Source organism: Granulibacter bethesdensis CGDNIH1 (genome assembly GCF_000014285.2).
GTDB classification, from domain to species: Bacteria; Pseudomonadota; Alphaproteobacteria; order Acetobacterales; family Acetobacteraceae; genus Granulibacter; species Granulibacter bethesdensis.
Genome location: NC_008343.2, coordinates 399,406 through 454,908, shown reverse-complemented (window position 1 = coordinate 454,908; position 55,503 = coordinate 399,406). Strand labels below are relative to the sequence as shown.

Below are 55,503 nucleotides of genomic sequence, written 5' to 3'. Positions count from 1 at the left end.
CTGTACGGCACGGACAGCCACACCACCATGGTGAATGGTCTGGGCGTGCTGGGCTGGGGCGTCGGCGGGATCGAGGCTGAAGCCGCCATGCTCGGCCAGCCCATCGCCATGTTGATTCCGGACGTGATCGGCTTCCGTCTGACCGGCCGCCTGCCGGAAGGCGCCACCGCCACCGATCTGGTGCTGACCGTCACCCAGATGCTGCGCAAGAAGGGCGTGGTCGGCAAGTTCGTCGAATTCTTCGGCCCGGCACTGGATCACCTGCCCGTCGCCGACCGCTCCACCATCGCCAACATGGCCCCGGAATACGGCGCAACCTGCGGCTTCTTCCCGGTGGACAAGGCAACCGTCGAATATCTGCGTCTGTCCGGCCGTGACGAAGACCGTATCGCCCTGGTCGAGGCCTATCTGCGTGCGCAGGGCATGTGGCGCGACGAGACCATGCAGGAGCCGATCTTTACCGACACGCTGGAACTCGACCTGTCTACCGTGCAGCCGAGCCTGGCCGGGCCGAAGCGCCCGCAGGACCGCGTGCTGCTGAAGGAAGCCGCCAGCGCGTTCAATACCGAACTGACCAAGAGCCTGGGCGTCGCCGCCGGTGACGTCGCCCGCAAGAGTGCCGTGAAGGGCAAGAACTACGAGATCGGTCATGGTGACGTGGTGATCGCCGCCATCACCTCCTGCACCAACACCTCCAACCCCTATGTGATGGTGGCCGCCGGTCTGGTGGCGCGGAAGGCCCGTGCGCTCGGCCTGACGCCGAAGCCGTGGGTCAAGACCTCCCTCGCCCCCGGATCACAGGTGGTGACGGAATATCTGGACCGTTCCGGCCTCTCCGCCGATCTTGATGCCGTCGGCTTCAACACCGTCGGTTATGGCTGCACCACCTGTATCGGCAATTCCGGCCCGCTGGACGACACCATCGTCGATGCGATCGAGGACGGAAAGCTGGTGGCCGTCTCCGTGCTGTCCGGCAACCGTAACTTCGAAGGCCGCGTCCATCCGAACGTGCGCGCCAACTACCTCGCCAGCCCGCCGCTGGTGGTGGCGTATTCCTTCCTCGGCAATATCCGGGAAGATATCACCACCGCTCCGCTCGGCACCGGCAAGGATGGCAAGCCCGTCTATCTGAAGGATATCTGGCCGACCACACAGGAAGTGGCCGATACGGTCCATGCCAATCTGACCCGCGAACAGTTCCTGTCCCGCTACGCCGAAGTGTTCAAGGGGCCGGAGCAGTGGCAGGCGATCGAGATCGATGGCAGCGCCGACACCTACAAATGGTCAGACAGCTCCACCTATGTCCGTAACCCGCCCTACTTCACCAACATCACCATGGAGCCGCCGGGTGTCGCCGATATTTTCGGCGCGCGTGAACTGGCCCTGCTGGGTGATTCCATCACCACCGACCATATCAGCCCGGCCGGCAGCATCAAGAAATCCTCTCCGGCGGGGCAGTATCTGCTGGAACGGCAGGTGCTGGAAAAGGACTTCAACAGCTATGGCGCCCGTCGCGGTAACCATGAAGCGATGATGCGCGGCACCTTCGCCAATATCCGCATCAAGAACGAATTGGCACCAGGCACGGAAGGTGGCGTCACCACCCATCAGCCCTCCGGCGAAGTCATGCCGATCTATGACGCCGCCATGAAATACAAGGCCGATGGTGTGCCGTTGATCGTCTTCGGCGGCAAGGAATACGGCACCGGTTCCTCCCGCGACTGGGCGGCGAAGGGCACCCTGTTGCTGGGCGTGAAGGCGGTAATCGCGGAAAGCTTCGAGCGTATCCATCGCTCCAACCTCGTTGGCATGGGCGTGCTGCCCCTGCTGTTCAAGGACGGCATGACGCGCCACACGCTGGGGCTGGATGGCAGCGAGACGCTGGACATCGTCGGGCTGGATGATCTGTCACCGCGTATGGACCTGACCCTGGTCATCCATCGTGCAAATGGTTCTGTCGACAAGGTGCCGCTGCTGTGCCGTGTCGATACCGCTGATGAAGTCAATTACTACAAGCATGGCGGCATTCTGCATTACGTGCTGCGCGGCATGGCCCGCGCGGCGTAAGAACACTCCGCCAGAGGCGGGTAAAAAGGCCGGACGGCACGACCAAATCATTCCCTGTCCGGGGAATGAGCATGGGAAAAGACCATGACGCGCCGTTACAGCCCTCTGCCTGCCTCCCTTTTATCGGCAAAGCCGCCCAAGGATCTTGGGCGGCTTTCGCTGTCTATGGATCCTTGGGCGATCAGCGTGGCCGAAGGCCTGCGCGCCGCTTTTGCCACCGCCCCATGGGTGGCTGCGAATGCATGGTTTGATCAGCCCCTCCTGCTGGAAGCCGCGCTGGGGGCGCTGCTGAGTTCCTACTGCGATCCAGGCGGCCCTACCAAGCAACGCATCAGGCCATTGTCGATTTTCGGAGTGCTGGGGGCGACAATCACGCTGCTGCTCGGCACGCTGGCTCCCTGGCCGGAGATTGCCATCCCTGTCGCGGGGATGATCGTCTTCATGACCAGCTTCGCAAGGATTTACGGTCTTTCAGCACAAAGTGTCGGCAATCTGCTGGGTGTTGTCGTCGCTCTCTGCATGGGGCGTGCCGCCATGCCGGATCACGATACCAGCCTTTTGGGTTGGGCCGGAGCCGCCGCCTTTCTCGCCGGCAGCTTGTGGACGCAGATGATCGCACTGGGGGTCTGGAACATCCGTCCGTTCATCCCGGCCAAACGCGCGGTCTCGGCCGTGTTTTCCTCCCTCGCTGATATGGTGGAGGAGATGGTGGAGGTGCTGTCCATATCCTCCTCCCAACTCCATTCCCCACTGGATGCACCATTGGCCGCCCCATCGGCCGATCACGACCATGTCCTTCTATGGTCCAACATGGCGCGCAGGCATCGCGCCCGGATCAGGGACATGATCGAACGGGCCCGCGGGCTGCTGGTCGATATGCGGCATCGGCGCGGTGTGGGGAGCGAACTAGGCACCATGCTGCTGGCGAGGCTGGAGGCAGCCGACCAGATCTTCGGCGCCCTGATCGCCATGAGTGACATTCTGGAGGCCGGAAAAGGCACCAGCCCTGTCACCGCTGCCTCCTCAACACGCTACGCGCATGCCGCCGTGTTCCTGCGCCGCCTTCGCCCTGTACTTTCGATGCTGGCGCGCCGTATACACAGCCAGACCGCTTTACCCGAACAGCGCCTGTCCCGCATCATTCCGGCCTTGACACGTGGACGAGCGGAAACCAACGCCACGCTGGCGGCTCTGGAAACCGTCATACAGGAGAGGTTGAGGGTCATTATCGCCGTTCAGACGCCCGCAACCCGTCTGCCCGGCGATGAGACGCGCCCTGCGACCGGGCGGGATGTCATTATGACTCCCTTGGCCTCCAATCTGGCATGGTCCTCCGCCATGCTGCGCCATGCCACACGCACCAGCCTGCTGGTGATGCTTGCGCTTGCCGCATGCTCCTTTCATCCGATGCCGTATCATCAGTGGCTGATCATCACCCTGATCGTGACCCTGCAACCGCACTACGCGATGACCATGCAGCGCACATTTGAGCGCGTGGCCGGGACACTGGCAGGCGGAGCATTGGCAGGCGTGCTGACGTTCCTGATCCATGGTCCGTTGGCAACCGCAATAGCGCTGTTTCCGCTGGCCGTTCTGGCCCTGTCACTTCGGCCGGCAAGCTATGCCCTGTTCATCGTCTTTCTGACGCCCATGATCGTGCTCTTGACCCAATATGAGCAGGGATCGGAAAATGACCTGCATATTGCCGCGATGCGGGCGCTGTTCACGGTGCTCGGCGGTTTAACGGCTCTGGTTGGCAATCTGCTGCTGTGGCCGAGCTGGGAACCGGGACGGTTGCATACCGCCTTGCGCCAGAGCATCAAGGCCCATGCGCATTATGCCAACCTGACCCTGTCCGCCCTGATCGGCGAAGCTCCACAAGATATGGCGCATCAGGCCAGACGTCAGGCCGGTCTCACCAGCAATAATCTGGAGGCCAGCCTGTCCCGCACCATGCTGGAACCGCGACGCTCCAGCATGGCAGCACGGATTGAACCGGTGATGTTGGCCGACACTGCCCTGCGTCGCATCGCCGGGCGGCTGAGCGTGCTGCATCTGGCCAGCAGGGACGGGATTGATCGGGATCAGTTAATCATCTGGAAAGACTGGATCGCCATGGCATTCAACCATATCGAAGCCCGTCTCGATGCCACCCGTGCCCCTGCAGTTCCGGTATCCTCTCTACCGCCACGGCCTGAGGTGGAGGAGAGCGCCGAGGCTTTACAGGAAGCCCTTCACCGTATCGCCGGACAGCTTGAACTCATGGCTGGAATCGACCGCAGGAACGAAAAAGCCACCCCGTTGGACGGAGCGGCTTTTCATCAGACCGGACAGGCTCATGCAGAACAGTCAGTTTCCTGAAGGCTTACTCACCTGACTGGCCCGGCACCGGATCAACCGCCGGGCGCGGCGCAGACGCATCTGGACGCGGCGCATCAACCGGACGGGTGCCATCGGTCAGCATCTGGATGCTGCCCGTGATCTGGCCACCATCCTCGACTTGCAGGCGGCGGCAACGGGCCGTGCCCAGCACCTTGCCGGAAGCCCGCACGATCAGGCTTGCAGTTGCAGTCAGGGTTCCGTCGATGGTTCCGGCGACTTCTGCGTCCTCAACCTCGACCTCACCCTTGAAAACGCCGCCCAGTGAAACGGACAGCTCGGTCGCGCGGATCATGGTCGCTTCGACCGTGCCTTCAACCACCAGACGTTCGGCATCCTGCACCGTGCCCTGAACGGAGATACCGCGGCCCACCACGAGCGTGCGACGCTCCGCCGTATCTTTGCCTGCCGGACGGCCTGAAGCTGCGGCAGCGGGTGCGCCAGGGCGGGGCGGCACAGCGGTAGAGGACGGGGTATTGGCGAAAGGCGCACGGCTCACGGCTTCGGCCTCCTTCTGATGGCTTGGTCGGAAAGGGGGAACACCGAAACCACTTGCGGCCTGCTGGCCGGGCGCGGCGCCGGATGGGGCAGGCGGTACGCCCAGACGAACCGGGCCGTCAGAGGATGACGTTCCCGCGCCCGGGGAAGCTCCCGCCGCTGATTTGATATCCCCAGCCTCGGGAGACTGGTCGTCGGGTTTGCGTCGCTTAAACACGTGCACTCCATCATTCTGGACGTCACGATTCGATTCGCTAACATGACCGGAGGAGCAGAACAACCCGCTTCCTCAATATGTTGCAGGACATTCCGCATACAGATCGATCCGGTCATGCCTGCTGTCCCGCTCTCAAAAGGCTCGGCGATGCATCATAATCCGGGCCAGAACATGCACCATGACGGCCGGCCCAAGGGCTGGGAGAAGCAGATTGACAGCCGGGATCATCCCGATGGCCGCAAGAATTCCGCCCTGCACGAGTATCGTGCCACGCCATGTGCGATAAAGACGTCTGGCATCAGCCCGGCTCATCCGGCGCATGGCGACACTGACGAACAGCCCCTGCCCCAGTGCCCAGGCGGAAACCAGCCATCCCAGTACAAATCCGGCCCCCGGCAGCAACAGAACCACAGGCAGCGTGATCAGACTGACCACCAGCACGCGCAGACCCAGCGCCAGACCGTCCCATATCTGCATCTGAAGTGGGGCCGGTGTGGCGGGCTGCCATTCCGGATACCAGCGACGCTCCACACAGATCGCCACCGTATCGGCAAACAACCCGCCGATCGCCGCACTGATCGGCACGAACAACCACAGGCCGAGTGCCGCAATCGCCATCGCTCCCACGATTCCGGCAAGCCAGTCCCATCCACCCCAATGGTCGCCCTGCCACCAATGCACGGGCAACCAGCCTGCCCCCTTGAAACCGAGCCACACCAACAGGCACAGCAGCAACAAGGCCCAGCCGAGAGACCGCATCACCACAGCCCGAAACGGCGCATCCTCCAACTGAGTGATCGCCCGCTGGAGCGGCTGGAGAACAGAAGCCTGGCCAGCAATGGACAATTGATCATCATTCATGGGCGGATAGTCCGCCGGAGAAGCCAATTTGACCAGACCGCCATTGTAGCAGGCCCCTCACGGTGATACCTGCGAGCGTCGGTATCGGGCAGGTCGCCCGCCACCCCTCGATGGACATTCTGGAGCCTCTCCGCATGACTGCACCCCGCTTCGACCTGCTCGGCATCGGTAACGCGATCGTTGATGTGATTGCGCTGACCGATGACACTTTTCTCAGCCGCCATGACATGCACAAGGGCAGCATGGCGCTGATCGACGCGGAACAGGCAGCCTCACTGTATGCGGCACTGCCCCGCGGCACGGAAGTCAGCGGCGGCTCTGCGGCCAATACCTGCGCCGTGGCTGCCAGCATGGGGATCAAGGTCGCGTTTCTCGGCAAAGTGGCAGACGATGCGCTGGGGGAGGCCTTCCGTCGCGATATCACGGAAACCGGTGTGCATTTCCCCACTCCCGGCCTTCAGGGCGGAGCGCCGACCGCACGATGCCTGATTGCCGTCACCCCGGACGGGCAACGGACCATGAACACCTATCTCGGGGCCTGCGTCACCTTCTCCGCCGAGGATGTGGATACGTCTTTGGTGGCTGATTCCGCCATCACCTATCTGGAAGGCTATCTGTTCGATCCGCCGGCTGCGCAGGCAGCCTTCCGCAAGGCCACCACTGCCGCGCATGAGGCGGGCCGGAAGGTAGCCCTCTCCCTGTCCGACGCATTCTGCGTGCATCGCCACCGTGATGATTTCCTCGCTCTGCTGCCGAACGTGGACATCCTGTTCGCCAATGAAACGGAGATCACCGCGCTGTACGAACGCAACACATTCGAGGAAGCCGCTGAACTGGCACGGCTTGACGTAGCACTCGCTGCCCTGACCCGCAGCGAGGCTGGCAGCGTCATTCTTCACGGCTCAGACACAATCCAGATTCCGGCTGTCTCCACGAAGGTGCTGGACACGACCGGTGCGGGCGATGCCTATGCAGCCGGGTTCCTTGCCAGCTTCGCACAGGGACAGGATCTGAAAAACTGCGGCCTCCAGGGCAGCCGGGCCGCGGCTGAAATCATCGCCCAGATCGGTCCGCGTCCCCTGTCCCGCTGATACGCTCCGTTATCGGAAGAAACCGTCAGCGCCTTATGCAGGCACTGACGGTTTGCGGGCGTACAGCACCCGCCAGAGCAATGCTGCCAGCAGCAATGTCAGAATGCCTGCCGTCAGCACGCTGGTCGGGGTCGCCCCCAAACGCTCGAACCATTGAGTCTGGAAATGGATCGCCCCGAAAATCGCGGCTGTGGTGATCAGCCAGCGGCGACCGCTCCATGCCCCCCATGCAGCCGCGGCCACCAGCACCAAGGCCCAGCCGATACTGAATATATCGGCGGACAACAGAACGACGCCCCTGTTATCGTTGAACAACATCCGGTCTTCTCCCCAGAGGGAGCCAACCCAGAAAGCGAAATTGACCATCAAGGCCGAACAACGGGCGGCGGCCAGCACCACGCCCTCCAGCACAGGCGCCACACGGGTCGAGGCGAACAGCAATGCAAGGCCAAGACCGGTAAACACCAGAATCGTCTGTGCCGGCCGTTCCACCCCCAACATATAGGTGGCATGCACATAAGCGAACGAGGTATCGAGCGAGGCTGCCAAAGCGAGAACGGCCAGAACGCTCAGCATCGCACTACGGGCGAACAGTGCTCCACCGGCACAGCAAAGCGCCAGCAGCAGCATTGAAGACGGTCCCTGGCCAATCCAGTAAAGGCTCATGCCGGTGGTCAACACGCCGAGCAAAGCGAAAATATCCGACAGAATGCCCCATTGCTGCGCCCGCTCATGCCGCAGCAACACCGCAGCCCCGATGGCAACCACCCCCATGAGCAGGCCCAGAAGCGGATCAGGCGCCAGCGCAAACAACCCGGCGCACACCGCAGCCGATCCGAAACCGACCAGCACGTTCACGAACAGAGACCCCGTCTGGACCTTGCCAAGCCGGATCAGCCTGTCCCGCTCCTCCGGTGTTATCTGCCCTTCCCGCAGCAGACGGTCGAGATCGAGCACGACTTTCATGGTCCTGTCCTTCTGATACGCTGATACGATCAGACCCCATAACAGGCGTCACGAACAATCATATGATCGTCAGCGCTTCCTGAGCGGCACGTCTTGCCTGATCAAGAGAAGTGGCCCGGATCGCCTTTTTCACACGCGGCACTGCTCCCGCCCCCATACTGAACTGCCGGAAACCAAGCCCGAGCAGAACAGGAATCGCTGCCGGATTACCCGCGATCTCGCCACATAGTGACATAGGCTTACCGGCCCGCGCCGCCGCAATGGCACAGGCGGCAATCAAGCGCAGCAAGGCCGGATGCAGGGGATCATATAGACCCGCCAGCCCGGCATCCCCACGATCAACGGCCAGCGTATACATCGCCAGATCATTGGTCCCGATGGCGAGGAAATCCGACTCCTGCGCCAATTCCTCCACAATCAGGGCCGCGGCTGGCGTCTCGATCATCGCCCCCAGCGGCAGGGCAGCCCCATCCCATGCCTCGTGCTGCAAAATCCGGGTGTAGATCGTGCGGGCCGTGCGCATTTCCTGCAAGGTCGTGATCATCGGCAGTAAAATACGCACGCGGCTTTCGGCCCTCACATCACGCGCTGCCCGTAAAATCGCCGTCAACTGGGTTTCCAGCAACTCGGGATGGGCCAGCAACAGCCTGATCCCCCGCAGACCCAGCGCCGGATTATGCTCCGTCTCGCTGCGCAACAGACCGGCGGTGCGAAGGGCCTCGCTTTCTTTCTCGCCCCCCCAGTCGAGCACACGGATCGTGACCTGTTCCCCTTCTGCCGCCGCGATCACATGGGAATAGGTTTCGATCTGGGTTGCGATATCGGGCAAACTTTCCCGGTTCATAAACAGGAATTCGGTCCGCAACAGTCCGATCCCACTGGCACCGGCCCGCACCATCTGGGGCAATTCAGCGGGGAGTTCGATATTTGCCTGCAACAGAACTGCCTCGCCATCCGTCGTCACGGCAGGCAGGCGGCTGAGCTGCGCCAGCACCAGCGCTTCCTGCTGATGGGCAGCGAGACCCTGTTTTGCCTGCTGGCGTGTGTGGTTGGACGGGTTGACCGTGACCACACCCTGATCTCCGTCCAGCACCATATCTACGCCCAGGCCCGACAAAGTCAGCTGCCTGATCGTATGCATCAGTGCCGGAACCCCCAGCACGGAGGGAAGCCCGAGCGCACGCAGCATGATCGCCACATGCCCGTCCGCACCGCCTTCCTCCGTCACCACGCCTGCGATCACGGCGGGGTCCAGCAGCGCTGCATCGGACGGGCGCAGCATCTCGCACACCAGCACTGCCCCGCGCGGTGCGGCCTTGAAGCTGCGGAACGGCGTGGAGGCAAGGGTGCGCAACAGACGCTGTCCCACCTCCTGAATTTCCGAGGCCTGGCGGGCCCGCATGGTGCGTTCGGCCCATTCCCCGCCGGGGGCCAGCACGGCGGCAACCGTCGCCTCGACCTCATCGACCACGGCTGTCGCGGCGGAGACCAGTGCGGTTTCGATCCGCCGATGCGCTCCTCGCACCAGACGGGAATTGGCAAGCATGCGCTGATACACGTCGATCAGCGCCGATAATTCCTCCTGCCCGGCCTCCGGCAGTTCCCGCAGCCCTTGACGCAGCTTTTCAAGCTGACGTCTGGATTCCTCTACCGCACGGCTGAGCTGCGCACGCTCATACTCCACCTCATGCGCGGCAATGGGCCGCCTTTCCTGCGGAGCCTCGATTTCCACCACCCCGAAAACCGGGCCGATGGCAATGCCGGGGCTGACGCCGATCCCTTCCAACCGAATATCCTGCCCCAGACCAGACGGCCCGGCAGAAGGCGAATCAGCAGAACATGGACCCGCCAGAGGCGGCTCAATCTGTTTCATGGAAACCAGCCTCGACCAGCTCGGTCAGCGCTTCCAGCGCTTCCTTGGCATCCCAGCCCTCGACCCGAAGCTCGATTTCCGAATCCTTGCCCGCACCCAGCATCATCAATCCCATAATGGAGCGGGCAGAGACGAACTGCCCATCTTTCCCCACTTCCACCGAAGCCCCGAAACGTTCTGCCAGCGTGACGAATTTGGCAGCTGCACGGGCATGCAGGCCGCGCCGGTTGCAGACAGTCAGGCGGCGGCTGAGCACAGAGTTTTCCATGGCGCGTTTTACCTGTGGTTCTGTTTATCGGCAGCCGTGCAGCACATGGGAGGCCGCAGCGATGTATTTACGCCCGGCCGTCTGAGCCCCTTCCACCACCTCGCATAAGGGTTGTGTGCAGCGGATTTTCGCCAGCTTGACCAGCATGGGCAGGTTGACACCGGCGATCACCTCGACACCCGGTCGATCCATCATGGAAATGGCCAGATTGCTGGGTGTACCCCCAAACATGTCGGTCAGGAGGATAACACCATCCCCGGTATCCACCTGCTGGATCCCCGCCTGGATATCAGAACGCCTGCCCTCAATATCGTCATCAGGGCCGATGCACACGGTCACCACGCTGCTTTGCGCGCCAACCACATGTTCCATGGCGCGGCGCAGCTCATCCGCGAGCCGTCCATGCGTCACCAGAACCAAACCGATCATGGCATGTATTCCATTATGATGTTGTGCGGGAGAGTTCATCGGGCGCCTGTGCGCTGCCGTGCTCTTCCGGTCTTCCATTCCTATCGTCAGTGGATACTCTGGCGGCTCCCGCCTGCGGAGCATCGTCACTGATTCCTAATTCTCGATGCGTACGCAGGACGGACCAGCCCTGAGCGCGTAACTCTTCACCCAGCTTCTCCACCAGATGAACTGAACGATGCCGCCCGCCGGTACAACCAATGGCGATGGTGGCATATTTCTTTCCTTCCTGAACGAAGCGCGGCAGCAAAAGCCTCAGCAACGCATCGATCCTGTCATGGAAAGTGGCATAATCCGGGTCTGCTTCAATATAGGCCGCCACATCCCTGTCCTGACCGGTGCGCGGCTTCAGGGTGGGATCATAATGGGGGTTACGCAGAAACCGTGCGTCCAGCACCAGATCGGCCTCCCGCGGTAATCCCTTGGGATAGGCAAAGGAAATCAGGGATACGACCATTCCCTGCCCGGTTTCCTCCGGCCCATAGCGTTCGGCGATCATAGCCCTCAGCCTTGTGACCGGAAGATCGGTGGTATCAACAACCAGATCCGCCACATCCACCAGTGATGCGGTCAGGATTTCTTCAGCCCGGATACCATCCCGAACCCCCACCCCTGAAGCCAGCGGATGGCGATGGCGGGTTTCCGTATAGCGGGACAGCAGAGCCGCCGTATCAGCCCGCACGAAAACCAGATCCGCCCTGACACCGGGCAGTTGCCTCATGCGTTCCATGGCCAGGGCCAGCCCGTCCGCGGTGAACCCACGGCTGCGTGCATCCACCGCGAAAGCCAGAGGCCCTTCCCCTCGGGCCACAAGATCATGGACCAGCGGCAACGGGGGATTATCCACCGTTTCATATCCCGCATCTTCCAGAGCACGGAGGATTGTAGATTTGCCTGCGCCGGACAGGCCTGTGATCACGACCACCCTGCGGTATTGGTCAGTGCTCATACTGCTTCCTCCCGCGCGAAGGCGCCTGCCCTGCTGGCACGGCGGCCCAACGCGCATTCAAGGGCCCATTCCACACGACAGGGCGCGGAAGCAGCGCGAGGATTAATGGCAATCAAGGGAAGGTCGAGGTCAGTATCGCGGCGGGGGGATGGCAGACGTTCCTCCGTCTCCAGCGAGACAACCAGCGACAGCTTCGCCACCGGTACATAGGAAGATACCATGATCCCGAGGCCTCGGATTTCAATCAGCCCGGCCAGCGCCGCCGGAGGGCTGGCAAGACCATCGCATATATCAACCCGGTCATCAGCAACAAGCCGGAAACCGCGATCCATCAGTCGCAACAGGAGATCTGACTTGCCCGCCCCTGCCGGGCCGATAATCAGTACAGCAGAAGGCGGGAATGCCGCATCCATATCCGGCCTTGCAGCACAGCTTGCGTATCTCTGGCCCCGAAACTGCACCGATCCATTCATAGGAAGGACTTTGCAACCTTCATCGCCGTGAGGGAAGCCCGTTCCACAGTCATGCCGCTTACATATGAGGTGGACAGATCACTCTTTCGCCAGTGATCTTATCAGTTCCAGAATACGTTCCCTCACGGCCGGGTCAGTGATGCGGAAAAAGGCCTGGATCAGCTCCAACGCTTCCTGCCGCATGGTATCGCCATCGCCAAAGCCCTCTTGAGGTTCCGCGAACCCACCCAGCCGGGAGATAGCGGCTACGCCATGATTGGCGACCTCCTGCTCCGGCATTTCGTCGAAAAAGAAGCTGATCGACACATCCATGGCGCGGGCCAGATCAAATAATCTGACTGCTCCGGCCCGTAGAGTGCCTGTCTCGTATTTTTGAATCTGTGATGCGCTGATACCGATCAGATCACCCAGTTTCTGCTCGGACACACCAAGAAAAGCACGCCGAAGACGAATCCGCCTGCCCACGTGAAGATCCAGCGTATTGGGCTGATCATCTTTTTCAAAATTCTGGCCGATACCGATGTGACTTTCCGACAACTGGATAATCTGCCTTCACATTACAAAGTGGAAACCATCGAACATCATATGAACACAGATCGGTTTCAAGTCCGTTATGTTGATAGGCAATATAAAAAAATAAATCTTCCCTAAAGCCTATTACGCAACTCACCTTCCCTGGTAGTTTAGAGTGGCCACGCTCGAATTTTATGACGCCCGCAAATAATGGCCGCCAGCAGCAGCATAATCGTCAGAAGGGCGGGCACAATAAGTCCGTATCGGCTGAAAAAAGTGGGGGCTAACGGGCCTGGCAGCCTGACCAGCAGAAAACCGGCCTGACCCTGATTCATACGCGCCACCTGATGCCCGTATGCATCATAGCCCACGGTAATACCGGTATTGGCTGCTCTCATAATCGGCAGCCCTTCCTCCACCGCACGCATCCTGACAGCCGCAAGATGCTGATGGGGTCCTGTTGATTGGCCAAACCATGCATCATTGGTGATATTCACGATCCAGGCAGGGCGCTGGATCTCATTGACGATCTGTGCAGGAAAAATGGCCTCATAACAGATCAGCGGCGCAAAAGGCGGCAGACCGGGCAGGTCGAGGGTGCGTGGTCCCGGACCAGGGACAAAGCCGCCACCCGGCACCAGCTGTACCGCGAAAGGCAGCCAGCCCGGCGCAAACTCACCGCCCGGAACAAGATGCCATTTATCATAAAAATCCTGAACACCCCCCTGGCCATCCATCGCGATCAGACTGTTGCGGGGACGTCCATCTTCGCCAAACCGCACGGAGCCAATGAGGGTCGGATTGCCTTCCGCGGCCTCTGCGATGCTCTGACGCGCAGCCGCATCATCGGCCAGCAGCGCGACGCTCGCTGTTTCGGGCCAGACTACAACCACAGGATCACCAGGCATCGCCTTATGCGCGGCCTCCACACCCTCATGGGTCAAGCGCAGATAAGTGTCCCACGTTGTACGCAGGAAACGCCGGTCAAATTTCTGGCCCTGCGGAATATTCCCCTGCACCAGCACCACATTGAGGGCACTGGCCCGGTCCGGATGTTCAGACAGATGCATCCATCCCAAAGCAGCCCACACCACCATGGCACAGGCCCCTACGCCCCATGCGAAAGGACGCAGCACCGGCAGACACGCCAGAAACACTGTCAACGCCGTCACACCTGGTGTGCCAATCCAGGCAACCGGTTGGAGCATGATATCTCCGGCCAGCCCGGGGATTGCCCAAATGCTGGCCAGTGGATTCCATGGAAAGCCCGTCAACAGGAACTGGCGCAGCAGATCCATTACTGTCCATGCGGCCGCAAAGGCCAGCAGACGGGGCAGGCCACGCAGAAAACCTTTGCCGAATGCACAGGCGGCGGCAATGAACAGAGCCATCAGGGCGGACAATCCGGGCACCGCAATCGGCACGAACCACCAGTACCGAGCCGCCTCCAGCAGAATGGCTTCCGTAATCCAATACAAACCGGCGACATTCAGCCCAAAGCCGAACCAGAAACCCCGCCTGAACGCAACACGCCGATTGGCAGCCCCTCCGATCAGCGCCATCAGGGTGGGAAAGGACAGCAGAAGAACGGGAATGCAGAAAAAAGGCGGCAGGGCGAGGGCCGCAGCAGCACCGGCCAAAACCCCGGTGCCATCAGCACGCCATCCTGTCAGATCACGCAAGCGCACATACCAGCGTGCAGCGGGTCCGGCAGACGGAGAAGCAGGTACAGCCATCGCCGGCGATGCAATCAAGTCAGTGCGTCACGCAGCTGACGTTCGTAGTGGCGGTAATATTTATCCGTGATCAGATCCGTCTTGACCACAACTGCAACATCCGTGGTGTTGAATTCGGTATCGACGACTGCCCCATCACCGATAAACCCGCCCAACCGGAGATAACCCTTGATCAGGGGCGGCAGCATCGCCTGTGCCCGCCGGATATCCAGTTCAACCGGATCAAGCCGGCGCATGTCGATATACCGGCTTTCCAGTGCACGGGGGCGCAAACCCGGGGGGGCCAGATGATTGCGATAGAGATAGGTCAGTTCGGTCGATAGCGCGTCGACATTCGTACCCGGCAGGCTTGCGCAGCCGAACATCAGATCAATCTGGTGCAAAAAGATATAAGCGGCAATGCCACGCCACATCAGCTGCATGGCGGCACGCCCCCGATAATCGGAAGCAATGCAGGAGCGACCCAGTTCCAGCAGCTTGCCGGGAAATGAAGTCAGGATCGAAATGTCATATTCATTGGAGGTGTAGAAACGCCCGACTTTATGCGCATCGGCATCCTGAATCAGGCGGTATGTGCCGACAATGGCCTCCGGTCCGCTGCCGCGTTCATGGTCGATCACCAGAAGATGATCGGCGACGGGATCAAATTCATCCCGGTCCAGCCGGTCCCTGCGGATGGCGGGGGCTGGCTCTGCCCCCATTTCCTCATAAAATACCCGGTACCGCAGCGCCTGGGCCGCGATGATTTCAGACTGGCTCTCCGCAATGCGGACCCCCAGATTGCCGGCACGGAGTTCTCCGAAGCTTCGTTCGCTTCGTGTCGCAATTCCTAAGGGGGTCTCAGCGGTCATCGGCCTGACTTTCGTTTTGCAGCAGCCGTTTTCTGATCTGCGGCTGCAGGGTCGACCAGTTTCCGACCGAACAGTTCCAGACGCAGCGAAACGAGGCTGAACCCCAGCCGGGCCGCAATGGACCGCATCAGGCGTTCATGTTCCTCATCCTCGAATTCAATCACCTTACCGGTCTCGACATCGATCAGATGATAATGAGGCCCATGTTCGCTGGCCTCGTAGCGGGCACGTCCACCGCCGAAATCACGGCGGGCAAGAATGCCTTTATCCTCCAGCAGCCGTACAGTGCGATAGACCGTCGCGATGGAAATACGGGCATCAAGGGCGGAGGCACGGCGGTACAGCTCCTCCACATCCGGATGATCACTGGCTTCCGACAGGACGCGGGCGATCACACGGCGCTGGCCGGTCATTTTGAGGCCCCGCTCAACGCACATCCGCTCTATGCTGCTGCCACCCTGCCGCTCTGGCGCGTGGGGAGAATGGTTTGCCGGAGTACGGCGAACCGGAGAAGGCTCAGAAGAGCGGCGTTCCATCGGGCGGCTTCCCATCGATCCTTAACGTCCGATTGATCCCATTCAGCCCGGCCAGATCACTCAGGCAGGTTGCTGATCAGTGCGAGGTAGCCGATCAGACATGGCGTGTCGATAACCGGTATCATGACGATGCCATGAAAGACAGCCACATCACCATGCTTATAATCGCAGCATGCACAAAAAAGGCGGCCGGACATGATCCGGCCGCCTTTTCCGACTACAATTGTGCAGTTCAGTCCCGCACCCTGGGCTTGGTCCCAAGGCCGATTTTCTTGGCCAAAGAACTGCGATGCGTCGCATATTCGGGTGCCACCATGGGATAATCCGGCGGCAGGCCCCAACGCTCCCGGTATTGTTCAGGGGTCATGTTATAGACGCTCTTCAAATGCCGCTTCAGCATCTTCAGCTTCTTGCCGTCTTCCAGGCAGACGATATAATTTGGAAAAACGGATTTGCGGACAGGAACGGCAGGCTGTGGCTTTTCGACCGGAACCTGTTCCTCATGCCCGAGATTCGAGATCGCACGATAGACTTCCTGAATGAATCCAGGAAGTGATTCGGTCTGAATCGCATTATTGGAGATGTGGGCGGAAACAATCTGTGCAGTCAACGCCAGTAAATCAGCAGACGCCTCTGAATTGGACATCAAGAAACAGCCTTGTTAAAAAACAAAATGATCGCATTATTATACTTGTCAACGCTGTTTAATCAACAGGGTGTTTCTTAAAATAATGGTATCTATATGCACCAGTATGAACCATATCCCATTTCAATACCGGCAAGAACCAGCGAAACAATGACAATGCTGGATGTCACTGCGGATATATGCCCGATGACCTTCGTCCGGACCCGGATCGCACTGGACAAGCTTCCATCCGGAGCATTGCTGTCCGTGCTGACGGCCGGAGACGAAGCATCGCGTAACGTACCGCAAAGTGCCGCCGCACTCGGCCACGAAATCATCGCTATCGAACATCCGCAGCCCGGGCAGACGCGTATTCTTATTCGCCGCCAGTAATCTTTGTGCTGTCCAGAGAACGGCCCAAAGAACGGCGGAGAACCAGCGCATCGCCGCCACCATGGTAATAATGACGACGCAACCCAATCGCGCTGAAACCGAGCCGGTCATATAATGTGCGGGCCGGGAGATTGGTGGTCTCCACCTCCAGCAGCATATGCTCCGCGCCCTGTTCGGCGGCACGCTTCATGGCAGCCCGCATCAACAAACCACCTATCCCCTGCCTGCGACAATACGGTGCAACGGCAAGGGTCAGGATCTCACAGTCCTCGAAAATGGTCCGGAACAACACAAAACCCACCGGCTCAGTTGCGTGCTCACCCGCGACCGCCATCAGAGCCACAGTCCCCGGTTGCTGAAGCTGTACAATGAAAGAAGCGTCATCCCACTGCTCCTCCGGCGGAAAAGCCGCTTCATGCAGGACCGCCAATAGCGCCGCATGACCAGGACCCACCACTATCACGGCATCATGATCATCCGGCAAAGGCGCCGTCATGTCCGGGGAGCAGGACGGACTGTTCCAGCCTTGATCCGTGCTTCTTCCGCATAAACAGGCAATGCCGGGCGAGATGCTATCTCCCCGGATAAGCGTGCACGACCAACCCGATCCAGGGCCATTACATCAGGCTCCCGCATTGCACCGACACGCAGATGGAGGTCGGTCCGGCGGGACAACAACCCGGCACATGACTCTGCAGCTGCCCCCATCAGCCAGATCCGACTGCCAGGCACAGGCAATCCAGCGATTCCATCAAGCGGCACCACCCCAAAACCGGATCCATCGTTCAGATAGACGTGATCCCGCCGGGCAGGAATAACCGTCCAGAGAGTATAACCCGGCTCAGGCGGCGCCATGACGGCCAGCGCCTCGTCGACTGCAACACCAGCCAGCCTCAGCCCGGCTCCCAACGCATAGCCCTGCGCCACTGCCAAAGCTGCACGAATACCGGTAAAGCTGCCCGGACCGATGGAAGCGATGACTGCATCAGGCTGGCGACCAGCCGGATATGTCCGCTCCACCTCCTCCACAACCTCCGCAGCCAGTACCGGCAGACGTGATGCAGCATCCTGAGCCTCAGCCGAGCGACAGGCCAGCACGGTACCATCCGCTACCCATGCAACATCAGCACCGGCAGACCGGCTGTTGAAAACCAACGTGTTCATAATGGCGCCATAGCCGAATACGCAGCCGTTACCAATGCGATACCTCAGCGGCCAGCCTCGCAAATGCTTGCATGAGCAACGGGGAAAACCTGATCGTAGATCCAGTTATAAGCAAACGCATAGACGAAATAGAATCCGGAAATGCCGATATCGGTCATCAGCGCCGCCCAGAGACTCATCGACAAATACCAAGCGGTGAGCGGCAGAAACATGGCAAGCATCCCCCCCTCGAATAACGCCGCATGCAGCACGCGCACAGCCGTGTTCTTGCGAGTAGAGCCAGTCAGTCGCAGCATCACCTGGTCAAAACCAAGATTGAACAGATAAGCCCAGATCGCAGCTGTCACTGCGACAATGACGCTCAGACTACCGAAAGTCCCCGTATCCACGCCCAGTACGGCATGACCAATCGGAATCAGCAACAGAAGACCGATCACCTCGAACAGGATGGCATGCCGGATACGATCCCACGACGAACGCATGATGGTCACCATTTTCACTTCATTAAGCCCGCTGAGCAGGCGACTTGGCTCTATCTATCAGTAGAATTCAGCAGATAAAGTTAGATATTATCTGTTTTTCAGATAGGCCTGCGTTCAGCCATGGACATATCGTTTGAGCAACTGACGATTTTCGTCGCCACAGCCGAAACAGGCTCTTTTTCGGCTGCCGGGCGTCACCTGGGAAAAGCCCAGTCGGCGATCAGCACCGCGATCAGCAATATGGAAATTGATCTGGGTGTGACGCTGTTTTCACGGGCCGGGCGCACACCATCCCTGACCGAAGCCGGCACCCGGCTGCTGGCAGAGGCGCGGGTCGTGCTGGATCGTCATGCGCATTTCATCGGCGTTGCCCGCAGTCTGGAAAAACATGTCGAGACAAGGCTGGTTCTGGCCGTTGACGAATTATATCCGGAACCGGTCCTCGCACGTCTTCTGCACTCTTTTGCCGAAGCTTTCCCCAGCGTGGAACTGGAAATCCTGTTTCCATTCATGGAGGATGTGAGCCGCCTTGTTCTCGATGGTCAGGCCGATCTGGGCATTATGTGGCGGCAGGAAACGCTGCCGGCCGTGCTGGGCTTTCACACCCTTGGCTGGGTGCCGCTGCAACTGGTCTGTGCACGTGATCACCCCCTAGCGGAGCAGGTGATCGAGTGGGAAGAGCTGAAGCGACACCGGCAACTGATGGTCGCCACCCGCAGCGAAAGCGAGGAAAAGCGCCGTCTGCGCATTGCAGCCGATGTTTGGTGGGTAGAAAGCCAGTGGGTCATTCTGCAACTGGCCCGGCAGGGAATCGGCTGGGCGTTCGTCTCCGATCACATCATTGCCGCATCCAGCGCCGCCAGTGACCTCGTCATTCCGCGCCTCGCCTTCGATACGGCGGACTGGCCAGTCGCCATGGAATTAATCTGGCACAAACAGCGGCCACAGGGACCGGCGTCTCAATGGCTGGCGCAGCGGTTTATCAGCGAAAAAATCGGGGTGATGAGCACCGCTGGCTGCGGTCCCTAACTGCCACAGCTTCAAAGAGGGGGCGTTGGGTTCGGGAAGCGGCCTCCAAAAGACACTCCTCGAAGAGAGTGCCCTGCCGGGTCCCTGAAACAGTTTTGGCACGGATTTGGCACAGCGGAACAAATTGTGGCAGCGAAGGCTACTACAGCGCACACATGCTATTGATTTATCAGGGGAATTTTGGAGCGGGTGACGGGAATCGAACCCGCACAGCCAGCTTGGAAGGCTGGAACTCTACCATTGAGCTACACCCGCAGCCCTGAAACGGATTAGCGCAGGACGCGCGTCGCGTCGAGCCTTTAAACCGTGCTGTCCATCCCTGAGATATCCGGGCCTGTCGGCCCCTGAAAGATGGTGGAGGGGGTTGGATTCGAACCAACGTAGGCGTTAACCAACGGATTTACAGTCCGTCCCCTTTAGCCACTCGGGCACCCCTCCGGAGCGGGGTGCGGACTAGAGCCAAAAGGCAGCCTTGTCAACGTATCCGATACGCATTTCTGGATATTTAAAGCCCCGCGAAAGCAGATTATACCGGCGCAATGAAGCCACCTTCAAAACATACGGGCCGTGGTCGGCCCACAAAAAACGCATCCTCCGGCGGTTTTTCCCGCTCAGGACGCTCCAGCAGCGATCAGAGCGGCGGTGCCCGTCCATCGGGAGGAAAATCCTTCCGATCCCGTGAGGGGACCGCACGCAGCGAACAGGGCGGGGAATACCGCTCACGCTCCGACAAGCAGCACTTCGAGGGCAACAGGCCCACGCGTGAACAGCGATTCGCCGAGCGTGGGGAGCGCCCCTCCTATCAGGGCGGAGAACGCCCGGCAGGCGGCAAGCCCTCTTTTCGTTCCCATGATGGAGCCCCCCGATCTGGCCATCACTCCAGCGAGCGCACGGAACGGCGTCCACGTTTCGAGGCTCCCAGGGAGGAGCAGAGTTTCGGGGAACGCACGGAACGCCCCACCCGCCATCGGCAGGGCGGCGAACGACCGTCAGGAGGACGCTCTTTCCGTCCGCGTGATGGAGCCAACCGCTCCGATGAGCATGCCGAGCGCCGCCCGCGTTCCGACCATTCCAGATCGGACACCACCGCGCAGGCGCAACCGGCTGCAGAGCGTCCTTCCCGCTCCGGCGGACGGGCATTGCAGGCTCCGGTGGGCGCGGTGTGGCTGCATGGCCTGCACGCGGTTGAGGCCGCTCTGCGTAATCCGGCCCGTCGTCTCCGTCGTCTGCTGCTGACCGAAGAGGCCGAGGCAACCCTTGCCGAGCGCCTGCCACCACCCTGGGCACTGGTAGCGGAGCGCACGGAACGCGCCCATATGGATCAGTTGCTCGGTACCGAATCGGTGCATCAGGGCATTGCCCTGCTGGCGGACAAGCTGCCCTCCCCGCCGCTGGGTGAGATTCTGGCGCAGCGTCCCGGCCCGGTTCTGGTGCTGGATCAGGTCAGCGATCCTCGCAATGTCGGCGCCATTCTCCGCTCTGCCGCCGCTTTTCAGGCCTGCTGCGTCATCGTGCAGGACCGGAACGCTCCGGAAGAAAGCGGCACCATGGCCAAGGCTGCGTCCGGTGCGCTGGACCGGCTGCCGATGCTGCGCGTGGTCAACATCGCCCGTACCCTCGCGGCCCTGAAAGCCGCCGATCTATGGGTGGTCGGTCTCGATGCGGAAGGCGCCCCCTTATCCGGCCCGGCACTGGGCAAGCGCCGCGTGGCGCTGGTGATGGGTGCGGAAGGGGACGGGCTGCGTCGCCTGACGCGGGAGAGCTGCGATGAAATCGTATCCCTCGCCATGGCCGAGGGGATGGAGAGCCTGAATGTCTCCGTCGCCACCGCCATCGCTCTGTACGAAATCAGCCGGAACGGATGATCCGCTCCGGCTGAACAAGCGATCACTGACAGAGGGATGGCCAGAATAATCGGCCATCCTTCCTATCTACTCATCCGTCGTTGGTATCGCCCTTCAGATTCACCCCGACAAAGCCGATCTGGCCATTCCGCAGAATACGCAGCGCCACTGTGTTACGCTTGCTGGCCGCGTGAATGGCGGAAGCCGCCTGCGACGGGCTGGTCACGCTTGTCGTATTGACGCCTACCAACACATCGCCGGCCTTGATCCCGGCCTGCTCGGCAGCCGATCCCGGTTGCACATTGGCGATCACCGCTCCCTTGATCTCAGCGGGGATTTCAAGCTCGTTGCGCAGCTCCGGCGTCAGCGGCTGCAACGCCACACCAATCCGGCCCTGCCCGCTTTCTGCACCGGTGCCACTCTGAAGACTGGCGGTTTCCGTGGACGGCATGGCACCGATGGTCACCGCGACATCCCGCGCCGTACCGTCATGCACCACAGAAAGCGTCGCATTACTGCCCGGCTTCAGGGAGGAGACTTTCAGCGCCAGATCCCGCGGCGAGCCGACAACCTGACCATTCACAGTCTGCACCACATCACCCGGACGCAGGCTGGCTTTGAAAGCAGGGCTGTTCTCCTCAATGGAGGAAATCAATGCCCCTTTAGGTGATCCTTCCTTCGCCAGCGGCAGATTCAGCGCTGCCGCCATATCCTTGTCCACCTGCTGGGCCGTCACCCCGATAAAACCGCGCGTGACCTTGCCACCACTCTCAAGCTGGCTGACCACATTGCGAACAATGCTGGAAGGAATGGCAAAGCCGATACCCACACTGCCACCGGTCGGTGAGAAAATCGCCGTATTCACGCCGATCACCTTGCCATCCTGAGAAAACAGCGGGCCGCCCGAGTTACCCTGATTGATCGGCGCATCAACCTGAATGTAGTCGTCATAGGGGCCTGAGCCGATATCCCGTCCCCGCGCAGAGACAATCCCGGCCGTCACCGTACCGCCCAACCCGAACGGATTACCGACCGCCACCACCCATTGCCCCGGCAGAACATGGTCGCTGTCACCCAGCTCGATATACGGCAGCGGATGACCAGCCGAGACTTTCAACACCGCCAGATCAGTACGCGGGTCACGACCGACGATCGTAGCGGGAAGCTCCGTCCCGTCATCCAGAGTCACGGAGACGGTTTTCGCGTCTTTCACGACATGGTTGTTGGTGACGATCGTACCATTGGCATCGATAATGAACCCGGACCCACGCGCCTCCGCCATACGGGGGGCAGGCTGTCCACCCTCTTCAGCACCCGGACCAGCGCCCGGCATCCCGAAGGGAAGCGGCACTCCGCCCGGCATGTCCTGTGCGACCTGACGCGGCACCATTTTCACGGTAATAGAGACAACGGCAGGACGGACATGCTGCACCAGAGCAGAGAAATCACCGATCGGTGCGGCAGCAGGAACCGATTTCGTCAATTCTTCAGCCTGGGTAACATGCTCAATGCCATAGCCGGTCAATGCCGTGGCAGCCAGCAGCGCCGCCGCCAGGAACATGCGGGCGCGACGCGGGGCATGGTGCAGAATGGTGGCCGAAGCCGAATAATCGGGTGCCACATGGATTTCAGGTTGATCCTGACGAAGAGACATACAGCGAATCCTTTTTGTGTGACCGAAAGATGACAGTGAACAAAGATCAGCTTGACAATGTCGTTTTCCGGCCAATCCGGCGCCGAAAAATCTTGTGTGTCTCTTCTATGCACCACAACACGTGACAGGAACAAAGCGGCAGGGTGAAACCCTGTTCATACAGATTGATACCGTAACCAAACGTGCTCCGCCTGCATGGCAGAAATTGCGACCGCGTCTCTTGGAAAAAGGCCGCCCCGCGGCTTAACTCACATGGCAGGATCGTATGTCACGCCAAACTCCGCGTGATAACGGTTTCAATTATCTCCCGGTCTTCAAACCGGAAGCGTATCAGGCAGGATCAGATCAATCATGGTATCCAGACAGGAATACCGGGACGCGATGGCCCGGCTGGGTGCAGCCGTCAACGTCATCACGACAGCCTCTCCATCGCGCCCCGGGCAAAGGCAGGAGCGGTGCGGCTTTACCGCCTCCGCCGTGTGCAGTGTAACGGATGATCCGCCGACCCTGCTGGTCTGTATGAACCGCTCCAGCCAGCGTCATGCCACTTTCGCCCGGAACGGTATTTTGTGCGTCAACGTGCTGTCTGCGCATCAGGAAGCACTGTCCAATCTTTTTGCATCCTCCGATCATGCAGCCGATGATGCCTTTGCACAGGCCGAATGGACCACTCTGGCAACCGGCGCGCCGGTGCTGGACGGGGCGGTCGTTTCCTTTGACTGCCGCATTGCGCAGGCTACGGATGTCGGCACCCACACCGTGTTTTTCTGTGAAGTAGAGGGCATTCGTACTGGCCCATCCCATGAAGGGCTGATCTATTTCGGACGCGGCTATCACAAGATCATCAAGCTTCCCTGATCCGCCAGTCTTTCAGGATCAGCGCCAGCCGGAGAGTCGCTCCACAGCCTCTTTGACATCGCTTTCCGCACCGCAATAGCTGAAGCGCATCGTACGATGCCCGCGCGCAGCGTCGAAATCGAGTCCCGGTGTGACAGCAATGCCGAGCTCATCCAGCATACGGGTGCAGAAGGCAGCGCTGTCCCCGGTCCGGCCTGAAATATCGGCATAGATGTAGAAAGCCCCCTGTGCCTGCGACAGCCGGGCAAAACCGCAGCGGGGCAGATTGGCCAGAAGTTCCAACCGGTTGCAGCGAAAGCGGTCGAGATTCGCTTCCAGCTCTGCCGTACAGTCGAACGCCGCCAGAGCTGCACGCTGGCTGATATGCGGCGCGCTGATGAACAGATTCTGCGCCAGGCGTTCCACCGGACGAACCAGATCCTCCGGCAGCACCATCCAGCCGACCCGCCATCCGGTCATACTGAAATATTTGCTGAAACTGTTGATGACGATCGCAGAGGATGAAAAAGCCGAGGCGGTCGAAAGCGGCGTCTCATATTGCAGCCCGTGATAGATCTCGTCCGAGATCAATCTGACCCCTTCCCGCTCACACCACTCCGCCAGCGCTTTAAGCTCATCCGGCAGCAGCATTGTTCCCGCCGGATTGCAGGGGCTGGCGATGATCAGCCCATCAGGGCGTGGATCGAGCGCTTCAAGCGCCGCAAGATCGGGCTGATAGCGTGTATCAGGTCCGGTTTCGATAACAACCGGCTCCAGCCCCAGCGCCTTCAGGATATTGAGATAAGGTGGATAATAGGGTGCCGCCAATGCCACCCGATCCCCCGGATTGAACGCAGCCAGAAAAGCCAGCGGGAAAGCACCGGAAGCACCAACCGTGACCGCAATACGGGAAACAGGCACCTCAATGTCATACCAGTCACGAATATGCGCAGCGATACGCTCCCTCAGCACCGGCAGGCCGAACGCTTCGGTATAGCCGAGCGGATCACCACTCCCCAGCGCCTGCTTCGCGGCCTCGATCGCTCCGGCAGGGGCGCCGGTGGAGGGTTGACCAACCTCCATACGGATCACTCCCGGCATTCCGGGGGGCAGAGACTGCGCCCGCGCATTGGCAGCTGAAATCACATCCATGACGATGAAAGGAGGGGTCAAACCACCCCGCCCGATTTTCAGGGCCATCAGCGTGCTCCCAAGGCGACTCCCGCCCCTTTGGGATCGGTCACCCAGCCACAGCTTCCACTACTGCCTGGCAGATAGCCGGCACAGCCAATGGCATTCATCCGCGTCGGTTCCGGCAGTTTTGTCGCAATGGCTTCACGGCTGCGCAGGGCATTGGCCATCGCGGCACCAGCGGCGAGCGGGGCGCCTTCCTGACCAGATCCCGCCGTAGCCGCACGAAAGGCGTCTTTCGCAGGATTCCATGCCAGCGCCGCCGACAACAGCGGCTGCGGACCACGATCAGGCGAAGCGGCGAGCAGAATACCGGTTCCCGGCAGGACTTCCCCATTCCCGAACAGATTATTCATCGTCAGGGCACAGGAAACCGCATTGCCATCCCGATCCATGGTCACAAAACTGGTTGAGGCCGGCAGAGGCGGCAGGGCACGGCTGCTGCCAGCCCCGTTCAGAACACCTTCCACCGAGGCATGACCACTCCGCCATGCGGAAGCTGCCGCTTCCGCACGCTGTTGCGCCCGGCGCCACTGACCCGGATCAGATTGCAACAGCTTGAACGCAGCGGCAGCAGCGATCCCGCCATCGGCAGGCGGCGGCAGAAAAGCGACATTGTCCCGCCCTGCCCGCACCACCACCGGAGGCACGAGTTTGGCCTGTGATGCGTCGATCGTCAGTCTCAGGCCAAGCTTCGGAGCAGCAGCTTCAATGGCCGCTTCATAACTCTGATCGCCAAACCCACGCAGCCGTAACAGGCTGTTGGCCAGTTCGGGCTGAACCAGCTGATCGCCGATACCGGGCAGCCAGCCATTGGTACCGAACACCGCACGGCTGCCGGCATCTTCCAGCAAAGCCCCGCCAACCACTTGAAAATCCGCCGCCAACGCCGCTGAAACAGGAAAGCCGAACCGGGCCGTTTCTTCAGCTTTCAACACCAGACTGCGAAAACTCTTGCTGCCGAAACGGCTGTTGAGAAGCTGAAAGCCCTGCGCCATGGCTGGAATCGCCGCCGGACGGGAAGAACCGCCGATCTGCGATGCGGGCTGCGGCAGGAACATGATTGCCTGCGGTTCCTTCAGCCCTCCCTTGCCATCAGGGCGATAGGCCAGACAGGCACCGCCCCCGCCCAGCGACGCACGGGATGGCAGCGTAACCGTCAGCATCATGGCCAGCGCCACCGCCGCATCGGCCGCATTCCCGCCAGAAGACAGCACATCGCGCGCCACCAGGGCCGCGCGCGGCTCATCAGCGGCCACTCCGCCAACAAAACCCTTGATATAACCCGGTTGGGGACCGACAGGCTTGTCGGAGCCGAACACGAGATCGCTCATGCCGCTGACTGTCGAGCAGCCTGCCATCATCAGGGCGGCCGACAATGCGACACCCTGCCGCAGGCGGTGTGTCCACCGTAGCCGCAGGCGGTGTGTCCATCGTATCCGGGCGGAATTCACAGGCTGCGACCCCTCATGATTGATTCGGCGGCACCGCTATGATGCCGCAATCAGTCAAGGCTTAAAACAGCTTCCCGCTGCGGGCAACGCGGAGCGGGATCATAACGTCGCACCGCATGCCTGTCTGCCCCTTGGCCTGCCCCCGTGTCTGCCCCTGTGTCTGCCCTCTTGCGGCTTTCCTCCGCCAATCCTGACCTGACCGTAACTGGACGTTACCGCCCCGATCCGCCAAAGCTTGCGTATCACGGCCAATCGATAGGCCGCCACGCCCGGCTTCGGGCAGAAAAGCAGTGCAGGAAACAGCCTTATGTCCAGCCTTCCGCTCTTTTATTCCCATGCCTCGCGCCAGTCTTTGCGGCGGTATGGCCTGCTTGCCCTGCCCATCCTTGCCGGCCTGCTGCTGCCCGGTGCCGCCCGCAGCGAAACCTTCACACCGGCCCAACGCGCAGAAATCGTGAGCATCCTGCGTCAGGCCCTGGTCAAAGATCCGACCATTCTGAAAGACGCTATCACCGCCCTGCAACAGGATGAAAACAGCCGCGCCCTCTCCGCCCGGGAAGGCGCCATTGCAGCCAATGCGTCACGTCTGACCAGCGATCCGGCCGATCCCGTCGCGGGCAATCCGAAAGGGTCCACCTCGATCGTAGAATTCTATGATGTGCGCTGCCCCTATTGCCGCCGCATGGTGCCGGTCATGGATGAGCTGATCCGCAAACATCCTGAACTCCGTGTTGTCTATAAAGACATGCCGATTCTCGGCGCCAAAAGTGAACTCGGCTCCCGTGCTTTGCTGGCAGCCCAGAAACAGGGTGGCTATGTGCAGCTGCGGGCAGCCCTGATGCATGGTTCTCCCGACCTGACGCAGGAGGACATTGACCGGCAGGCCCGCACGCTGGGGCTGGATGTCGACAGACTTCACAAGGACATGCAGGACCCGGCCATCGAAAAGCGGCTGGCGGATAATATTGCTCTCGGGCGCTCGCTGGGGCTGGAAGGCACACCGGCCTATGTCATCGGGTCGAAGCTGTTTCCCGGTGCAGTCGATCTGCCGACGCTGGAAAACGCCATCGCTCCGGCAGCCCGCTGAGCCGGATTTTTTCTTCCTCCAGCAGACACAAAAAAAACCGGCCGGGACGCAATTCCCGACCGGTTCTGATTCAGGACTGACAGTAAGTTGGATCAGTCGTTGCTGGCGCGGTTACCCAGCAGGCGAAGCAGCATCATGAACAGGTTGATGAAGTTCAGATAAAGCTGAAGCGCATCGAACACCGAACGGCGAGCGGCAAAATCGCTGCCTCCCTGAGTGGCGAACTGCGCATAATCCACCTTGATACGCTGGGTGTCGTAGGCAGTCAGCCCGGTGAACACCAGCACACCAATCACGCTGATCACAAAGCCCATCATGCCGCTATGGACAAACATATTGACCACCGAGGCAATGACGATCCCGATCAGCCCCATCATCAGAAAACTGCCGAAGCGGGTCAGGTCGGAGCGCGTGGTGTAACCATACAGGCTCATCGCCGCGAATGTCGCCGCAGACACGAAGAAGGTCTGCACGATCGAGGCATTGGTATAAACCAGAAAGATATTGGTCAGGCTGGCGCCCATCGCGACACAGAGCAGCCAGAACAGCGCCTGCACTGTACCGAGGCTAAGGCGGTTGATGCCGAAGCTCAGCACCAGCACGAAAGCCAGCGGCGAAATCATGGAGATGAAGGCCAGCGCCGTGGGCTGAATGCTCACACCCTGCTCGGTCATCACCGGATGATAGAACGCATTCATCAGGCTGGTATGGGCAATGGCGTAGGCCACAATCCCTGTCAGGGCGACACCTGATGCCATCCAGTTGAACACACGCAGCATGTAGGCGCGCAGACCGGCATCCATGGATGCGGTGTCGGCGGCACCCCAGACGCCCGGGCGGACGCTGTTATCTGGACGAAAGGCCATACACGATTCTCCTGTAGACGGTCGGAACAAAGCCCGGCCATGGATCTTGATGTCACATTATCTTGTTTCAGGGCAAAAAGCGATCAAGCTCTGCGTTTATGACAAGATGTAAAAGAAACGCCTTTGACCGCCTGCCCCCCTGCATGGAAAATGAATAACCGGCCATGATCCGTCATGGTTGACCATGGCTGATGTGACCGGGCACCGTCCTGCGTTACTCTGGTCCTGCCAGCCGGATTGCCTCGCGCATGCTGCCCCCGCCACCCCTTCCCCCGGGAGAGCACCCATGAGACTGTTTGTCGGGCTTGATCTTCCCTGGATTCTGAAAGATGAACTCTACGGGATTGCCTACGGTCTGCCGGGGGCACGCTGGATTTCACCGGAAAATTACCATCTGACCCTGCGCTTCATCGGCGACGTACCGGGCCATCGCGCCGATGAGCTTGATCTGGCCCTGTCCACCTTGCGGGCACGTGGTTTCTCTCTGGTGCTGACAGGGATCGGTATTTTCGAGCGGGCCGGACGCTCCACCCTGTATGTCGGCGTGGAGAAGAATCCGCAGCTGGACCATCTTCAGAACAAGATCGAAACCGGGTTACAGCGCGTGGGCCTGCCCCCAGAACGCCGCCGCTTCATGCCCCATGTCACACTGGCACGCCTGGATGGCACGGCAGACAATCGTCTGGCTTCCTATGTCCAGAGCCATAATCTGTTCCGTACCGACCCCATCCCGGTGGAGCACTTCACCCTGTTCAGTTCTCAACTGGGCAAGGAACAGTCGGTTTACACCGTGGAAGCGGATTACGCTCTGGCATAGGGAAGTGAAGCGGCCCCTTTGGCACGTTACAGCGGATAGGCTAGAGCATGTCTTCGTTTGGCAGACAGGTGCGGCGCGGGAATGGACCTTCCACAAGATCAATATAGCCAGCTGGCGGAAACATTCCGTCTGCTGGGCGAGCCGAACCGGTTGATGATCGTCGTTGCCTGCCTCGAACAACCGCTGAATGTCGGGACGTTAGCGGAACGGACCGCGCTGAGCCAGTCGCTGGTTTCCCACCATCTGCGCCTGCTGCGGGCAGCACGGCTGCTGAAAGCGGCACGGCAGGGGCGACAGGTGTTCTATGCCATCGCCGACGGCCATGTGCGGGATATGCTGACCGCCATGATCGACCATATGATCGAGCCGCATGACGAAGAGGACGCCGAAGGAAAGCCTTTGCACGATCACGAAGATTGATCTGAAATATTCAGTGCCCTGCCTCAGTGCCGGGCGGCACCGTCGCGGGTTTTCTGCTCCAGCGCCTCGATCTGCTCATCGGTGAAGCCGAAATGATGCGCGATCTCGTGGATCAGCACGGTCCGCACCAGATCTGGCAGCGATTCCCCGCTTTCGATCCATTCCAGCAGGATCGGCTCCCGGAACAAAACGACCTGATCAGGCTCCTGCCCCCACTCTGCGATCCCGCGCTGATCGAGTGGAATCCCTTTGTAAAGCCCCGTCAACTCCCACGGGGAGGACAGGCCAAGCTCGGCCAGCATGTCGTCATCCGGTGAGTCTTCCACTGCGATGGTCAATTCCCGGATGCTGGGAAACTGACCGAGAGGAATTTCATGCAAGGCGCGTTCAGCAAGCGCCGCAATATCGTTCAGGCCGGGCGGCAAGCCATAGTCGGACATGCTGAGACTGTTTCCCAAAAGCCGGTCAAGGCATATGTGCTGGTCCGGGCGACGGGATTTGAACCCGTAAGCCATAAAGGCGTTCGATTTTAAGTCGAATGCGTATACCGTTCCGCCACGCCCGGTCCGGCAGCCTTCTAGCGTAACTTGTTTTACGGCGGAACCCGGCCTTTCATTTTTCGGGTGCTGATCCCATCCCGCAGAAACGGGGATGAGATCAGATCCATTTTCAAAAGTGCCGCGAGTTCTTCAGCAATATAGGGCTCACCCATTTCATGGACTTCATCGACCACGAATTTTCGATGACAGGCCATACCCGGTCAATCAGAAGGAAACGGTCATCGACAGGTTGTAGGACCGCCCCAGCCCCGGCAGGGCACGCAGGACGCCCGTTGCATCGAAATCACCCAGCGACAGACCACCAAGCGGAAGATAATATTTCTGATCGAATATATTCTCGATCCCCCCTTCCACTTTCACGTTTTTCCAGTTGTAGCCAGCCCCCAGACCAAACAGCGCATAACCCGGTGTGCGCGGTTCGTTTCTGGTCGGGTCGATGATGGTCTTGCTGTTGACGAAGGTAGCCTCGGCACGCCCACTCCAGTTGCCGCGCGTCTCGTACAGACCGATCAGCCCGTTAATCGGCATCATGTGATACAGGCTATGGCGGGTCTCCAGATCCTCACCCCGCACATAGCTCAACGTGCCGCCGAGTTCACCATGGCCCCAGCGCGCGGAATGCCACAGCCGCGCCGAACCCGACACATTGACGCCATAGAGCTGCGCATTGTGGTTGGCGAACTGAAGCTGATTGAAGTCGCTCGACAGGGATTTCAGCAGATTGGCGTTAATGAAACCCTCTACGTAGGTGTAGAAGGGCTGAATACTGATTTTCCAGCGTTCCTGCTCCGGATCGCGGAACAGGACGGTGGTGCTGATCGTATGCGCGATTTCCGGCTTCAGATCCGGATTGCCGATATAGCCATTCCCATCTCCGAACCATCCGATCATCTGGCTGGTCATGGCGCTCCGCCCCCAGGCATAGCGCTCATACAGATTGGGGGAACGCGTCTTGCGGGCGTAACCGCCTTCAAGGCTGATCATGTCCGACACACGGTAACGTCCCAGTGCGGTAACATCGAAATTCACATCGGTCCGCCCCCGAGACATGGCGTTGAAGGCCCTGGCGGCGGCGGCATCGGGATTGCTCATGCCGCCCATCATGCCACCCGTACCCATCATCATCCCGCCGGAAGAATAGGGCGATACCTCCCCGGTATTCATCATCACGATATCGTTGCGGAAACCGAGCAGGGAAGAAAACCGGTTGGTCCAGCGGGATTCCCACTCAGCAAAATGACCCAGCCGGTCACGATGCCCGTTATTGATGTTGTGATAGGTATCCGGCCCCATCATCATGCTGCCCATCAATGGCGGCCACCAGTCGTTCAGCCCCTGATGATCGAAAGAACTGCCAAGGCGCAGCGTGTTCCAGCTTCCCAGTGGAATGGTCGCCTTGATGGCATAACCGGCCAGACGGGAATCCGAATTCATCGGCATGCCGGTAGTGGCGGAATGGCCGCCTTTGTCATCCAGCATGTTCATGACATGGGTAATGCGCTGCCAATAGCCACGCACATCCAGTTCACCCCATGAATAATCACCTTCGTAATGACCGTTCACGAAGGTGGAGCGATTATTGGTCATGTCCATGAACTGATTGGGGAAACCCTCATACGGAATGTCCTGCTGTCCGGCGGTCAGCGTCAGACGATGATTGTCCCGCTTCAGCCCCAGCGTCACCGCATGATTGAAGCTCTGATATTTGGTGGAACGAACGATCCCCGCATCTCCACCGCCTTCGTAGTTACCGGCCTGCGACCATGATCCTTCGTAACGCAGGCTGACAGTATCATTGGCGACCGTGACCGCGCCGGACGTACCGACCGTATTACCATTGCTGCGGTAACTGGCCGTCACATGGCCGGTCGCCAGAATGGACTTGTCCTTCGAGAAGATCGGATCGGCCCGTTCCACCGAAACGGTACCGGCAATGCTGTCACCCCCCGCGCTGACCGGAGTAATCCCGGCAATCACGCTCGCTGTTTTCACCATGCCGGGGTCCACATAGGACAGGGCCGGGTTCATATGGTTGGGACAGGCCGCGCTGATCCGCACCCCATCGACCTCCGTCGCCACACGGTCGTCATTCATGCCGTTGATGACCGGCAGGGCCGAGACACGACCAGCCTGATAGAAACTGACGCCCGCCACTCCTTTGAACAGTTCGGCGGTATCGGGGCTGTTCAGCCGGTTACGATTCATCATGGTCTGCGACACTGTCGTCTTATCCAGTGGCTCCTCGATCAGCGAAAGCGGACTGTCCCCCAGCACACGCAAGGTGGGCAGGGGAGCAGAGTCGACCATGGGGTTGGGGGCAGAAGCAGCGCCTTGCGCCCATGCGGGAGAAAAAGGCCATCCTGCAGCCAGCATATTGCCAGCAAGAATGGTTCCGGAGGCGAGCAGCGCAGCACGCCCTGCCCGACCTTGAAGATGCCTGATCATATGAAAAATCCTGACCTGATGTTTGAAAAGATGCGCACACGATCGACGCGTCGCTTTCAGGCAGGGACAGGAGGGCCTCGTGCATAGGCGGACAGCCACCCCGAACCGGGTGGCGCGCGTGGCTGCATGACGCGCCGGACAATGCGCACCCATATGCCGGAAGAGAGCGGTGGCAACACGGGCATGACCAGCAATGCTGCCGCCATGGCCAGAAACACACAGATGGAGCAGGCCTGATGCTGATCATGCCCCGGTTGGTCATGGTCCCGTTGCACATGCCCCCCATGATGCATGTGCACCATCAGTTCATGCGGCACCGTGACAGACATATCCGCCTCGTGGGAGGCATCAAGGCAGTCACCTTCCCTCAACGAGGCATCTGTCGGCACATTCACCGGATCGGTCAGCAACAGTCCGGTCAGACGCTCCAGCGCGGCACGCGGCACCTCACCGGGACGGGACAATGCCATCAGCGCCATCTGCGCCAGCATGCCCGCGATGACCAGAATCACCAGCACCCGCGCCAGTACACCCTGCATCAGCCGGAGAGACAGCCGGTGCTGAAGGATGCGGGACTGGCGGAACAAGGACCGCAACTGGATCATGATGGAGGCGTGCTTAACGTCGGCTCCCTGCCACTGCAAGGACCATGTATCCATTTCATCAGCCATGAGGTCTGTTTTGTCGGCTGCTGTGGTACCTGCATCGGTACAGGCCTGCCTGCCACGACCGTTGACGATCGCACCACGCGGGTTCATCCATACGCCCCTCATGCCGCGTCAGGACCAGCCCCGTAGCCGTACCGCCCGCCCGGATGCCCGATATCGGGCTGATCAGGACGCCGTACAGGATCCAGACTTCATCCGCCGTGGCCCGCCGCCAGGTCGTTCAAAGCGGCGACCGTCTCCCCCTCCTCCCTCCTCCCGGCGCAAGGGAGAGACTGCGAAAGAAACGGTTTCCAACCGGAAGAAATGGCGCTGGCTGCGCTGGGGGATCATGGTCCTGATCTGGGGTGGCCTCACAGCGGCGGTGTTTCTGGTCTATTTCGCCTGGGATCTGCCGCGTCCCGAGGAAGCGCTTGATGCGCCACGCCGACCCAGCCTGATTCTGCGCGATCAGGAAGGATTGACCTTCGCCACCTATGGCGATGTGGTGGGGGAAAGCCTGCGGCTGGGCGACATGCCCCGCGCCATGCAGGACGCAGCCGTTTCCGTGGAAGACCGCCGCTTCTGGTCCCATGGCGCCATCGACCCGATCGGCATCGCCCGGGCAATCTGGGTCAATCTCAGCTCCGGCCGTCTGCGGCAGGGTGGCTCCACCATTACCCAGCAGGTAGCAAAAACCCTGTTCCTGTCCAACGAGCGCACCCTGCGCCGGAAAGTGCAGGAACTCATGCTGACCATATGGCTGTCCGAGCATTTCACCCGGCAGGAAATTCTCGAAATATGGCTCAATCGCGTCTATCTCGGCGCAGGTGCATGGGGGGTGGATGCGGCGGCGCATGTCTATTTCGGCATCTCCGCCCGTCATCTGAACATCTGGCAGGCCGCCATGCTGGCCGGATTACCGCGCGCACCCTCCCGGTTTAACCCGAGGGTCGATCCCGCCGCCGCCATTGCAAGGACCAAGGAAGTTCTTCAGGCCATGGTGGAAACCCACGTGCTGACCGCCGCGCAGGCAAGCGCCGAAGCCGCGAAAATCTCTTTCCGTCAGCAGGCCCCGACCGGCGCCCCATGGTTTGCCGACTGGGCGGCGGAACGGGCACAGAGCCTGTTGCCGCAAGGGGCCGATGCCGTCATCAGAACGACGCTGGACAGCCATATCCAGAGCATTGCCGAAGCGCGCCTGACCGCCATGCTGGACGGCCCCGGTGCCGCGGCGAATGTGCATGAGGCCGCCGTGGTGGTCATGGATGCCCGCACCGGGGCGGTGCGCGCCATGGTAGGCGGGGCCGATTACCGGCACAGCTCCTTCAACCGCGCCACGATCATGCGGCGTCAGCCCGGCTCCTCCTTCAAGCCTTTCGTCTGGCTGGTGGCGATGGAAAATGGCGAGGAACCGGATGATACCGTGTCGGATGCCCCCATCAGGGTCGGCAACTGGAGCCCCTCCAACTATGAGCCCGGCTCGGTGGGTGACATCACGCTGGAAACGGCGCTGGCCCATTCCGTCAATACGGCAGCCGTCCGTCTGCTGCTGCGTGATGGCGGACCCGCCGCCGTGATCGAGGCCGCGCATCGTCTGGGGGTGGAGGATAATTTCCCCCGCAATGCCTCCATCGCATTGGGAACCGCCGATGCTGGATTGCTGGAAATGACCGCCGCCTATGCCAGTTTTTTCAATGGCGGCTATCGCGTGACCCCCCGTGCCATCGAGGCAGGCACCGCCGATCATCGCCCGATCCAGATCACCGCACCGGTCGGGGAAGCAGTCATGACGCCGGAAGTCTCAAAGGACATGACCCGCATGCTGCAAGCCGTGGTGGCGCGAGGCACCGGCCGGGCCGCCTCCATTCCCGGACATATGGTGGGCGGCAAGACCGGAACCACACAGGATTACCGTGATGCGTGGTTTATCGGCTGCGTTGATGATCGTACCGTCATCGGGGTGTGGGTCGGCAATGACGACAGAACGCCCATGCGAAACATTACAGGCGGCAGCCTGCCCGCACGCCTGTTCCATGACATCGCCGCCGCCCTGCCGCCCACCCGTTACTGAGAGGGCATCCTCGCCTCAATCCTGTCGTATCTCCAACCCCACCGCGGCAAGCGCCTCGGCCTGACGGCGTGCCATATCCTCGCTGGAGAAGCCTTCGATCATTTCCTGAAACAGGCGATACCAGTTCAGCTCCGCCTTCAACCGCAGAAAAACGCTGCCAAGTCCAATCGCCGAGCGGTCCATCAGCACGAATTCACGCGGCGGACGCACACCGCCAGTGCGCTTCAGCCCCTGATGCACACGCTCCGCCACTGCCCGGCCGAAATTCGGATCATCGGTTTCCTGAATCGGGCGCACCCTGTCCTGCATCAACGGTTCATACAGGAAGCGCGCCCATTCATTGAGGACTGCCAGTTTTTCGTTATTCAGATCGGTGAAGCCCCATGTGCGATAGGCGTCCATGGCACGTTCGTCATCGCCATCCCGCACCGCTTCATAGAGAGCGATGACCCCCCGCACGAAACGTGGCGGAAACACGCGGATCGCCCCGAAATCGAGCAGGTTGACGTGGCCTTCCTCTGTCACCTGATAATTGCCGAGATGCGGATCGCCATGGATCACGCCATAGCGATACAGGGGGATATACCAGGCACGGAACAGCGCCTCGGCAATGCGGTTGCGCTCCTCCTGCGGCGGGTCTTCCTTCAGACGCTGCAACAGCGGACGCCCGTTGAGCCATGTCATGGTCAACAGACGGCGGGAGCTGAGTTCAGGCACCGGCTCCGGCACATGGACCGTCGGCGTGCCGGACAGCAGGGAGGCATAAAGCCGCATCTGCTTCGCCTCACGCTCGTAATCCAGTTCCTCCCGGAAACGATCGGCGAGTTCCTCGTAAATATCCTCCTGCTGGATGGCGTTATCCATCCGCCGGTACACGGCCATGGCCATGCGAAGCTGACGCAGATCGGCTTCCACCGTGCTGGTCATGTCCGGATATTGCAGCTTGCAGGCCACATCGCGCCCGTCATGCAGCCGGGCGCGATGCACCTGCCCCAGACTGGCCGCCGCAGCCGCCGTTTCAGAGAACGATTCGAAGCGGGATTGCCAGTCCGGTCCAAGCTCACCGCTCATCCGGCGCCGCACGAAGGCAGGCCCCATCGGCGGCGCATTGGACTGCAACTCCGCCAGTTGCGCGGCATATTCCGCCGGAAGCGCATCCGGCACGGTGGAAAGAAACTGCGCCACCTTCATCAGCGGTCCCTTCAGCCCGCCGAGAATCACCCGCAGATCATCGGCATGGGCCGAACGATCGGTTTTGACGCCGAATACACGCTCCCCCGCCACACGCGCGGCGATACCGCCAACCGCGCCGGAGGTACGGGCCAAACGCCGCACCTCCCCGAACAGGCTGCGCCGCTCGTCATTCGCCATCAGGCGCTCTCCTCCAGCGCGTCGATAAAGCCGGCAATCACATCCAGCCCCTTCTTCCAGAAAGCCGGATCAGAGGCATCCAGCCCGAATGGAGCCAACAGCTCACGGTGCCGCTTCGTTCCCCCGGCCCGCAACATATCCATGTATTTCTGCTGAAAATCGGGATGCCCATCCTGAAACACTGCATACAGCGCATTCACCAGACAATCGCCGAACGCATAGGCATACACATAGAACGGCGTGTGGATGAAATGTGGAATATAGGCCCAGAACACATCATATTCCGGCGTGAAGTCAAAGACCGGGCCGAGGCTTTCGACCTGAACCTGACGCCAGATTTCCCCCAGCCGCTCCGGCAGGATCTCCCCGGATCGACGCTCGTTGTGCACCCGCGTCTCGAACTCGTAGAACGCGGTCTGGCGCACCACGGTGTTGAGCATATCCTCCACCTTGGAGGCCAGCATCAGACGGCGGCGCACAGGATCGGTCTCGGCCTCCAGCATGGCGCGGAAAGTCAGCATCTCCCCGAAGACAGAAGCCGTTTCCGCCAGCGTCAGCGGCGTGTTGGAGAGCATATAGCCCTGCGCCTGCCCGGCCACCACCTGATGCACCCCATGGCCCAACTCATGGGCCAGCGTCATGACGTCCCGGGTACGGCCATGATAGTTCAGCAGAATGTAGGGATGCACCGAAGGCACGGTCGGGTGTGCAAACGCCCCACCCGACTTGCCCGGCAGTAAACGGGCATCAATCCATGGGTGATCAAAAAACCGGCTGCCTATCTCCGCCATCTCCGGTGAGAACGCGCCATATGCATCCAGCACCCGGCGTTTTGCCTCCGGCCAGGGAATCTCCCGGTCATCATCGCCCGGCAGAGGGGCATTGCGGTCCCAGTGACTGAGTTTATCCAACCCCAGCCATTTCGCTTTCAGCGCATAATACCGATGCGACAGCCGCCCGTAATCGGCACGAACGGCGGAGACCAGCGCATCCACCACCTCATCCTCGACCATATTGGCCCGGTTGCGATAGCTGCCCGGACGCTCGTAATGGCGCAGCGTATCGACGATCTCCTTATCCTTCGCCAGCGTGTTGGTGATGAAGGAGAACAGCCGTTTCTGAGCACCGAACGCGGCCCCGATCGCCTTTCCGGCTTCCTCCCGCATCGTACGGTTGCCTGAGGACAGACGGTTCAACGCGGCACTGACCGTCAGTTCCTCCCCGCCCACCGTGACGCGCATGGCGGCGATGGTCTCATCGAACAGACGGGTCCAGGCGGAATGGCCGGTCACATCCTTTTCATGCAGGGCTTTCTCGACGTCGTCAGAAAGCTGATGCGGGCGGAACACGCGCAGATCACGCAGGAAGGGCTGCCACCGTGCCGCCTTTGGATCGGCCAGTTGCCGTTCCAGTGTTGCGTCATCCAGCCGGTTCAGTTCCAGTGTGAAAAAGATCAGATGGCTGCTGATCCCCGTCACACGCTCATTCATCGACTGGTAGAAGCGACCGATTTCAGGATCGGAGCTGTCTTCGCTGAAGCGCAACTGGGCGTAGGACATCAGGCGCCCGAGAATTTCCTCGATCCGCTCATAGTCGCGCAGGGCCTCATCCAGCCCAGCCCCGTCCAGACCGGCCAGTTGACCGGCATAGCGCTCCGCGAACCGGACCGAGTCGCGGGTCGCCGCGGCAATATCAGCCTCCAGCGCCGGACTGTCCGGACCGGGATACAGATCGGACAGATCCCATGCCGGAAGCTGTCCGCCCGCATCACTGCCGGACCCGGCGGTGACAGCCTGCCCGTCCGGTGTATGGACACCCTGAAGTCGATAACGCATGCGGAGCCATCCTTGTCATTCGTCAGGCTCCAGCATTTAAGCGCCCGGGCGGCGGCGTCAAACCGTTCCCGCACCAGGCGCGCATGTCTCACATGCCCAGAGCGCGGCGATAAACGTCCAGCAGGCTTTCCATTTCCTCGACTTCCGCAGGCTCCTGCTTGCGGATGCGGATCAGCTGGCGAATCACCTTGACGTCGAATCCGGCGGATTTCGCTTCGGAATAAATATCCTTGATGTCACTGCCGAGGGCTTTGCGCTCCTCTTCCAACCGCTCGATACGATCGATGATGCTGCGCAGACGGTCTGCGGCGATGCCGCCGCTGTTCACGTCATCCGGCTTTCTGTCCGTATCGTCCAAGGCCATGATCCCCGGCTCCTTCCTTAGATACCTGTTGCGCGTCATTATCCCGCAGGCTGCCCACGGATGCACCACGCCGTCAGGCCGGCGGGCATACGCCCGCGCAGGCCACCGGATCAAGCCCGGTACATCCAGATGGGCTTGCAGTCAGTGTGCTTTCTGCGCCTTCTCGAACGCAGCCTGCTGCTCCGGAGTCACCGGTTTCTGATGCAGGGCTTGCCATTCCTTGTAAGGCATCCCGTAAACGATCTCCCGCGCATCGGCATCCGCCAGCGTCAGTCCTTTCTCCTCTGCGGCCTCCCTGTACCAACGGGAGAGACAGTTGCGGCAGAATCCGGCCAGAATCATCAGATCAATATTCTGCACATCGCTGCGTTCGCGCAGGTGATCACGCAGCCTGCGAAAGGCGGCTGCTTCCAGTTCAAGGCGGGTTTGTGCATCGAAATCGGGAACGGGCATTGGCTTTTCTCCTCATGCAGTCCAGAAGGACGGCACAGATGGTGCTATGGCAGGCTGACAGAGATGGCATCGCCCCGGTCGCTGCGCCATACCCGACGGACTAGAACTGCCAGGACGCCATGACACCGGCCACCTGATCAACACAGGTATCCGGGAGGGGGAGAGCAACGATGGAATGGACCGAGGACCGCGCCCGCCGTGCGCTGAACACAATTTTTACCGCCGCGGTGAAGGCTGCCGATCCGCATCAGGTTCTGGCCGCGCATCTGCCCGAAAAGCCGCGCGGGCGCTGCATCGTTGTCGGTGCCGGCAAGTCGGCGGCAGCCATGGCGGCCGCTCTTGAAAACGCATGGCCCGATGTGGACCTGTCCGGCGTCGTGGTTACACGGGACGGGCATACCTGCCCGACACAGCGTATCGACGTTCTGGAAGCCTCCCACCCCGTTCCCGACGCACGCAGTGAAGCCGCTGCACGCCGTATTCTGGAGACCGTGTCCGGGCTGACCGAAGATGATCTGGTGATCGCACTGATTTCCGGCGGCGGCTCCTCCCTGATGGTGCTGCCGGGTGAAGGGCTGACCATCGCTCACAAGCAGGATATCAACCGTGCCCTGCTGCGCTCCGGCGCTACGATCAGCGAAATGAACGCGGTGCGCCGTCAGCTTTCCGGTATCAAGGGTGGCCGTCTGGCTGCCGCCGCGGCTCCGGCACGGGTCATCACACTGGGCATCAGCGACGTCCCGGGCGACGAACCCGCCGTGATCGCCAGCGGACCGACCGTCCCCGATCCCACCACCGCCGAGGATGCAAAGGCCATTCTGAAGCGTTACAGGATCGAGGTTCCGCCGGAAGTCTCCGCGCTGCTGGACCGTGCCGCAGCGGCCAAACCGGCTCAGCCGCAAGGCGATTTCCGCATGATCGCAGCACCGCTGATGGCGCTGGAGGCCGCCGCCGCCGCCGCCCGCGCCGAGGGGCTGACCCCGCTGATCCTCGGCGACAGTCTGGAAGGCGAAAGCCATGTCGCCGGCACCCTGCTGGCCGGAATCGCCCAGAGCGTCCGTCAACATGGCTATCCACTCAAAACCCCTGCCGTGCTTCTGTCCGGTGGTGAAACCACCGTGACTATCGCCAAGGGACAAAGCACCGGACGCGGTGGACGCAATACCGAATTCCTGCTGAGCCTCGCGCTGACCCTGAACGGGGCCAGCAACATCTATGCCGTGGCAGGCGATACGGACGGTATCGACGGAACCGAGGATGCCGCCGGCGCCATCGTGACCCCCGATACACTCGCCCGCGCCCGGGCGAAGGGACTCGATCCCCGCGCCTTCCTCGATGGCCATGACAGCTACTCGCTGTTCGATGCGGTCGGTGATCTGATCAAAACCGGTGCCACCCTGACCAACGTCAACGACATTCGGGCCATCGTTATCCTTTGAGTATCAGACGGGTGGTGACAAACTCAGTCACCACCCGTCCCGCCAACCACCGTTGCAAAAAACTACGCCGGATCAAATCAATGGCCATTCGCTCCCGTCTCCGCCGCCAGCGGCGCACCAAGATCGTCGCGACCATTGGACCGGCCAGCTCCTCGCCCGAGATGCTGGCCCGCCTGTTTCAGGCCGGGGCCGATGTATTCCGCATCAATTTCAGCCACGGCTCCCACAGCGATCACGCCGAGCGCATCCGTGCGATCCGGGAGCTGGAAGCCGAAATGCGCCGCCCCATCGGTATTCTGGCAGACGTACAGGGGCCAAAGCTTCGTGTCGGCATGTTCGGCGGTGGCAGGGCACATCTTCAGACGGGACAGAAATTCCGCCTCGATCTCAGCCCGACCCCCGGGGATCGCGAACGGGTGCAGCTGCCCCACAAGGAAATTATCGAGGCTGCGACCTACGGCACCACCCTGCTGCTGGATGACGGCAAGCTGCGGCTGCATGTGGACCGCAACCGGGGTGATCATCTGGAATGCACCGTGCTGGTCGGCGGTCCGCTCTCCGACCGCAAGGGTGTGAACGTGCCGGATGTGGTGCTGCCGATTCCCGCCCTGACCGAGAAAGACCGCGCCGATCTCGCTTTCGCACTGGACCATGGGGTGGACTATATCGGCCTCTCCTTTGTGCAGCGGGTCGAGGATGTGCTGGAAGCGCGCGCCCTGATTGGCGACCGGGCCTGGATCATGACAAAAATGGAAAAGCCGCAGGCGCTGGAAAACCTCGAAGGCATTCTGGAAGCCTCCGACGCCGTGATGGTGGCGCGTGGCGATCTGGGCGTTGAACTGCCGCCGGAAGAAGTGCCGCTGGCGCAGAAAAACATCATCCGCGCCGCCCGGAAACTGGGCCTGCCCGTGGTCGTGGCAACACAGATGCTGGAAAGCATGATCAATGCGCCCGCCCCGACCCGCGCCGAAGCCTCCGACGTCGCCACTGCCGTGTTTGATGGGGCGGACGCGGTGATGCTCTCGGCGGAGACCGCCGCCGGACAATTTCCGTATGAAGCCGTCAACATCATGGACCGCATCGTTGCCCGCGTGGAGCGCGACGCGGGCTGGCGTGCCATTACCGACTCCAACCGCCCCGCGCCCGAGCCGAAAACCGCCGATGCCATTGCCACCGCGGCCCGGCAGATTGCACAGACCATTCAGGCCCGCGCCATCGCCGCCTACACCGCCAGTGGACGCACCGCCCTGCGCGTAGCCCGGGAGCGCCCGGAATGCCCGGTGATCGGCCTGACGACCGAGGAAAACACGGCCCGTCGTCTGGCCGTAGCCTGGGGAGTCCATGCGGTGGTCACACCCCCCACCCAATCCATGACCGATACGGTCAGCCGTGCCATACGGCATGCGCAGTCGGAAGGATTTGCCTCCGTTGGCGAGGAAATCGTGGTGACCGCCGGTATTCCGTTGGGTCTGAAGGGCGGCACCAACGCAATCCGGGTTGCTTCCGTTATTTGATGACCGGTTTCTTCAGCGCAGGGTCACGGTCCATGTCAGTCGGTCAGCACGATGCAAGCAGGCAGGCTGCTTTATGGCTGGCACGCGTGGCCACTGCCTGCACTGCGCTCATTGCCGCCTCCTGCGCACCTCATACAGGGCATTCCGAACGCTTCACAAACAATAACGATGGCAGTGTAGAGCTGACATTCCTGAACAATCCACCACCGGGAGAGGCACGGAGAGAGTCGCCTTCTCTGTTTGTCTCGGTGGGTGGTGTCCGGATGCAGGCCGTCATGGATACCGGGTCGACCGGCCTCGTAATCAGTGCGACCGCCCTGCCGGAGAATGCGCCATTGCGCGATCTGGGGCCAGCCGAACTGACCTACAGCAGCTCCGGCCGCATCATGATCGGACGGTGGGTACTGACGCGCGTTACCGTAACCGGCGCACACGGGCATCAATTTATCTCCTCCCCCATTCCCGTGCTGGCCGTCACGCACATCGCCTGTCAGCCGACGGCCCGCAGCTGTACGCCAAGCGATCATCCCCGCCACGTCGCCATGCTGGGGATCGGGTTTGCCCGCGAAGGCGACCACCAGCAACAGAGCGGCCCCTCTCACAATCCATTCCTCAATCCCTCCCCCGGCATGGCGGGCGATACAGGCACGCCCGGCTACGTCATCACCTTCCGTTCGGTTCGGATCGGTTTGCCGTCTGGCGGCGCGATGACCCTGGCGAAAAGGGGATTTTCTCTCGTCAAACTGCCCCCTTCCAATATTGAGGGCGACTGGGGACCAATCCCGGCCTGTATCGGCGTCGCCTCTCATTCTCCTGCATGCGGCGGCACAATGCTGATGGATACCGGCGTCACCCGCATGTTCGCGACGGTTCCCGTCACTTGGCTGTCCGATCTCTCCCGCAACGGGGAAGAACTGGCCACCGGAACCCCTGTCACGATCACAGCAGGAGACTCAGCCGCACAATACAGCTTCATCACCGGGGATCCCGGCCTGATGACCCCCTCTGCCGTGATACTGGTTGAAGCCCGCACCGACGGACATGTGCAGCGACCGATCTTCGTCAATACCGGTGTGCATTTCCTCAACGGATATGACTATCTGTACGACGCCACCAATGGCTGGGCAGGTTTCCGCCCACATCGGGGGTAAATCAGGGACTATTTTGAGTCTGCGTCTGGCTCTGCGAAGCAGGAAGGGCCGGCTGCTCGGTTAAACGGGGCGGCCAGTCACGGAAAAAGGCCTGCCCGATCTCGAAGGAGAGGTTGCTCAGCCCATCCTGTAATCCATCCAGAAAATCATGCAGCCCACCGGCCAGAATATCAGCGATGGATGGCACCATCACGCAATCACGTAAGGTCTCGACCTGTTCCAGCGCAGGCGCCGTCCCCTTCAACCCATATTGGCGACGAAGCTGCGTCACATGCCATTCGATCTGCAAAACACAGACCGCAACGCTCCGCGGAAAAGACGTGTCGTTCAGCAGAAAGGCGACAATATCACCCGGCAGAAATGAAGGCGAAGAAATGCGCCGGAATGCATGATACCCGGCTGCAGCACGCAATATGGCCATCCACTGCGTCAGTTCCTTAACCCGCCGTTCCTCCACGTTTTTTGGCATCAACAGATTATATTTGATGTCCAGCAGACGGGTAGACTGGTCAGCCCGCTCGATCTGCCGTCCCAACTGGTAGAAATGCCATCCTTCATCACGAAAGAACGTGCCTTCGGTAATCCCCGTATGCGCCTGCACTCCTTCCTTCAGACGGGTGCAAAGACGTGAGAGATGATCCCCCTCCAAGTCACTGTCGCGGATCGCCATAACATCGCGATGGAACATATTGAGCTGAAGCCACATTTCCGTGCTGATCAACGGCCGCAATGCCCGCGCATTGGTCCGGGCTGCCTCGATGCTGGCCTGCATGCTGGTCGGATTATCAGGCGATAAAAGATAGAAACGCTTGATCCCGTCAGCATCGGATTGCAGACCGCTCTCGCGGAAATTGGCCTCATCCCCGTTGATGCAGATCAGGCTGTACCAGGATTCCGTTTCCCGCCCTGGACTTTCGAAATTCTGGATGACATCAATCAGACGGGCCAGATTTTCCACACGTTCCAGATAACGGGCCATCCAGAACAGGGATTCGGCATAACGGGCAAGCAGCGGCACGTGACGGGAGGGCATGAGAAAACCTTTCTCGTCAGATCAGTGTAACAGGTTTGGTTTCGCCCATTGGCTGAGCATCGCTGCCAATGGCCCCCGGTTCGATGAGACCGGAAGAGGATGGAGGGGCCGTCACCGGATCCTCCAGCACCCAGGTATCCTTCGACCCGCCGCCCTGGGAAGAATTGACCACCAGGCTGCCTGCTTTCATCGCCACACGGGACAGACCACCCGGCAGAACCCAGGTATCCCTGCCGGTCACTGCAAAGGGTCGCAGATCGAGGTGGCGGGGCTGAATACCCGCTGGTGTCAGGGTCGGCGCAACCGAGAGATTGACTACCGGCTGGCTGATCCAATTGGCCGGATCGGCCAGCAACGCCGCGCGCGCATGATCCAGTTCCTCCCGCGTAGCCCGCGGACCGATGGTGATACCATAGCCACCTGATTCACCAACCGGTTTGACGACCAGCCTGTCCAGATTATCCAGCGTGTAGGCCAGCCCGTCTTTTTCCCGACAGATATGGGTATCCACATTCGACAGGATCGGATCCTCATTCAAATAATAACGGATAATCCTGGGCATATAGGCATAGATCGCCTTGTCATCGGCAACGCCGGTACCGACTGCATTGGCCAGAGTGACATTACCCTTCCGCCATGCGCCGATCAGACCGGCAACACCCAGCAGACTTTCTGGACGGAACACGGTCGGATCCAGAAAATCGTCACCGATGCGGCGATAGATCGTATGCACCGTCTTCAGCCCGGCAGTCGTGCGCATATAGACACGGTCATTCTCGACCGTCAGATCAGCGCCCTCGACCAGCGGCACGCCCATCTCGCGGGCCAGAAAGACATGCTCGAAATAGGCTGAATTATAAATTCCGGGTGACAGCAGCACGACCTGCGGATCATCCACACCCTCCGGCGCGATTTCTGCCATCGCCTCCCTCAGCCGGTGTCCATAATCATCCACCGGACGCAAGCGCATGCCCGACATCAGATCCGGGAAGGCCCGCAGCATCAGATGACGGTTTTCAATCACATAGGACACCCCGGAGGGAGTGCGCGCATTATCCTCCAGAACGCGAAACGCACCGCTTTCATCACGCACGATGTCGATCCCGCAAATATGGGCATAGGTGCCGAAACGAATCGGGAAATGCTCCATTTCGGGACGGTAATTGCTGTTGCCCAGCACCAGATCACGCGGAATGGTGCCATCATTCAGAATGTGCTGCTCGTGATAAACATCGTGCAGGAAGGCATTCAACGCTGTGACACGCTGTTTCACGCCTGCCTCAAGCTGGGCCCATTCGGCACTGGTGATAATACGGGGAATGCAGTCGAACGGCAGAATTCGGTCTATCGCCGTCGCCTCTGAATAGACCGTAAAAGTGATCCCCAGATTGATAAGATCATTTTCCGCTGCGGCAGCCCTTTGACGAAGATTATCGAGACCAATCTTCGCCAGACGCTGACGCACTTTTTCACCGGCCTGACTACCGCCATCCCTGTGAGTAGTCAGTTCACAGAAATACTGTCCTGGATCGTATCCAAGAAATGGGTCTGGATGGGGTGCGGAGTCGGCTGAAACAGCGAGAGGAACCTGCATGTGCGCTCCGTGACGGACAGACGTATCATACGATGTCAGGAAGCTATTGCGGCTGGTTTACGACAAAAACGCAACGGGCAAGTCCTATGAAAATGACGCATTGCAAAAAAATAAGCAAAAAAAAGAGGGACACCGAAATGCCCCTCCCTTTCCATCCAGAGTGCGAAACGCGCTTAGTGGAGGATGATTTCCACACGGCGGTTCTGCGGCTCACGCACGCCCTGTGCCGTCGGCACGAGGGGGTGGGTTTCACCGAAACCATGGATGAAGATGACATTACGCGGAACGCCGTCCTTGACCAGCTCGGCCGCAACGCTCTGGGCGCGACGGACGGACAGACGCTGGTTGTACTGCGGCGTGCCGGACTTGTCGGTGTAGCCGTTGACTTCGATGCGGGTTGCCTGAACCTGCGTGGAAGCGCGGGCGGCTTCGGCAACGATCTCACGCGCGCGGGCGGTCAGATCGGCACGATCCCAATCGAAGAACACCAGATAGGTGCGGGCAGCGGTGGGCTTCGGCGCCACGATCGGGGCCGGCGGCGGCGGCGGCGGCGTCACGCCGAACGCATAACGAACACCGATCAGGATCTGATGGTTGAAGTCGTTGCCGAACTTCATGTTGCCACGCGCCTGGCTGGTGACAGCACCGTTCGTCAGGCCGTAAACAGCACCACCAGCGGCAGGCTGCGGGTCCAGAAGGCCCATGAAGCGGTATTCAGCCGTCAGAGACAGGCCGGGAACCGGCAGCGGGTAGGACAGACCAGCGATACCCTGGTAACCGAAATTGTCGGTGCTCTTGTCGTAGTGCAGAGCATCATTGCCACCGGCACCCACGGAGTTGATCACGTTGTGGTTCCAAACGTAGCCGGCGCCAACGCCAACATACGGGTAGACCGGCAGACCCAGGTCGAAGTCATAGAGCAGGTTGACGAAAGCGCCAGCCTTCTCGTTCTTGCCGCTGCTGCTGGTCGGGCCGCTGCTCTTGATGGAGCGGAGGTCGTTCCAGCTGTAGAACCCTTCGAGTTCTGCGCGCAGACCATTGCCGAGACCGTAGCCAACACTGACCTGACCGGTCACACCGGGTTCAGAGCGGGTGTTGAAACCGGCGCCGGAAAAAATGCCGCCGGCATTGACGGTCTGGTTCTGTTGAAGATTAACACCAACGCCGCCGCTGACATACAGGCCGGTGACGGGCTGAGCCTTCGCAGCGACAGGTGCTGCAAGCACGGTCGCAGCCAGGAGCGCACTCCGGAGCTTCATTCTATCTCTCCTCGTTCAAAACCTGCGCTTTTGCGCAGCCAAGGCACGGGGCTGGGCTTGCCCGTTCGCCTGTGCTCGGTAAACGAGAACGTAGCAGCTTAGTCGCACAGTTGCAGGTGGGGATGATGCCTTTATCCATCACTGTTGCAGCACGGCCACAGATTCCTTCTGCAGCCGGAAAGTTTGTCAGCCTCTCACGATAAAAGCGTCTGTTTCCTACAATATTTTTGCCTCGAAGGGTGGAGTCAGATCAGGGGAATCGAATTCAACTACCCACAGGTCGGAGTCGATGGAAGTCTGGCGGGTCAGATATTGATCGACCTGATCCTGTGTAAGGGAACCGGCTCCCCCCCCGGCACGCATCCAGGCAGGACTTCCATCCGCCGCCCGCGTCTGCATCAGCACGCAAAATCCATCCCGCCCCCTCAGAACAGCTGCGATTCCACCGGCATCATCATCGCCATGACGCAGAACCATCCCCGGGCGGCCTGTCAGATCCGCCTGACGAAGTGCGGCCTGCACCCAAAGTCTGGCCTTGATCCTTGCCTCACTCATGGCAGCCATTCCAATCCGATCGTGCCGATTGATGCTCGACATCACTTGATTGTGATTGCGTCATGAAACCACGCTCCCGCCGGCCGGACAATCCCGGTGGGTTTCCTCCGGATGCTCTCCTTATAACTGCCTACACCCTGGCTTGCTGGCCTTCCGCGGCTTTGGCACAAGCAGAAGAATCATGGAGGTCCGGATAAAATTGCCTTTCAACAGGCAAGCCAGACGACGCCTCCTTATTTCAGTATGCACCGGGAACCGCATGACCAGATCTTCTTCTGCTTCCTCTACCAGAACGGCCCCCAAGGGATCCCCGAAGGCAGCACAACCCCTGTCCGCAGGCCAGCGTGCCTATGAGGAGCGGCGCGCCGCCAAGGCTGGTATGTCACTGGACAAATGGCTGACCGCAAAACGGGCAGAAGCCGAAGCCGCCCGTCAGCAGGCAGCCCAGCCCGCGCACGCTCCGACGGAACCGCGTAAACCCGGTTTTCTGGGACGCCTGCTGGAACGTGCACGTCGGCCACTCTGAGAGAAACGTTGCTCCCGGACTATGCCAACGGATAATCCCATGATTGTCGGAATAACCGCCCCAAAGGCCATCGGCCTGCACAAGCTTTTTCCGGCCCAAGCCTTTATTGATGCAGGATAATGGTTCCCATGGATCAGACTGAAAGCGGCCCGGACTCCCCCAAAGCGCCTTTCCAGCCGCTCTCTCCGCAGGAAGCCATTATCCCGGTGATCCTGTCGGGAGGCACAGGAACCCGTCTGTGGCCCGTCTCCCGCGAGTCGTTTCCCAAGCAATACTGGAATCTGACCGGGGAAAACTCCCTGATCCAGGACACCATGCACCGGGCGCAAGGACCGCAATTCGCCCCTCCCATTCTGGTGTGTAATCAGGACCATCGCTTTCTGATTGCCGAGCAGGCGCGATCGGCCGGAGTCGAGAACGTACGCATCGTTCTGGAGCCATGCGGGCGCAATAGTGCACCGGCGATTCTGGCGGCTGCCTTGCTTGCCGCTGAAACCAATCCCGATTCGGTGCTGTGGATGCTGGCAGCCGATCACTCCGTCACCCGACCGGATGCTCTGCTTGCGGCGCTTGGCAAGGCCGTGGCTGCGGCGAAAGCCGGATATTTCGTCACATTCGGCATGCAGCCCACCGCTCCGGAAACCGGATATGGCTATATCGAAGTCGGCGACTCGATCACCGAGCTTTCCGGTGTGCACCGCCTGCGCCGCTTTCTGGAAAAGCCGGATACCACCACCGCGCAGGCACTGGTCAGTTCCGGCCAGCATCTGTGGAATTCAGGGATGTTCGTCTTTACGGCCCGCACACTGATCGAAGAGATGCGCCAGCACGCCCCCGCCGTACTGGAAGCCGTGACTGCCGCCGTGGCCGGACGTACGCAGGATCTCGATTTCCTGCGACTGGCCCGGGAACCCTTCGTAACCTGCCCGGATATCAGCCTTGATTATGCCGTCGCCGAGAAAACCAGCCGTGCTGCCGTGGTTCCGGCCGATATCGGCTGGTCCGATGTCGGCAGCTGGAGCGCATTGTGGGAACTGGGCGATAAGGACGATCACGGCAATGTCGTTCAGGGCGATGCCATGCTGGAAAGCGCCAGCAACTGCTATGTGAGGTCTGACGGCATCGTCACCGCCGTGATCGGGCTGAAGGATGCGGTGATCGTCACGACAAAAGATGCCGTGCTGGCCATGCATCGCGATCATGCACAGGATGTGAAAAAGATCGTCGATCGCCTGAAACGCTCAGGCAAACCCGAAGCAGCCAGCCATAACCGTATCTATCGCCCCTGGGGCTTTTACGAGAGCCTGATTCAGAGTGATCGTTTCCAGGTGAAGCGTATTGTCGTTTCCCCCGGTCATCGTCTGAGCCTTCAAAAACATTACCATCGGGCCGAACATTGGGTCGTTGTCGCAGGCACAGCCATCGTGACCCGCGATGAGGAAGACATTCTGGTGCGGGAAAACGAAAGCATCTATCTGCCGCTCGGCACTGTGCATCGCCTGTCCAATCCCGGTCATATCCCGCTGGCCCTGATCGAGGTGCAGTCCGGCGCCTATCTGGGTGAAGATGATATCGTCCGGCTGGAAGACACATACGGGCGGCAATAAGTCCGTCCTATCAGGCAGGCGCGGCACTTTTTGCCTTTACGGCTGGGTACGCGCCTTCCATTCCACTGCGAACTTGACCAGCGCTGCCCCGGTGCGAATTTTAAGCCGGGTGCGCAGAGCACCGCTCATATTGGCCACTGTCTTGTAGCTGACGCCCAGCTCGTAAGCGATTTCCGACAGGCTCAACCCATCGCCGAGCAGTTCCAGCACACGCTTTTCTTTGACAGACAGCTCAGCGGCCACATTGGAATCCGGCATCAGCCTTCCCAGAGCCAGAGACTGCGCCACCACCTGCCCCAGATAGACGCCGTTATTCATCACCTGATCAATGGCCAGCAGGATTGTCTCCGGATCGTCGTTCTTGGTGACATATCCTTTGACGCCCCGATCAAGCGCACGGCGTACGAAATGCGTATCGCCATACATGCTGAGAACGATAATACGCACATCAGGATTATCACTCAGCAGATCATCAAGCAGATCGAAGCCATTGCTATCCGGCAGGTTGATGTCGAGGATGATGACATGCGGTTTCTGTGCAGCATTGATGGCAACACCATCCTGACCGGAACTGGCCTCCAGCACTTCCAGCGTGTCCCGGCGGCTCAGCACGCGATGGCATCCGGCACGCACCAGCGGATGATCCTCCACAACCAGAACCTTGATCATCGGCTGCGTCATTCCGCTGTTTCCTTCTGCACGGCTGCAACCGGCATAACTGCTTCCACCAGAGTGCCATGCGGATGATTGTTCCGCACTTTCAACTCGCCCCCGCATTGCCGCAACCGCTCCGTCATTCCCAACAATCCAAACCCCATCCGGAAATGCTCCGGCAGGCCAGTGCCATCATCTTTTACCAGAAGCTGCAGACGGCGCGCTGAACCATGTCCTGACGCCCCATCATGCCATGACAGAGTGACATCGACCCGCTCGGCCGAGGAATGTCGCACAGCATTGGTCAGGCATTCCTGCACAGTCCGGTAGAGAACCAGGTTGATCTGATCATTTTCTATCCTGAGATCACGTGGCATGGAAAGCCACCACTCCATCTCCGGATAGCGATCCTGCCATTGGGTCATCAGATCCCGAATAGCATCGGCAATCCCCATGTGATCCAGCGCCATCGGACGCAGCCGTTCCAGAATACGGCCATTCTGCTGTTGAATCTGATCGATCAATCTCGCGACAGCATGAGCGCGCTCGATAATGGGCTGCCCTGCATCGCCCTGCCTGCGGGCTTCCAGCAACAAGGTAGCCAGCTCTGCACGAGCCCCGAACAGAGTAGCGCCAAAATCATCGTGCAGCTCACGGGCCAGTTCACGACGTTCCGTTTCCTGCAATGAAACCATCTGTTCCAGCAGACGCTCATTATCGCCGCGCACCGCACGGAGCGTTTCGGCAAGCTGATTGAAACGCTCCCCAATAGGCTTCAGCTCCGTCACATAAAGAGGTGGAAGCGCGTCGAACTGGCCGGCTCGCATACGCTGCAAGCCCTCCGCCAGCGTGCTGATCGGCTTCAGCGCATAGCGGGCGGTCCAGAACATGGCCGCCATGATCATCAAGGATACGCAAGCCAGCAATCCGAGCAGAAACTTAAGCTCCTCCCAGATTTCGGCAATTTCGTTGTGAGGATCGCCAACCATCACGATATCGCCACGAAATACGCCTTCAATCTGCACCGGGAAGGAACGAACGGGACGTGGAACATGAAACCATCCCGCAAACCATGCGGGTGCCCCGCTCTCCACAAGTGGCGGAGCCGCATGAGGCGGCGTGGCCCCGGAAGGCACATAGATAAAAATTACATGGCGAATGTTTGAGAGATCGGAAATCAAATGCTCGATCTCAGCATCCTGATCGCCAGAATGGCCCAGGCTGCGCAATGCATAGTGAATCAGCATGTCGCCCAGTTCTGTGCCGGACTGAATTTCCTGCTCGATCCGCTTGTTGGAATCGAACAGGACCACGCCGATGACAAACAGAATTGCTGCCGCGAGAATAACCAGCGGCAGCACGATCAGACGGGCCTTGATAGAATGCTTAAGCGCGGTAAAGGGCCGTGGGAGCAGGATTGACCGCCACAGAGGACGCCTTATTGCTGTCTCTTCCTGCATTTCTGTCCTCCAGCCGCCGCCGGGCCTGCGCACGGGATCGCCAGACCGCGACCACACCCAATACGGGAAGGACAAGATAACATAAACCCAATGCCACAAGCGACAGCAGAGCAGGAATCCATGAAATTTCCACCCGTTGCCTGACCGGACGTTTCGTCATCCGCTTTTCAGCAACGCCATTCAGATCGCCTGTGCCGAGATGAAAATAGTCGAGGCCGGTTATTGTTCCCAGTGATTGCAGGTGTTTTTCATCCACCGCCGATAATGAGCCTGATGCATTACCGCCAACATTGCCAAAAGGCGCATTACGGGGGTTGTATCCTTCACGGTTTTCCGCATCCGGCGGCGGCGGTGCCGCCTCGTTTTCTGCCGGAATATCCTGCGGCCTCCAGAATCCAACCTGACGGCCATGATCGTCGTATTTGGGAATCGGCGTGGGCGTCAGCCCCCCGACACCGACGATCAGCCCTTTGACAATGTTTTTCTTCCCGTCGAAAGGCGGCGGTCCAGTCCATGGCAGCGGGGGGGCTTCCTGCCCATCCGTCATGAACATCAGATCGGCATTCAGATCATGCGCAAGCACGATCGAGCGGTACAGCCCCTCCGTAATATGGCTGTCTCCTTCCCATGCCATGCGCCAGTCCAGATGCGTGATCTCATCGTCCAGAGCTGGAAAATTCGCGCAGGTTTCAACGGGCTCAACCACCAGATAGGGGCGACGCTCGGTAAAAATCGCCAGCCCGAACTGGGATCCACACGGCAGTCGCCCGACAAAATCACTCAGATCATGCCGCACCTTGTCCAGACGGCTGACGACTTGACCATTCAGCATCTGGTCCCGCGTATTCATACTGCCCGTGATATCGACCACGGCAACCATGCGGTAAGACGGACCTGTATGGTAAACGCGCGGCAAAATGACTGCCAGGACCAACAGGAAAACAGCGCCTGCACTCAACCAGAACCTTGGATCACCTGCGGCAGGCCAGGAAAGAATACGCGGCGTTGCCATCAGGGTAATCCCTGCGGCTGACCCGGCATGTTGGGCCACAATTTTTTGGTCGCAGGCAGGGAATCGCCTTCCTCCTGCTCGGCAGCGGGGAAATCCCGCACCATCCGCATGGCCACATCCAGATTGAACTTCATATCCCAGTTCAGGGGATCATCTTTCAACGCACGACGATAATCCTGCTTGGCGCTGATCACCAGCGGAATGCTTTTCTCCAGAGCATCATTATCAATCTCGTCGATAGCCCGCCGCATCATCGTGTTGGCAATATCGTAAGACAGCATCGCACGCAGATGCGGAGGAGCATGCTGCATATGCTCCAGCACTGACCGTGCATCCTCGTATTTGCCCATTTCCAGCAGGTAGCGTCCCCGGGCCACATAAACCTCGGGCGCCGCATTGGCGGGAATGGCCACATCATTGCGATGTCGCAGCTGCTTCATAAGATGCGTATCACGCAGGGCGCGCTGCCAGTGCATCCCCTGCCATCCGGCAACTCCCAAAGCCCCGCCGAACACCAGCCATGCCAAAGCGATTCTGATTCTGCCGGGCGTCAACCATTGTATTCTGCTTATCATGCCGCCCTCCTGCCGCGATACAGATCGCGTTCCAGAAATCGTGCCATGCATAAAACCGCGAGAACCAGCGCTGCAATACCGTAGCAGAACCGGTTGTAATCCTCACGCGGCACATATTCGTTGTAGATGATAGGCGCTGCTTCCAGTCGATTAATGGTATCAACAGCGGATTTCAGGGCATTCGGATTATCAGCCTCGAACGCCTTGTATGGCACACCCAGACCGGAAAACCATGCATCCAACGCTGCAGGGGCATCAGCATCCGCCGTTTCGCCTGCCGCATGCAAGCCGGGATCGCCTTCCGTGCGGAGATATAAATAATAGATATGGACACCGAGCTTTACAGCCTCGGCATGAAGCCGAGGCTCCAATTCTCCATCGATGACACCTGCACCGTCTGATACGAACAGAACCACACGCGCCGCATCTGGAGAACTGTTCTGAAGCTGCGCGAAAGCGAGCGACAGGCCACGACCGATATTGGTGCGGGCAATGGCGGGACGCCTCATGGCATCCAGAGAGGCCTCTACCGCTGCACGGTGCTCGGTCAAAGGCATTGCCAGAATGGGGGATGTTGAAAACGCCACAACACCAAAACGGTCATGCGGGCGTTGACGGAAAAAATCTTTCACCAGACGAATGGCCGCATCAGTCTTGGATTCCTTGGCGGCATTCGGTGTCTGATTATCGAAGGTCTGGTCCATGCTGATGCTGCGATCAATCAACAGCATGATCTGTGCACCCTGACCGACTTTCTGGATCGTCAGCTTTTCCCGATGCAGACCGGCCAGCCCCAACACCACCGCGATGATCGCCATCGCCCCCAGCGCACGCAGAACCCAGACCACCACAGCAGAGAGACGATCCGCCGGAACCACCATGACGGATGGAAAAGCGACCCGGCGGAAGCCGGCGCCCAATAACGGCCACAATGCCAGCAATCCCGCCAGCAAGACCCATGGTCTATCAATGGCGAGATGCATCATGCGCGTTCAGACCGTCTGAGTTGACGCGCCAGTGCCAGGACTGCTTGCGGTGGAAAAGATTGCATCGCCTGCACAACATCGGATGCATAAAAGCAGCGTCTCGACGCTTCAAAAAATTGCTCGATCTCTACCTTCAATCCGGCAAAACGCTGATGGCGGGTGATGAAACCCGGCACATCCTCGGCCAGAACGAGACCAGCTTCGGTACGGTTGAAAGCTTCGTGCAAGGCTTTCAGGCCGTTGCGATACGCTTCCCTTTCCTCCCGACCACGCTCCCGGCGAATCTGCTGGACCGCAAATCCAAAAGGCCGTGACCGCCGACGCAATATCGTGCCGAACCAGCCCGAGAGCCAGCCGAGCCAGATCAGAGACAGCAGCGCCACACCCAGCGCCGCCAACGTAGCCCTGCGTGGGATGGTGACATCCGGCAGTGGCGGCCAATGATCCGGTTGAAGGAAACTGGCATCGACATCTTCGCCAGGGCTGACTTCGCGGATAGGCGAACTCAAGAACTGCCATGTTGGCGTGCTGAGTTTTCTGTCCGCTCCCGCCCCATGGATCACGAGTGTAAAGCCGGGAACCGGCAATTTCTTTGGTTCCAACGGATCATAAAACGTCTGATATTGTAGAGTAAGCCGAACCTGTTCTCCACCATCTGCACGCTTGTGCCGGATGACGTCGACCCTGCGCAGGGTCAGCCAGTAATTGATATCGCCGGGTGTCGGCACGGTAGACGGGTCGAGTGCCTCACCCTTGGCAAGGGTTATATCGACCGTACTGTCC

The 55,503-nt window shown here is 60.2% G+C and carries 53 protein-coding genes, 3 tRNA genes and 1 pseudogene (2 of these 57 cut by a window edge); 16 read left to right on the top strand and 41 right to left on the bottom strand.

Annotated features, from left to right (window positions below; translation table 11 throughout):
• Positions 1 to 2,067, top strand: partial view of an aconitate hydratase AcnA gene (gene acnA / locus GBCGDNIH1_RS14450; RefSeq protein WP_011631112.1) — the 3' portion only. It extends 627 nt beyond the left edge of the window; the window shows 2,067 of its 2,694 coding nt (coding positions 628-2,694); the start codon falls outside the window, past its left edge; its stop codon occupies positions 2,065 to 2,067.
• An 84-nt stretch (positions 2,068 to 2,151) separates the two neighbouring features.
• Positions 2,152 to 4,428: an FUSC family protein gene (locus tag GBCGDNIH1_RS14445; protein ID WP_011631111.1), complete on the top strand. Its 2,277-nt coding sequence runs from the start codon at positions 2,152 to 2,154 to the stop codon at positions 4,426 to 4,428.
• 4 nt (positions 4,429 to 4,432) lie between these two features.
• Here the strand turns inward: GBCGDNIH1_RS14445 and GBCGDNIH1_RS14440 are convergent, their stop codons facing one another.
• Positions 4,433 to 5,161: a bactofilin family protein gene (locus tag GBCGDNIH1_RS14440; RefSeq protein WP_232449671.1), complete on the bottom strand. Its 729-nt coding sequence runs from the start codon at positions 5,159 to 5,161 to the stop codon at positions 4,433 to 4,435.
• A 132-nt stretch (positions 5,162 to 5,293) separates the two neighbouring features.
• Complete coding sequence (locus GBCGDNIH1_RS14435; protein ID WP_025318159.1) at positions 5,294 to 6,022, bottom strand: EI24 domain-containing protein; 729 nt, start codon at positions 6,020 to 6,022, stop codon at positions 5,294 to 5,296.
• 134 nt (positions 6,023 to 6,156) lie between these two features.
• Here GBCGDNIH1_RS14435 and GBCGDNIH1_RS14430 point away from each other — a divergent pair, with 134 nt between their 5' ends.
• Positions 6,157 to 7,113 carry an adenosine kinase gene (locus GBCGDNIH1_RS14430; RefSeq protein WP_043452655.1) on the top strand — a complete coding sequence of 319 codons (957 nt, stop codon included), beginning with the start codon at positions 6,157 to 6,159 and terminating at the stop codon, positions 7,111 to 7,113.
• A 33-nt stretch (positions 7,114 to 7,146) separates the two neighbouring features.
• On the opposite strand, the gene GBCGDNIH1_RS14425 is transcribed toward GBCGDNIH1_RS14430, so the two are convergent.
• From GBCGDNIH1_RS14425 to GBCGDNIH1_RS14375, 12 genes are all read right to left on the bottom strand, one after another.
• The gene (locus GBCGDNIH1_RS14425) at positions 7,147 to 8,079 is read right to left on the bottom strand and encodes a DUF2157 domain-containing protein (protein ID WP_011631107.1); all 933 of its coding nucleotides are present in this window, start codon (positions 8,077 to 8,079) and stop codon (positions 7,147 to 7,149) included.
• Between the two features lie 58 nt (positions 8,080 to 8,137).
• The gene (gene ptsP / locus GBCGDNIH1_RS14420; protein ID WP_011631106.1) at positions 8,138 to 9,952 is read right to left on the bottom strand and encodes a phosphoenolpyruvate--protein phosphotransferase; all 1,815 of its coding nucleotides are present in this window, start codon (positions 9,950 to 9,952) and stop codon (positions 8,138 to 8,140) included.
• Entirely contained in the window at positions 9,939 to 10,220 is a 282-nt protein-coding gene (locus GBCGDNIH1_RS14415; RefSeq protein WP_011631105.1) for an HPr family phosphocarrier protein, read from the bottom strand. Before GBCGDNIH1_RS14415 ends, ptsP begins: the two co-directional genes overlap by 14 nt.
• A gap of 24 nt (positions 10,221 to 10,244) precedes the next feature.
• Positions 10,245 to 10,649: a PTS sugar transporter subunit IIA gene (locus GBCGDNIH1_RS14410; protein WP_011631104.1), complete on the bottom strand. Its 405-nt coding sequence runs from the start codon at positions 10,647 to 10,649 to the stop codon at positions 10,245 to 10,247.
• Between the two features lie 13 nt (positions 10,650 to 10,662).
• On the bottom strand, positions 10,663 to 11,637 hold the full coding sequence (gene rapZ, locus GBCGDNIH1_RS14405; RefSeq protein ID WP_011631103.1) for an RNase adapter RapZ: 975 nt from the start codon (positions 11,635 to 11,637) through the stop codon (positions 10,663 to 10,665).
• Entirely contained in the window at positions 11,634 to 12,050 is a 417-nt protein-coding gene (locus tag GBCGDNIH1_RS14400; protein WP_038511029.1) for an HPr kinase/phosphorylase, read from the bottom strand. The genes rapZ and GBCGDNIH1_RS14400 overlap by 4 nt, the downstream gene beginning before the upstream one ends.
• Before the next feature lie 138 nt (positions 12,051 to 12,188).
• On the bottom strand, positions 12,189 to 12,647 hold the full coding sequence (locus GBCGDNIH1_RS14395; RefSeq protein ID WP_011631101.1) for a helix-turn-helix domain-containing protein: 459 nt from the start codon (positions 12,645 to 12,647) through the stop codon (positions 12,189 to 12,191).
• Positions 12,648 to 12,793: 146 nt separating this feature from the next.
• Entirely contained in the window at positions 12,794 to 14,359 is a 1,566-nt protein-coding gene (gene lnt / locus GBCGDNIH1_RS14390) for an apolipoprotein N-acyltransferase (protein ID WP_050748383.1), read from the bottom strand.
• A 14-nt stretch (positions 14,360 to 14,373) separates the two neighbouring features.
• Positions 14,374 to 15,210: a GNAT family N-acetyltransferase gene (locus GBCGDNIH1_RS14385; RefSeq protein ID WP_011631099.1), complete on the bottom strand. Its 837-nt coding sequence runs from the start codon at positions 15,208 to 15,210 to the stop codon at positions 14,374 to 14,376.
• Positions 15,207 to 15,647, bottom strand: a complete 441-nt coding sequence (locus GBCGDNIH1_RS14380; RefSeq protein ID WP_025318155.1) for a Fur family transcriptional regulator — start codon at positions 15,645 to 15,647, stop codon at positions 15,207 to 15,209. Before GBCGDNIH1_RS14380 ends, GBCGDNIH1_RS14385 begins: the two co-directional genes overlap by 4 nt.
• Before the next feature lie 155 nt (positions 15,648 to 15,802).
• Positions 15,803 to 15,943, bottom strand: coding sequence for a hypothetical protein (locus GBCGDNIH1_RS24740; RefSeq protein ID WP_157691966.1), 141 nt, complete (start codon positions 15,941 to 15,943; stop codon positions 15,803 to 15,805).
• A 35-nt stretch (positions 15,944 to 15,978) separates the two neighbouring features.
• Complete coding sequence (locus GBCGDNIH1_RS14375) at positions 15,979 to 16,392, bottom strand: MucR family transcriptional regulator (RefSeq protein WP_025285950.1); 414 nt, start codon at positions 16,390 to 16,392, stop codon at positions 15,979 to 15,981.
• A gap of 186 nt (positions 16,393 to 16,578) precedes the next feature.
• Here GBCGDNIH1_RS14375 and GBCGDNIH1_RS14370 point away from each other — a divergent pair, with 186 nt between their 5' ends.
• Entirely contained in the window at positions 16,579 to 16,764 is a 186-nt protein-coding gene (locus GBCGDNIH1_RS14370) for a sulfurtransferase TusA family protein (protein WP_231130808.1), read from the top strand.
• Here GBCGDNIH1_RS14370 and rimI read toward each other — a convergent pair.
• The 3 genes from rimI to GBCGDNIH1_RS14355 are packed head-to-tail and all read right to left on the bottom strand — an operon-like array spanning position 16,748 to position 18,422.
• On the bottom strand, positions 16,748 to 17,260 hold the full coding sequence (gene rimI / locus GBCGDNIH1_RS14365; protein WP_011631095.1) for a ribosomal protein S18-alanine N-acetyltransferase: 513 nt from the start codon (positions 17,258 to 17,260) through the stop codon (positions 16,748 to 16,750). The two genes, GBCGDNIH1_RS14370 and rimI, sit on opposite strands and share 17 nt — an antisense overlap.
• Complete coding sequence (locus tag GBCGDNIH1_RS14360) at positions 17,257 to 17,928, bottom strand: tRNA threonylcarbamoyladenosine biosynthesis protein TsaB (protein ID WP_157691965.1); 672 nt, start codon at positions 17,926 to 17,928, stop codon at positions 17,257 to 17,259. The genes rimI and GBCGDNIH1_RS14360 overlap by 4 nt, the downstream gene beginning before the upstream one ends.
• Before the next feature lie 44 nt (positions 17,929 to 17,972).
• Positions 17,973 to 18,422, bottom strand: a complete 450-nt coding sequence (locus GBCGDNIH1_RS14355) for a PACE efflux transporter (RefSeq protein WP_232449670.1) — start codon at positions 18,420 to 18,422, stop codon at positions 17,973 to 17,975.
• 108 nt (positions 18,423 to 18,530) lie between these two features.
• Here GBCGDNIH1_RS14355 and GBCGDNIH1_RS14350 point away from each other — a divergent pair, with 108 nt between their 5' ends.
• The gene (locus GBCGDNIH1_RS14350; protein WP_011631092.1) at positions 18,531 to 19,439 is read left to right on the top strand and encodes a LysR family transcriptional regulator; all 909 of its coding nucleotides are present in this window, start codon (positions 18,531 to 18,533) and stop codon (positions 19,437 to 19,439) included.
• 181 nt (positions 19,440 to 19,620) lie between these two features.
• Here the strand turns inward: GBCGDNIH1_RS14350 and GBCGDNIH1_RS14345 are convergent.
• Positions 19,621 to 19,694 (bottom strand) — tRNA-Gly (locus GBCGDNIH1_RS14345).
• A 97-nt stretch (positions 19,695 to 19,791) separates the two neighbouring features.
• Positions 19,792 to 19,877 (bottom strand) — tRNA-Tyr (locus GBCGDNIH1_RS14340).
• A 611-nt stretch (positions 19,878 to 20,488) separates the two neighbouring features.
• On the opposite strand from GBCGDNIH1_RS14340, the pseudogene GBCGDNIH1_RS24995 reads away from it, so the two are divergent.
• Positions 20,489 to 21,304, top strand: a pseudogene (locus GBCGDNIH1_RS24995) (TrmH family RNA methyltransferase); the annotation flags it as partial.
• Positions 21,305 to 21,374: 70 nt separating this feature from the next.
• Here GBCGDNIH1_RS24995 and GBCGDNIH1_RS14330 read toward each other — a convergent pair.
• Positions 21,375 to 22,844 (bottom strand): trypsin-like peptidase domain-containing protein, encoded by a 1,470-nt coding sequence (locus tag GBCGDNIH1_RS14330; RefSeq protein ID WP_408874666.1) that lies wholly within the window; start codon positions 22,842 to 22,844, stop codon positions 21,375 to 21,377.
• 444 nt (positions 22,845 to 23,288) lie between these two features.
• Here GBCGDNIH1_RS14330 and GBCGDNIH1_RS14325 point away from each other — a divergent pair, with 444 nt between their 5' ends.
• Complete coding sequence (locus GBCGDNIH1_RS14325) at positions 23,289 to 23,795, top strand: flavin reductase (protein WP_011631089.1); 507 nt, start codon at positions 23,289 to 23,291, stop codon at positions 23,793 to 23,795.
• 18 nt (positions 23,796 to 23,813) lie between these two features.
• On the opposite strand, the gene GBCGDNIH1_RS14320 is transcribed toward GBCGDNIH1_RS14325, so the two are convergent.
• Both GBCGDNIH1_RS14320 and GBCGDNIH1_RS14315 read right to left on the bottom strand, forming a co-directional pair.
• Positions 23,814 to 24,974 carry a pyridoxal phosphate-dependent aminotransferase gene (locus GBCGDNIH1_RS14320; protein ID WP_011631088.1) on the bottom strand — a complete coding sequence of 387 codons (1,161 nt, stop codon included), beginning with the start codon at positions 24,972 to 24,974 and terminating at the stop codon, positions 23,814 to 23,816.
• Positions 24,974 to 26,344 carry a gamma-glutamyltransferase gene (locus tag GBCGDNIH1_RS14315; RefSeq protein ID WP_080504475.1) on the bottom strand — a complete coding sequence of 457 codons (1,371 nt, stop codon included), beginning with the start codon at positions 26,342 to 26,344 and terminating at the stop codon, positions 24,974 to 24,976. The genes GBCGDNIH1_RS14320 and GBCGDNIH1_RS14315 overlap by 1 nt, the downstream gene beginning before the upstream one ends.
• Positions 26,345 to 26,726: 382 nt before the next feature.
• Between GBCGDNIH1_RS14315 and GBCGDNIH1_RS14310 the strand changes: the two genes are divergently transcribed.
• The gene (locus GBCGDNIH1_RS14310) at positions 26,727 to 27,506 is read left to right on the top strand and encodes a DsbA family protein (protein WP_011631085.1); all 780 of its coding nucleotides are present in this window, start codon (positions 26,727 to 26,729) and stop codon (positions 27,504 to 27,506) included.
• 92 nt (positions 27,507 to 27,598) lie between these two features.
• Here the strand turns inward: GBCGDNIH1_RS14310 and GBCGDNIH1_RS14305 are convergent, their stop codons facing one another.
• On the bottom strand, positions 27,599 to 28,372 hold the full coding sequence (locus tag GBCGDNIH1_RS14305) for a Bax inhibitor-1/YccA family protein (RefSeq protein WP_025285938.1): 774 nt from the start codon (positions 28,370 to 28,372) through the stop codon (positions 27,599 to 27,601).
• A 286-nt stretch (positions 28,373 to 28,658) separates the two neighbouring features.
• Between GBCGDNIH1_RS14305 and thpR the strand changes: the two genes are divergently transcribed.
• Both thpR and GBCGDNIH1_RS14295 read left to right on the top strand, forming a co-directional pair.
• A complete protein-coding gene (thpR, locus tag GBCGDNIH1_RS14300; RefSeq protein WP_025318148.1) occupies positions 28,659 to 29,189 on the top strand; it encodes an RNA 2',3'-cyclic phosphodiesterase in 531 nt (176 codons plus the stop codon).
• A gap of 81 nt (positions 29,190 to 29,270) precedes the next feature.
• Positions 29,271 to 29,609 carry an ArsR/SmtB family transcription factor gene (locus tag GBCGDNIH1_RS14295; RefSeq protein WP_025318147.1) on the top strand — a complete coding sequence of 113 codons (339 nt, stop codon included), beginning with the start codon at positions 29,271 to 29,273 and terminating at the stop codon, positions 29,607 to 29,609.
• A gap of 23 nt (positions 29,610 to 29,632) precedes the next feature.
• Here GBCGDNIH1_RS14295 and GBCGDNIH1_RS14290 read toward each other — a convergent pair whose 3' ends face one another.
• The 4 genes from GBCGDNIH1_RS14290 to GBCGDNIH1_RS14275 form a co-directional block, all read right to left on the bottom strand.
• Positions 29,633 to 30,049: a metallopeptidase family protein gene (locus GBCGDNIH1_RS14290; protein WP_025318146.1), complete on the bottom strand. Its 417-nt coding sequence runs from the start codon at positions 30,047 to 30,049 to the stop codon at positions 29,633 to 29,635.
• A 40-nt stretch (positions 30,050 to 30,089) separates the two neighbouring features.
• Positions 30,090 to 30,174 (bottom strand) — tRNA-Leu (locus GBCGDNIH1_RS14285).
• A gap of 199 nt (positions 30,175 to 30,373) precedes the next feature.
• Entirely contained in the window at positions 30,374 to 32,614 is a 2,241-nt protein-coding gene (locus tag GBCGDNIH1_RS14280) for a TonB-dependent receptor (protein ID WP_011631079.1), read from the bottom strand.
• A 56-nt stretch (positions 32,615 to 32,670) separates the two neighbouring features.
• Positions 32,671 to 33,285: a hypothetical protein gene (locus tag GBCGDNIH1_RS14275; protein WP_157692803.1), complete on the bottom strand. Its 615-nt coding sequence runs from the start codon at positions 33,283 to 33,285 to the stop codon at positions 32,671 to 32,673.
• A 10-nt stretch (positions 33,286 to 33,295) separates the two neighbouring features.
• Here GBCGDNIH1_RS14275 and GBCGDNIH1_RS14270 point away from each other — a divergent pair, with 10 nt between their 5' ends.
• A complete protein-coding gene (locus GBCGDNIH1_RS14270) occupies positions 33,296 to 35,332 on the top strand; it encodes a transglycosylase domain-containing protein (protein WP_232449669.1) in 2,037 nt (678 codons plus the stop codon).
• A gap of 15 nt (positions 35,333 to 35,347) precedes the next feature.
• On the opposite strand, the gene GBCGDNIH1_RS14265 is transcribed toward GBCGDNIH1_RS14270, so the two are convergent.
• From GBCGDNIH1_RS14265 to GBCGDNIH1_RS14250, 4 genes are all read right to left on the bottom strand, one after another.
• Complete coding sequence (locus GBCGDNIH1_RS14265; protein WP_011631076.1) at positions 35,348 to 36,703, bottom strand: ABC1 kinase family protein; 1,356 nt, start codon at positions 36,701 to 36,703, stop codon at positions 35,348 to 35,350.
• Positions 36,703 to 38,538, bottom strand: a complete 1,836-nt coding sequence (locus tag GBCGDNIH1_RS14260; protein ID WP_011631075.1) for a M3 family oligoendopeptidase — start codon at positions 38,536 to 38,538, stop codon at positions 36,703 to 36,705. The genes GBCGDNIH1_RS14265 and GBCGDNIH1_RS14260 overlap by 1 nt, the downstream gene beginning before the upstream one ends.
• Positions 38,539 to 38,626: 88 nt before the next feature.
• Complete coding sequence (locus GBCGDNIH1_RS14255; protein ID WP_025318141.1) at positions 38,627 to 38,902, bottom strand: DUF2312 domain-containing protein; 276 nt, start codon at positions 38,900 to 38,902, stop codon at positions 38,627 to 38,629.
• Positions 38,903 to 39,043: 141 nt separating this feature from the next.
• Complete coding sequence (locus GBCGDNIH1_RS14250; protein ID WP_011631073.1) at positions 39,044 to 39,355, bottom strand: DUF1244 domain-containing protein; 312 nt, start codon at positions 39,353 to 39,355, stop codon at positions 39,044 to 39,046.
• Positions 39,356 to 39,525: 170 nt separating this feature from the next.
• Here GBCGDNIH1_RS14250 and GBCGDNIH1_RS14245 point away from each other — a divergent pair, with 170 nt between their 5' ends.
• The 3 genes from GBCGDNIH1_RS14245 to GBCGDNIH1_RS14235 all read left to right on the top strand — a co-directional run bounded on the left by GBCGDNIH1_RS14245 (position 39,526) and on the right by GBCGDNIH1_RS14235 (position 43,459).
• On the top strand, positions 39,526 to 40,794 hold the full coding sequence (locus GBCGDNIH1_RS14245) for a glycerate kinase type-2 family protein (protein WP_011631072.1): 1,269 nt from the start codon (positions 39,526 to 39,528) through the stop codon (positions 40,792 to 40,794).
• Positions 40,795 to 40,874: 80 nt separating this feature from the next.
• On the top strand, positions 40,875 to 42,308 hold the full coding sequence (pyk, locus tag GBCGDNIH1_RS14240; protein WP_172822999.1) for a pyruvate kinase: 1,434 nt from the start codon (positions 40,875 to 40,877) through the stop codon (positions 42,306 to 42,308).
• Positions 42,309 to 42,340: 32 nt separating this feature from the next.
• Positions 42,341 to 43,459, top strand: coding sequence for a hypothetical protein (locus GBCGDNIH1_RS14235; RefSeq protein ID WP_125910966.1), 1,119 nt, complete (start codon positions 42,341 to 42,343; stop codon positions 43,457 to 43,459).
• A 1-nt stretch (position 43,460) separates the two neighbouring features.
• Here the strand turns inward: GBCGDNIH1_RS14235 and GBCGDNIH1_RS14230 are convergent, their stop codons facing one another.
• The 4 genes from GBCGDNIH1_RS14230 to GBCGDNIH1_RS14215 form a co-directional block, all read right to left on the bottom strand.
• The gene (locus tag GBCGDNIH1_RS14230; protein ID WP_011631069.1) at positions 43,461 to 44,492 is read right to left on the bottom strand and encodes an alpha-E domain-containing protein; all 1,032 of its coding nucleotides are present in this window, start codon (positions 44,490 to 44,492) and stop codon (positions 43,461 to 43,463) included.
• A 16-nt stretch (positions 44,493 to 44,508) separates the two neighbouring features.
• Positions 44,509 to 46,086, bottom strand: coding sequence for a circularly permuted type 2 ATP-grasp protein (locus tag GBCGDNIH1_RS14225; protein WP_011631068.1), 1,578 nt, complete (start codon positions 46,084 to 46,086; stop codon positions 44,509 to 44,511).
• Between the two features lie 173 nt (positions 46,087 to 46,259).
• A complete protein-coding gene (locus GBCGDNIH1_RS14220; protein ID WP_011631067.1) occupies positions 46,260 to 47,345 on the bottom strand; it encodes an OmpA family protein in 1,086 nt (361 codons plus the stop codon).
• 216 nt (positions 47,346 to 47,561) lie between these two features.
• Entirely contained in the window at positions 47,562 to 47,900 is a 339-nt protein-coding gene (locus GBCGDNIH1_RS14215) for a DUF1491 family protein (protein WP_025285921.1), read from the bottom strand.
• A 259-nt stretch (positions 47,901 to 48,159) separates the two neighbouring features.
• On the opposite strand from GBCGDNIH1_RS14215, the gene GBCGDNIH1_RS14210 reads away from it, so the two are divergent.
• The gene (locus tag GBCGDNIH1_RS14210; RefSeq protein WP_025285920.1) at positions 48,160 to 48,426 is read left to right on the top strand and encodes a hypothetical protein; all 267 of its coding nucleotides are present in this window, start codon (positions 48,160 to 48,162) and stop codon (positions 48,424 to 48,426) included.
• A gap of 119 nt (positions 48,427 to 48,545) precedes the next feature.
• Entirely contained in the window at positions 48,546 to 50,033 is a 1,488-nt protein-coding gene (locus GBCGDNIH1_RS14205; RefSeq protein WP_011631064.1) for a mannose-1-phosphate guanylyltransferase/mannose-6-phosphate isomerase, read from the top strand.
• Between the two features lie 36 nt (positions 50,034 to 50,069).
• Here the strand turns inward: GBCGDNIH1_RS14205 and GBCGDNIH1_RS14200 are convergent, their stop codons facing one another.
• The 6 genes in view from GBCGDNIH1_RS14200 to GBCGDNIH1_RS14175 are tightly spaced (each overlapping or abutting the next) and all read right to left on the bottom strand, a layout consistent with a single transcriptional unit that may run on beyond the window.
• The gene (locus GBCGDNIH1_RS14200) at positions 50,070 to 50,714 is read right to left on the bottom strand and encodes a response regulator transcription factor (RefSeq protein WP_011631063.1); all 645 of its coding nucleotides are present in this window, start codon (positions 50,712 to 50,714) and stop codon (positions 50,070 to 50,072) included.
• Positions 50,711 to 52,147, bottom strand: coding sequence for an ATP-binding protein (locus GBCGDNIH1_RS14195; RefSeq protein ID WP_025318137.1), 1,437 nt, complete (start codon positions 52,145 to 52,147; stop codon positions 50,711 to 50,713). The genes GBCGDNIH1_RS14200 and GBCGDNIH1_RS14195 overlap by 4 nt, the downstream gene beginning before the upstream one ends.
• Positions 52,074 to 53,159, bottom strand: coding sequence for a VWA domain-containing protein (locus GBCGDNIH1_RS24735; RefSeq protein WP_011631061.1), 1,086 nt, complete (start codon positions 53,157 to 53,159; stop codon positions 52,074 to 52,076). The genes GBCGDNIH1_RS14195 and GBCGDNIH1_RS24735 overlap by 74 nt, the downstream gene beginning before the upstream one ends.
• Positions 53,159 to 53,734 (bottom strand): hypothetical protein, encoded by a 576-nt coding sequence (locus GBCGDNIH1_RS14185; RefSeq protein WP_011631060.1) that lies wholly within the window; start codon positions 53,732 to 53,734, stop codon positions 53,159 to 53,161. Before GBCGDNIH1_RS14185 ends, GBCGDNIH1_RS24735 begins: the two co-directional genes overlap by 1 nt.
• Positions 53,731 to 54,720 (bottom strand): vWA domain-containing protein, encoded by a 990-nt coding sequence (locus tag GBCGDNIH1_RS14180; RefSeq protein WP_011631059.1) that lies wholly within the window; start codon positions 54,718 to 54,720, stop codon positions 53,731 to 53,733. Before GBCGDNIH1_RS14180 ends, GBCGDNIH1_RS14185 begins: the two co-directional genes overlap by 4 nt.
• Positions 54,717 to 55,503, bottom strand: the 3' portion of a protein-coding gene (locus tag GBCGDNIH1_RS14175; RefSeq protein WP_157691963.1) for a nonribosomal peptide synthetase MxaA. It continues 89 nt past the right edge of the window; the window shows 787 of its 876 coding nt (coding positions 90-876); its start codon lies beyond the right edge, outside the window; it ends in the stop codon at positions 54,717 to 54,719. Before GBCGDNIH1_RS14175 ends, GBCGDNIH1_RS14180 begins: the two co-directional genes overlap by 4 nt.

Excerpts from the sequence above, each read along its gene's own strand:
- GBCGDNIH1_RS14205 (WP_011631064.1), top strand. The coding sequence starts at position 48,546 with ATGGTTCCCATGGATCAGACTGAAAGCGGCCCGGACTCCCCCAAAGCG.
- GBCGDNIH1_RS14305 (WP_025285938.1), bottom strand. The coding sequence starts at position 28,372 with ATGGCCTTTCGTCCAGATAACAGCGTCCGCCCGGGCGTCTGGGGTGCC.
- GBCGDNIH1_RS14275 (WP_157692803.1), bottom strand. The coding sequence starts at position 33,285 with ATGGCTGATGAAATGGATACATGGTCCTTGCAGTGGCAGGGAGCCGAC.
- GBCGDNIH1_RS14220 (WP_011631067.1), bottom strand. The coding sequence starts at position 47,345 with ATGAAGCTCCGGAGTGCGCTCCTGGCTGCGACCGTGCTTGCAGCACCT.
- GBCGDNIH1_RS14375 (WP_025285950.1), bottom strand. The coding sequence starts at position 16,392 with ATGTCCAATTCAGAGGCGTCTGCTGATTTACTGGCGTTGACTGCACAG.
- GBCGDNIH1_RS14430 (WP_043452655.1), top strand. The coding sequence starts at position 6,157 with ATGACTGCACCCCGCTTCGACCTGCTCGGCATCGGTAACGCGATCGTT.
- GBCGDNIH1_RS14230 (WP_011631069.1), bottom strand. The coding sequence starts at position 44,492 with ATGCCCTCCCGTCACGTGCCGCTGCTTGCCCGTTATGCCGAATCCCTG.
- GBCGDNIH1_RS14255 (WP_025318141.1), bottom strand. The coding sequence starts at position 38,902 with ATGGCCTTGGACGATACGGACAGAAAGCCGGATGACGTGAACAGCGGC.
- GBCGDNIH1_RS14330 (WP_408874666.1), bottom strand. The coding sequence starts at position 22,844 with ATGTTCCTGGCGGCGGCGCTGCTGGCTGCCACGGCATTGACCGGCTAT.
- GBCGDNIH1_RS14445 (WP_011631111.1), top strand. The coding sequence starts at position 2,152 with ATGACGCGCCGTTACAGCCCTCTGCCTGCCTCCCTTTTATCGGCAAAG.
- thpR (WP_025318148.1), top strand. The coding sequence starts at position 28,659 with ATGAGACTGTTTGTCGGGCTTGATCTTCCCTGGATTCTGAAAGATGAA.
- GBCGDNIH1_RS14355 (WP_232449670.1), bottom strand. The coding sequence starts at position 18,422 with ATGGTGACCATCATGCGTTCGTCGTGGGATCGTATCCGGCATGCCATC.
- rapZ (WP_011631103.1), bottom strand. The coding sequence starts at position 11,637 with ATGAGCACTGACCAATACCGCAGGGTGGTCGTGATCACAGGCCTGTCC.
- pyk (WP_172822999.1), top strand. The coding sequence starts at position 40,875 with ATGGCCATTCGCTCCCGTCTCCGCCGCCAGCGGCGCACCAAGATCGTC.
- GBCGDNIH1_RS14425 (WP_011631107.1), bottom strand. The coding sequence starts at position 8,079 with ATGAAAGTCGTGCTCGATCTCGACCGTCTGCTGCGGGAAGGGCAGATA.
- GBCGDNIH1_RS14410 (WP_011631104.1), bottom strand. The coding sequence starts at position 10,649 with ATGATCGGTTTGGTTCTGGTGACGCATGGACGGCTCGCGGATGAGCTG.
- GBCGDNIH1_RS14435 (WP_025318159.1), bottom strand. The coding sequence starts at position 6,022 with ATGAATGATGATCAATTGTCCATTGCTGGCCAGGCTTCTGTTCTCCAG.
- lnt (WP_050748383.1), bottom strand. The coding sequence starts at position 14,359 with ATGGCTGTACCTGCTTCTCCGTCTGCCGGACCCGCTGCACGCTGGTAT.
- GBCGDNIH1_RS14310 (WP_011631085.1), top strand. The coding sequence starts at position 26,727 with ATGTCCAGCCTTCCGCTCTTTTATTCCCATGCCTCGCGCCAGTCTTTG.
- GBCGDNIH1_RS14325 (WP_011631089.1), top strand. The coding sequence starts at position 23,289 with ATGGTATCCAGACAGGAATACCGGGACGCGATGGCCCGGCTGGGTGCA.
- GBCGDNIH1_RS14280 (WP_011631079.1), bottom strand. The coding sequence starts at position 32,614 with ATGATCAGGCATCTTCAAGGTCGGGCAGGGCGTGCTGCGCTGCTCGCC.
- GBCGDNIH1_RS14215 (WP_025285921.1), bottom strand. The coding sequence starts at position 47,900 with ATGAGTGAGGCAAGGATCAAGGCCAGACTTTGGGTGCAGGCCGCACTT.
- GBCGDNIH1_RS14415 (WP_011631105.1), bottom strand. The coding sequence starts at position 10,220 with ATGGAAAACTCTGTGCTCAGCCGCCGCCTGACTGTCTGCAACCGGCGC.
- GBCGDNIH1_RS14385 (WP_011631099.1), bottom strand. The coding sequence starts at position 15,210 with ATGACCGCTGAGACCCCCTTAGGAATTGCGACACGAAGCGAACGAAGC.
- GBCGDNIH1_RS14360 (WP_157691965.1), bottom strand. The coding sequence starts at position 17,928 with ATGAACACGTTGGTTTTCAACAGCCGGTCTGCCGGTGCTGATGTTGCA.
- GBCGDNIH1_RS14370 (WP_231130808.1), top strand. The coding sequence starts at position 16,579 with ATGACCTTCGTCCGGACCCGGATCGCACTGGACAAGCTTCCATCCGGA.
- GBCGDNIH1_RS14400 (WP_038511029.1), bottom strand. The coding sequence starts at position 12,050 with ATGGATGCGGCATTCCCGCCTTCTGCTGTACTGATTATCGGCCCGGCA.
- GBCGDNIH1_RS14185 (WP_011631060.1), bottom strand. The coding sequence starts at position 53,734 with ATGATAAGCAGAATACAATGGTTGACGCCCGGCAGAATCAGAATCGCT.
- GBCGDNIH1_RS14245 (WP_011631072.1), top strand. The coding sequence starts at position 39,526 with ATGGAATGGACCGAGGACCGCGCCCGCCGTGCGCTGAACACAATTTTT.
- GBCGDNIH1_RS24735 (WP_011631061.1), bottom strand. The coding sequence starts at position 53,159 with ATGGCAACGCCGCGTATTCTTTCCTGGCCTGCCGCAGGTGATCCAAGG.
- GBCGDNIH1_RS14195 (WP_025318137.1), bottom strand. The coding sequence starts at position 52,147 with ATGCAGGAAGAGACAGCAATAAGGCGTCCTCTGTGGCGGTCAATCCTG.
- GBCGDNIH1_RS24740 (WP_157691966.1), bottom strand. The coding sequence starts at position 15,943 with ATGTCCGGCCGCCTTTTTTGTGCATGCTGCGATTATAAGCATGGTGAT.
- GBCGDNIH1_RS14380 (WP_025318155.1), bottom strand. The coding sequence starts at position 15,647 with ATGTGCGTTGAGCGGGGCCTCAAAATGACCGGCCAGCGCCGTGTGATC.
- GBCGDNIH1_RS14225 (WP_011631068.1), bottom strand. The coding sequence starts at position 46,086 with ATGCAGGTTCCTCTCGCTGTTTCAGCCGACTCCGCACCCCATCCAGAC.
- GBCGDNIH1_RS14200 (WP_011631063.1), bottom strand. The coding sequence starts at position 50,714 with ATGACGCAGCCGATGATCAAGGTTCTGGTTGTGGAGGATCATCCGCTG.
- rimI (WP_011631095.1), bottom strand. The coding sequence starts at position 17,260 with ATGACGGCGCCTTTGCCGGATGATCATGATGCCGTGATAGTGGTGGGT.
- GBCGDNIH1_RS14260 (WP_011631075.1), bottom strand. The coding sequence starts at position 38,538 with ATGCGTTATCGACTTCAGGGTGTCCATACACCGGACGGGCAGGCTGTC.
- GBCGDNIH1_RS14210 (WP_025285920.1), top strand. The coding sequence starts at position 48,160 with ATGACCAGATCTTCTTCTGCTTCCTCTACCAGAACGGCCCCCAAGGGA.
- GBCGDNIH1_RS14180 (WP_011631059.1), bottom strand. The coding sequence starts at position 54,720 with ATGATGCATCTCGCCATTGATAGACCATGGGTCTTGCTGGCGGGATTG.
- GBCGDNIH1_RS14295 (WP_025318147.1), top strand. The coding sequence starts at position 29,271 with ATGGACCTTCCACAAGATCAATATAGCCAGCTGGCGGAAACATTCCGT.
- GBCGDNIH1_RS14250 (WP_011631073.1), bottom strand. The coding sequence starts at position 39,355 with ATGCCCGTTCCCGATTTCGATGCACAAACCCGCCTTGAACTGGAAGCA.
- GBCGDNIH1_RS14320 (WP_011631088.1), bottom strand. The coding sequence starts at position 24,974 with ATGGCCCTGAAAATCGGGCGGGGTGGTTTGACCCCTCCTTTCATCGTC.
- GBCGDNIH1_RS14265 (WP_011631076.1), bottom strand. The coding sequence starts at position 36,703 with ATGGCGAATGACGAGCGGCGCAGCCTGTTCGGGGAGGTGCGGCGTTTG.
- GBCGDNIH1_RS14290 (WP_025318146.1), bottom strand. The coding sequence starts at position 30,049 with ATGTCCGACTATGGCTTGCCGCCCGGCCTGAACGATATTGCGGCGCTT.
- GBCGDNIH1_RS14235 (WP_125910966.1), top strand. The coding sequence starts at position 42,341 with ATGTCAGTCGGTCAGCACGATGCAAGCAGGCAGGCTGCTTTATGGCTG.
- GBCGDNIH1_RS14350 (WP_011631092.1), top strand. The coding sequence starts at position 18,531 with ATGGACATATCGTTTGAGCAACTGACGATTTTCGTCGCCACAGCCGAA.
- ptsP (WP_011631106.1), bottom strand. The coding sequence starts at position 9,952 with ATGAAACAGATTGAGCCGCCTCTGGCGGGTCCATGTTCTGCTGATTCG.